General features: G+C 41.0%; 49 protein-coding genes, 3 tRNA genes and 1 rRNA gene (1 of these 53 running past the window's edge). 8 read left to right on the top strand and 45 right to left on the bottom strand.

Going from position 1 to position 57,671, the window contains the following annotated elements; genetic code table 11:
- The 5 genes from T501_RS12240 to mtaB all read right to left on the bottom strand — a co-directional run.
- A protein-coding gene (locus tag T501_RS12240; protein ID WP_044915085.1) for a ribonuclease J crosses the window boundary here: on the bottom strand, positions 1 to 473 show its 5' portion. The gene continues 1,210 nt to the left of window position 1, outside the view; 473 of the gene's 1,683 nt are visible here — the first part of the coding sequence; the start codon lies at positions 471 to 473; the stop codon falls past the left edge of the window.
- Positions 474 to 697: 224 nt separating this feature from the next.
- Positions 698 to 958, bottom strand: coding sequence for a DUF1292 domain-containing protein (locus tag T501_RS12235; protein ID WP_026509589.1), 261 nt, complete (start codon positions 956 to 958; stop codon positions 698 to 700).
- An 8-nt stretch (positions 959 to 966) separates the two neighbouring features.
- Positions 967 to 1,401, bottom strand: coding sequence for a Holliday junction resolvase RuvX (gene ruvX, locus T501_RS12230; RefSeq protein ID WP_026509590.1), 435 nt, complete (start codon positions 1,399 to 1,401; stop codon positions 967 to 969).
- Complete coding sequence (locus tag T501_RS12225) at positions 1,401 to 1,676, bottom strand: IreB family regulatory phosphoprotein (protein ID WP_026509591.1); 276 nt, start codon at positions 1,674 to 1,676, stop codon at positions 1,401 to 1,403. The genes ruvX and T501_RS12225 overlap by 1 nt, the downstream gene beginning before the upstream one ends.
- A gap of 92 nt (positions 1,677 to 1,768) precedes the next feature.
- Positions 1,769 to 3,115: a tRNA (N(6)-L-threonylcarbamoyladenosine(37)-C(2))-methylthiotransferase MtaB gene (mtaB, locus tag T501_RS12220; protein ID WP_026509592.1), complete on the bottom strand. Its 1,347-nt coding sequence runs from the start codon at positions 3,113 to 3,115 to the stop codon at positions 1,769 to 1,771.
- Positions 3,116 to 3,206: 91 nt separating this feature from the next.
- On the opposite strand from mtaB, the gene T501_RS12215 reads away from it, so the two are divergent.
- Entirely contained in the window at positions 3,207 to 3,437 is a 231-nt protein-coding gene (locus T501_RS12215) for an HPr family phosphocarrier protein (protein ID WP_044915083.1), read from the top strand.
- A gap of 122 nt (positions 3,438 to 3,559) precedes the next feature.
- On the opposite strand, the gene thiI is transcribed toward T501_RS12215, so the two are convergent.
- The 21 genes from thiI to T501_RS12110 form a co-directional block, all read right to left on the bottom strand.
- On the bottom strand, positions 3,560 to 4,765 hold the full coding sequence (gene thiI, locus T501_RS12210) for a tRNA uracil 4-sulfurtransferase ThiI (RefSeq protein ID WP_044915081.1): 1,206 nt from the start codon (positions 4,763 to 4,765) through the stop codon (positions 3,560 to 3,562).
- Between the two features lie 49 nt (positions 4,766 to 4,814).
- Complete coding sequence (locus T501_RS12205) at positions 4,815 to 6,023, bottom strand: cysteine desulfurase family protein (RefSeq protein ID WP_044915079.1); 1,209 nt, start codon at positions 6,021 to 6,023, stop codon at positions 4,815 to 4,817.
- Between the two features lie 33 nt (positions 6,024 to 6,056).
- On the bottom strand, positions 6,057 to 6,845 hold the full coding sequence (locus T501_RS12200) for an RsmE family RNA methyltransferase (protein ID WP_026509595.1): 789 nt from the start codon (positions 6,843 to 6,845) through the stop codon (positions 6,057 to 6,059).
- Positions 6,846 to 6,906: 61 nt separating this feature from the next.
- On the bottom strand, positions 6,907 to 7,965 hold the full coding sequence (locus T501_RS12195; RefSeq protein ID WP_026509596.1) for a 50S ribosomal protein L11 methyltransferase: 1,059 nt from the start codon (positions 7,963 to 7,965) through the stop codon (positions 6,907 to 6,909).
- Positions 7,966 to 8,098: 133 nt separating this feature from the next.
- On the bottom strand, positions 8,099 to 9,274 hold the full coding sequence (gene dnaJ, locus T501_RS12190; RefSeq protein ID WP_026509597.1) for a molecular chaperone DnaJ: 1,176 nt from the start codon (positions 9,272 to 9,274) through the stop codon (positions 8,099 to 8,101).
- Between the two features lie 404 nt (positions 9,275 to 9,678).
- Positions 9,679 to 11,556, bottom strand: coding sequence for a molecular chaperone DnaK (dnaK, locus tag T501_RS12185; protein ID WP_044915077.1), 1,878 nt, complete (start codon positions 11,554 to 11,556; stop codon positions 9,679 to 9,681).
- A 140-nt stretch (positions 11,557 to 11,696) separates the two neighbouring features.
- Entirely contained in the window at positions 11,697 to 12,404 is a 708-nt protein-coding gene (gene grpE / locus T501_RS12180) for a nucleotide exchange factor GrpE (protein ID WP_026509599.1), read from the bottom strand.
- 20 nt (positions 12,405 to 12,424) lie between these two features.
- Positions 12,425 to 13,456, bottom strand: a complete 1,032-nt coding sequence (hrcA, locus tag T501_RS12175) for a heat-inducible transcriptional repressor HrcA (protein WP_044915075.1) — start codon at positions 13,454 to 13,456, stop codon at positions 12,425 to 12,427.
- A 349-nt stretch (positions 13,457 to 13,805) separates the two neighbouring features.
- Positions 13,806 to 14,375: a DUF6465 family protein gene (locus T501_RS12170; protein ID WP_049945664.1), complete on the bottom strand. Its 570-nt coding sequence runs from the start codon at positions 14,373 to 14,375 to the stop codon at positions 13,806 to 13,808.
- An 89-nt stretch (positions 14,376 to 14,464) separates the two neighbouring features.
- On the bottom strand, positions 14,465 to 15,661 hold the full coding sequence (locus T501_RS12165) for a pyridoxal phosphate-dependent aminotransferase (RefSeq protein WP_044915073.1): 1,197 nt from the start codon (positions 15,659 to 15,661) through the stop codon (positions 14,465 to 14,467).
- A gap of 44 nt (positions 15,662 to 15,705) precedes the next feature.
- On the bottom strand, positions 15,706 to 16,623 hold the full coding sequence (locus T501_RS12160; RefSeq protein WP_442856372.1) for a glycosyltransferase family 17 protein: 918 nt from the start codon (positions 16,621 to 16,623) through the stop codon (positions 15,706 to 15,708).
- Between the two features lie 22 nt (positions 16,624 to 16,645).
- Complete coding sequence (locus T501_RS20315) at positions 16,646 to 17,704, bottom strand: glycosyltransferase family 2 protein (RefSeq protein WP_026509605.1); 1,059 nt, start codon at positions 17,702 to 17,704, stop codon at positions 16,646 to 16,648.
- On the bottom strand, positions 17,701 to 18,477 hold the full coding sequence (locus T501_RS12150) for a DUF5672 family protein (protein ID WP_242832948.1): 777 nt from the start codon (positions 18,475 to 18,477) through the stop codon (positions 17,701 to 17,703). Before T501_RS12150 ends, T501_RS20315 begins: the two co-directional genes overlap by 4 nt.
- Positions 18,464 to 19,510 (bottom strand): O-fucosyltransferase family protein, encoded by a 1,047-nt coding sequence (locus T501_RS12145; RefSeq protein WP_026509607.1) that lies wholly within the window; start codon positions 19,508 to 19,510, stop codon positions 18,464 to 18,466. Before T501_RS12145 ends, T501_RS12150 begins: the two co-directional genes overlap by 14 nt.
- Positions 19,511 to 19,512: 2 nt before the next feature.
- A complete protein-coding gene (gene asnB, locus T501_RS12140; RefSeq protein ID WP_044915071.1) occupies positions 19,513 to 21,399 on the bottom strand; it encodes an asparagine synthase (glutamine-hydrolyzing) in 1,887 nt (628 codons plus the stop codon).
- Between the two features lie 302 nt (positions 21,400 to 21,701).
- Positions 21,702 to 22,757: a prephenate dehydratase gene (locus tag T501_RS12135; RefSeq protein ID WP_242845523.1), complete on the bottom strand. Its 1,056-nt coding sequence runs from the start codon at positions 22,755 to 22,757 to the stop codon at positions 21,702 to 21,704.
- Complete coding sequence (gene mfd / locus T501_RS12130; RefSeq protein WP_044915070.1) at positions 22,717 to 26,295, bottom strand: transcription-repair coupling factor; 3,579 nt, start codon at positions 26,293 to 26,295, stop codon at positions 22,717 to 22,719. The genes T501_RS12135 and mfd overlap by 41 nt, the downstream gene beginning before the upstream one ends.
- 9 nt (positions 26,296 to 26,304) lie before the next feature.
- Positions 26,305 to 26,880 carry an aminoacyl-tRNA hydrolase gene (gene pth / locus T501_RS12125; protein WP_044915069.1) on the bottom strand — a complete coding sequence of 192 codons (576 nt, stop codon included), beginning with the start codon at positions 26,878 to 26,880 and terminating at the stop codon, positions 26,305 to 26,307.
- A 174-nt stretch (positions 26,881 to 27,054) separates the two neighbouring features.
- The gene (spoVG, locus tag T501_RS12120; protein WP_026509612.1) at positions 27,055 to 27,375 is read right to left on the bottom strand and encodes a septation regulator SpoVG; all 321 of its coding nucleotides are present in this window, start codon (positions 27,373 to 27,375) and stop codon (positions 27,055 to 27,057) included.
- A gap of 72 nt (positions 27,376 to 27,447) precedes the next feature.
- Positions 27,448 to 28,566: a glucose-1-phosphate adenylyltransferase subunit GlgD gene (glgD, locus tag T501_RS12115; protein WP_026509613.1), complete on the bottom strand. Its 1,119-nt coding sequence runs from the start codon at positions 28,564 to 28,566 to the stop codon at positions 27,448 to 27,450.
- Positions 28,566 to 29,837 carry a glucose-1-phosphate adenylyltransferase gene (locus T501_RS12110; RefSeq protein ID WP_026509614.1) on the bottom strand — a complete coding sequence of 424 codons (1,272 nt, stop codon included), beginning with the start codon at positions 29,835 to 29,837 and terminating at the stop codon, positions 28,566 to 28,568. Before T501_RS12110 ends, glgD begins: the two co-directional genes overlap by 1 nt.
- 456 nt (positions 29,838 to 30,293) lie before the next feature.
- Here T501_RS12110 and murC point away from each other — a divergent pair, with 456 nt between their 5' ends.
- The 4 genes from murC (at position 30,294) to T501_RS12090 (ending at position 35,236) form a co-directional block, all read left to right on the top strand.
- Positions 30,294 to 31,679, top strand: a complete 1,386-nt coding sequence (murC, locus tag T501_RS12105; RefSeq protein WP_044915068.1) for a UDP-N-acetylmuramate--L-alanine ligase — start codon at positions 30,294 to 30,296, stop codon at positions 31,677 to 31,679.
- Positions 31,680 to 32,017: 338 nt separating this feature from the next.
- On the top strand, positions 32,018 to 33,031 hold the full coding sequence (locus T501_RS12100) for a DnaD domain protein (protein ID WP_049945665.1): 1,014 nt from the start codon (positions 32,018 to 32,020) through the stop codon (positions 33,029 to 33,031).
- A 27-nt stretch (positions 33,032 to 33,058) separates the two neighbouring features.
- Positions 33,059 to 34,027, top strand: coding sequence for an ATP-binding protein (locus tag T501_RS12095; protein WP_044915067.1), 969 nt, complete (start codon positions 33,059 to 33,061; stop codon positions 34,025 to 34,027).
- Between the two features lie 12 nt (positions 34,028 to 34,039).
- Positions 34,040 to 35,236, top strand: a complete 1,197-nt coding sequence (locus T501_RS12090; RefSeq protein ID WP_026509618.1) for a ribose-phosphate pyrophosphokinase — start codon at positions 34,040 to 34,042, stop codon at positions 35,234 to 35,236.
- A gap of 74 nt (positions 35,237 to 35,310) precedes the next feature.
- Here the strand turns inward: T501_RS12090 and T501_RS12085 are convergent, their stop codons facing one another.
- Complete coding sequence (locus T501_RS12085) at positions 35,311 to 37,869, bottom strand: hypothetical protein (protein WP_044915066.1); 2,559 nt, start codon at positions 37,867 to 37,869, stop codon at positions 35,311 to 35,313.
- Positions 37,870 to 37,972: 103 nt separating this feature from the next.
- Between T501_RS12085 and T501_RS12080 the strand changes: the two genes are divergently transcribed.
- Positions 37,973 to 38,506: a ribonuclease FAU-1 family protein gene (locus T501_RS12080; RefSeq protein WP_442856370.1), complete on the top strand. Its 534-nt coding sequence runs from the start codon at positions 37,973 to 37,975 to the stop codon at positions 38,504 to 38,506.
- A gap of 53 nt (positions 38,507 to 38,559) precedes the next feature.
- On the opposite strand, the gene T501_RS12075 is transcribed toward T501_RS12080, so the two are convergent.
- The 5 genes from T501_RS12075 to T501_RS12055 all read right to left on the bottom strand — a co-directional run bounded on the left by T501_RS12075 (position 38,560) and on the right by T501_RS12055 (position 43,804).
- Positions 38,560 to 39,819, bottom strand: coding sequence for a cell wall hydrolase (locus tag T501_RS12075; protein ID WP_050008287.1), 1,260 nt, complete (start codon positions 39,817 to 39,819; stop codon positions 38,560 to 38,562).
- A gap of 13 nt (positions 39,820 to 39,832) precedes the next feature.
- A complete protein-coding gene (locus T501_RS12070; RefSeq protein ID WP_026509621.1) occupies positions 39,833 to 40,315 on the bottom strand; it encodes a deoxycytidylate deaminase in 483 nt (160 codons plus the stop codon).
- Between the two features lie 126 nt (positions 40,316 to 40,441).
- Positions 40,442 to 40,879, bottom strand: coding sequence for a ribose 5-phosphate isomerase B (rpiB, locus tag T501_RS12065; RefSeq protein ID WP_026509622.1), 438 nt, complete (start codon positions 40,877 to 40,879; stop codon positions 40,442 to 40,444).
- A 104-nt stretch (positions 40,880 to 40,983) separates the two neighbouring features.
- On the bottom strand, positions 40,984 to 42,042 hold the full coding sequence (locus T501_RS12060; RefSeq protein ID WP_044915064.1) for an L-threonylcarbamoyladenylate synthase: 1,059 nt from the start codon (positions 42,040 to 42,042) through the stop codon (positions 40,984 to 40,986).
- 49 nt (positions 42,043 to 42,091) lie between these two features.
- Positions 42,092 to 43,804 carry a glycosyl hydrolase family 18 protein gene (locus T501_RS12055; protein ID WP_044915063.1) on the bottom strand — a complete coding sequence of 571 codons (1,713 nt, stop codon included), beginning with the start codon at positions 43,802 to 43,804 and terminating at the stop codon, positions 42,092 to 42,094.
- A gap of 805 nt (positions 43,805 to 44,609) precedes the next feature.
- On the opposite strand from T501_RS12055, the gene T501_RS12045 reads away from it, so the two are divergent.
- Complete coding sequence (locus T501_RS12045) at positions 44,610 to 45,368, top strand: adaptor protein MecA (protein ID WP_044915062.1); 759 nt, start codon at positions 44,610 to 44,612, stop codon at positions 45,366 to 45,368.
- A gap of 145 nt (positions 45,369 to 45,513) precedes the next feature.
- Here T501_RS12045 and nifJ read toward each other — a convergent pair whose 3' ends face one another.
- Complete coding sequence (gene nifJ, locus T501_RS12040; RefSeq protein ID WP_044915061.1) at positions 45,514 to 49,041, bottom strand: pyruvate:ferredoxin (flavodoxin) oxidoreductase; 3,528 nt, start codon at positions 49,039 to 49,041, stop codon at positions 45,514 to 45,516.
- A 385-nt stretch (positions 49,042 to 49,426) separates the two neighbouring features.
- On the opposite strand from nifJ, the gene T501_RS12035 reads away from it, so the two are divergent.
- Positions 49,427 to 49,597 (top strand): DUF362 domain-containing protein, encoded by a 171-nt coding sequence (locus tag T501_RS12035; RefSeq protein ID WP_026496855.1) that lies wholly within the window; start codon positions 49,427 to 49,429, stop codon positions 49,595 to 49,597.
- A 93-nt stretch (positions 49,598 to 49,690) separates the two neighbouring features.
- Here T501_RS12035 and dnaB read toward each other — a convergent pair whose 3' ends face one another.
- The 12 genes from dnaB to T501_RS11975 all read right to left on the bottom strand — a co-directional run.
- Positions 49,691 to 51,052 (bottom strand): replicative DNA helicase, encoded by a 1,362-nt coding sequence (gene dnaB / locus T501_RS12030; RefSeq protein WP_026509628.1) that lies wholly within the window; start codon positions 51,050 to 51,052, stop codon positions 49,691 to 49,693.
- Between the two features lies 1 nt (position 51,053).
- Positions 51,054 to 51,500: a 50S ribosomal protein L9 gene (gene rplI / locus T501_RS12025; RefSeq protein WP_026509629.1), complete on the bottom strand. Its 447-nt coding sequence runs from the start codon at positions 51,498 to 51,500 to the stop codon at positions 51,054 to 51,056.
- Positions 51,501 to 51,521: 21 nt separating this feature from the next.
- A complete protein-coding gene (locus tag T501_RS12020; RefSeq protein ID WP_044915060.1) occupies positions 51,522 to 53,573 on the bottom strand; it encodes a DHH family phosphoesterase in 2,052 nt (683 codons plus the stop codon).
- 139 nt (positions 53,574 to 53,712) lie between these two features.
- The gene (gene rpsR / locus T501_RS12015; RefSeq protein ID WP_022763528.1) at positions 53,713 to 53,976 is read right to left on the bottom strand and encodes a 30S ribosomal protein S18; all 264 of its coding nucleotides are present in this window, start codon (positions 53,974 to 53,976) and stop codon (positions 53,713 to 53,715) included.
- A 62-nt stretch (positions 53,977 to 54,038) separates the two neighbouring features.
- The gene (locus T501_RS12010; protein ID WP_044915058.1) at positions 54,039 to 54,497 is read right to left on the bottom strand and encodes a single-stranded DNA-binding protein; all 459 of its coding nucleotides are present in this window, start codon (positions 54,495 to 54,497) and stop codon (positions 54,039 to 54,041) included.
- Between the two features lie 21 nt (positions 54,498 to 54,518).
- Positions 54,519 to 54,809 (bottom strand): 30S ribosomal protein S6, encoded by a 291-nt coding sequence (gene rpsF / locus T501_RS12005; protein WP_026509632.1) that lies wholly within the window; start codon positions 54,807 to 54,809, stop codon positions 54,519 to 54,521.
- 365 nt (positions 54,810 to 55,174) lie between these two features.
- Positions 55,175 to 55,891, bottom strand: a complete 717-nt coding sequence (locus tag T501_RS12000) for an NAD-dependent protein deacylase (protein WP_044915057.1) — start codon at positions 55,889 to 55,891, stop codon at positions 55,175 to 55,177.
- A 51-nt stretch (positions 55,892 to 55,942) separates the two neighbouring features.
- Entirely contained in the window at positions 55,943 to 56,845 is a 903-nt protein-coding gene (locus T501_RS11995; RefSeq protein WP_026509635.1) for a S1 RNA-binding domain-containing protein, read from the bottom strand.
- Positions 56,846 to 56,988: 143 nt separating this feature from the next.
- Positions 56,989 to 57,059: transfer RNA gene (locus T501_RS11990), tRNA-Cys, on the bottom strand.
- Between the two features lie 7 nt (positions 57,060 to 57,066).
- Positions 57,067 to 57,138: transfer RNA gene (locus tag T501_RS11985), tRNA-Glu, on the bottom strand.
- A 51-nt stretch (positions 57,139 to 57,189) separates the two neighbouring features.
- Positions 57,190 to 57,262 (bottom strand) — tRNA-Asn (locus tag T501_RS11980).
- Between the two features lie 211 nt (positions 57,263 to 57,473).
- A 23S ribosomal RNA gene (locus T501_RS11975) occupies positions 57,474 to 57,671 on the bottom strand; the annotation flags it as partial.

Genomic DNA, 57,671 nt, shown 5'->3' with positions numbered 1-57,671 from the left:
GAATAGATTGCAAGTGCAGCAGCATCTACGATTGAGTGATTTGTTCTGATGTACTCAACCCTGAAATCTCCAAGATTTATTGACTGTCCAAACTTTACAACCTTACGTCTGACCTTCTTCAAAAGGCCATGCTCTTCAAGCTTATGTTCAATTATGCCCATCGTAAGTCTTGTGGCATAGATTGGAGCATTCAGCTCCTTAAGTACATAGGGAAGAGCTCCTATGTGGTCCTCATGTCCGTGTGTTATTACGAATCCCTTGACTTTATCAATGTTATTTTTCAAATATGTAATATCCGGAATAACCAGATCAATTCCCAGCATATCATCATCCGGGAATGACAGACCGCAATCCACTACAATAATACTGTCCTCATATCTGAAGGCAGTAATGTTCATACCAATCTGTTCCAAGCCGCCAAGCGGAATCACTTGCAGTCCTGAACCAGAATTATTCGTTTTCTTTTTATTCAATCAGTTTATCCTCCAATTTGTTACAAAGCTAAAAAGTTTAACCTGAGGATGGAAATAATCTCCAAAACATTAATAGAATTCCGAACATTTTCCCTTGTTCATAGTTCGGATAATCCTGAATGGTCACTTCAATCGATCCGATGTAACTTTAAAGCCATTAAATATATTTAGATTTCTACGCGCATCACCGTTTTTTACGTTAAAGAAATCACTATTATCATTAATCAATCTAATCCGATATCATCTTCTTCAAGAAGCTTTCTGAAAATAACAGCTACCGCCTCAAGCTCCTTGTCATCATCGACGATGGTATAGTTTGCCTCAGCTTCATTCTCAGCTGAATCATCACGCAAAATAAGCGCCTCTCCGTCTCCATCTTTAGTATCTGTAACAAGAATATAAGATTTTGCTCCTATCACAGTCTGTTCCAACACAAAAAAGTCCACCGGCTCTCCGCCTTCAGGACGAAATGTAATCTTTTCCATATATTTTATTATTTAACCTCTGCTTTATCACGGTTATCAAGATAATCCTGCAAAATTATCTGAGCCGCGATCATATCTACGTATTCTTTTCGGTCGGCCTTCTTGATACCCACTTCATCCATAATGGCATCCGCCTCTACCGTCGTCAGGCGTTCATCCCACATTATCACAGGGATGGCAGTGCGTCTCTCAAGCTTGTCCCTAAACTCTTCTGATAACACAGAGCGCACAGATTCAGACTGATCCATATTAAGCGGAAGTCCCAGCACGATCATTTCCACTTTATACTCCTGGATCAGTTCCTCTATACGCGCAAGCGTTTTCCGAAGCTTGTTTTCATCTTTTCTACGGATAATCTCCTTGGCCTGGGCTGTAAGCAAAAGCTCATCGCTGATTGCAACCCCCACGGTCCTCGATCCGTAATCCAAACCCATAATTCGCATTATTTTCTGGACCAGTTATTATTCTTAATGTACTCCGTGAGCATCTCCTCAACAAGTTCGTCTCTTTCAACTTTCATGATAAGGCTTCTTGCTCCCATATGGCTGGTAATATAAGTCGGATCACCTGACATAATGTATCCAACTATCTGATTGACCGGGTTATATCCCTTCTCCAGAAGTGCTTCATATACGATTGAAAGCACCTTCTTAACGCCTGTCTCAGGATCAACCTCAACTTTAAAAAATTGTGTGTTTCCAAGATTAGTATCTGCCATTTTGTTGTCCTTTCTTGATTTATATATAATTCGCAGTCACCCTGCGCTACTTTATCCGACACTTAGTTAAGTATAATGATAGTACAAATCCCTTAAATAAGCAATGTATCGTCTCTTAAGAAACTATTAAGCGTATGTTCTGTTATGCTTCCTGATACGATATTTAAGGCTTTTGCATCATCCTCTTTAACTGCGACTCTTATATATCTGGTAGTGAGTCCGATCATATACTTTCTGCCATCAATCTCTTCAATATCCTCCCACAATACCTTTTCTGTTTTACCAAGGAAACTTTCACGGTATTTTCTGGATTGTTCCTTTGTCATAGTTAAGAGGACATTACTTCTTGCAGTCTTTTCCCTATCAGTAAGCTGATCTTCCATTTTGGCAGCCACTGTTCCTTTTCTCGGAGAATACTTAAATACATGCATTTCATAGAAATTAATATCCTCTGCAAACTGTCTGCTCTCCTCAAATGTAGCTTCAGTCTCTCCCGGGAATCCAACTATAATATCTGTTGTTATGGCAGGAAGCTCATAGGCTTTCCTTAAAAGTCTTACGCTTTCACTGTATTCTTCAGCAGAATAATGTCTGTTCATTCTCTTTAGTGTATCGTTACTTCCGCTCTGAAGTGAGAGGTGAAAATGAGGACACACCTTGGGAAGAGCAGCCATTCCCTCTGCCATTTCAGCTGTTATTATTCTGGGTTCAAGTGAGCTGAGCCTTATTCTCTCTATTCCATCGATTGCATTTAGTTTCTGCAAAAGCGGAAGAAGGGCTGACTCGCCTTTATCCACACCGTAAGAGCTTATATGAATACCTGTAAGAACAATCTCCTTACAGCCATCCTTTGCAAGCTTTTGAACCTCTTCCACAATATCAGATTCTTCTCTGCTTCTGATTCTTCCTCTTGCATAGGGAATTATGCAATAAGAACAAAACTGGTTACAACCGTCCTGAATCTTAATATATGCTCTTGTATGTCCCGGCATACTTTTAAGCTCCATGCGCTCATATTGCTGTGCAGGGTCATTAATCTCAGTAACACTGATGCCTCCTAAAAGCTTATCAGTATCCTCAGCCTCTTCCTCCTGCTCCTTGAAATACTCGCTTAAAATCTCTACTATATCTGCCTTTTTATTGTTTCCCACTATAAGGTCAACGCTGTCATCAAGCTTTACACCATCCTTATCAGTCTCGACATAGCAGCCACATGCAACCACTATCGATTCCGGATTTCTGCGCTTAGCCTTATGAAGCATCTGTCTACTTTTATGGTCAGCAATTGCTGTTACGGAACAGGTATTTATGATATATATGTCAGCAATTTCATCAAATGCGACAATTTTATATCCATTTTCTTGTAACTTTTGTCCCATAACATCCGTCTCGTACCTATTAACCTTGCATCCAAGACTGTGTAAGGCGACACTTTTCATATTAAACCTCCACTATTTTTGTAACGTATATATCATTGACTTTTAACGTCCTTCCGTTTATTATGAAACAAAAGAAGGAGGTATTTGCGCAATGAAAACCGTAAAAATTTCTTTAAACTCTATCGATAAGGTTAAGTCTTTTGTAAACGATATTACAAAGTTTGATTATGATTTTGACCTTGTATCAGGTACATATGTAATTGACGCAAAGTCCATCATGGGTATCTTCTCACTCGATCTTTCAAAGCCGATCGACCTGAACATCCATGCTGAAGATGGCGCCGATGAAGTATTGGCAATCTTGAAGCCATACATGATTTAATCTAAAAAACTACTTAAAACCTGCGATTAATATCGCAGGTTTTTTTAGTTTAAACAAAACACTTAGTGCGAGCAATGCAAAGAGGTACTTTCAAATTTAGTGAAACTTGCCGGGCAGCGCACTTAGTTTACCTCAATCTCCAGAATCTCATCTGTATCGAGTGCTATCTTTACAAGTTCATCTATTTTTTCATCAAGACGATGTTCATGGGAACGAATTACTTCAAGTCTCGGCTTTGTTACAGGATGCTTTGCAACAAATATTGTGCAGCAATCCTCATAAGGAAGAATTGAAGTCTCATAAGCATCAATCTTAAGAGATATATCTACAATATCCTGCTTATCAAATGCAATAAGTGGTCTGTAAACAGGCATATCTGTAACAACTTCATTAGTTGCCATAAGACTTTCCATAGTCTGTGATGCAACCTGACCGATACTCTCACCGGTTATAAGCCCCATACATTTATTCTGAGCTGCAATAATATCAGCTATTCTCATCATGTATCTGCGCATGATGATAGTAAGCTCATCATGCGGGCACTGTTTATATATATACATCTGAATATCGGTAAAGTTAATGATATGAAGTCTGACTTTACCTGTATACTTGGCGATAACTTTTGCAAGATCTATTACCTTCTGCTTTGCTCTCTCACTGGTATACGGAGGTGCGTTGAAATATACTGCCTCAATCTCAGCGCCTCTCTTGGCAATCATATATCCTGCAACAGGAGAATCTATACCACCGGAAAGGAGAAGACAGGCTTTTCCACTGGTTCCGATAGGCATTCCTCCGGGTCCCGGAATTATCTCAGAATAGATATTTACCTTCTCTCTGATCTCAACACTTATAAGGATCTGAGGATTTCTGACATCAACCTTCATCTCCGGATACGCATCCAGAACCTGTGCTCCGATTTCAGCTGCAGCTTCCATAGAATCAAGGGGATATGTCTTATCAACACGTCTGCACTTAATCTTAAAGGTCTTGTTTTTATCCGGATAAACTCCGTCAATGAACTTAATAACTTCCTGTGAAAGACCATTTATATCAGGGAGCTTGCCGTTGCCATCTCTCTCAATGCATACCGCAGGGCAGATTCCTGTTATACCAAAAACTCTCTGCAGTGCTGCAACAGTTTCATCAAAATCAAAGCCTTTGGCATTTAAATATATTCTTCCGGATACTCTGAAGATGCTGAATTCACCCTCGCAGTTTTCAAGAACTCTCTCCATCTGTCTAACAAGGGCTTCCTCAAAAAGATATCTGTTCTTACCTTTTATTCCGATCTCAGCGTATTTTATAATAAATGCATGGTATTGCATAAAAACTCCTTTTTAACTAAAACAATTCTGATAAACTACTTTTTCAAAATCATCGTCTTGAAAACTGCCTGAGCATTGGCACTATATCTGCAAATGCTTTTACAGTATCATCTATTTCCTGCTCTGTCGTAAATTCTGACATACTGATACGAACCGTACTGTCCCAGAATTCCTTTGGAAGGTTTATCGCCTTTAAGGTTGCGGAAATGCTGGGATGATTGGATGAGCAGGCACTTCCTGCAGATACATATATTTTTTTATCCTCAAGAGCGTGTAAAAGGACTTCTGCCCTTACGCCCTTTACTGACACACTTATAATGTGCGGCGCTGTTTTTGAAATAATGTCGCCCAGCTCTTCATCAGAAAGTGAGCTGATGCTTCTCTTGGAAGTATCAATGCCATTTATTCTCACATCTGAAAGATTTGATAAAAGTCCCTTAATAAGTCTGCTCTTTAATGAATACAGTCTGTTTGTCTTCTCATCAAAATATTCGTATATTTCCTCAGAGGCTCTTCCCAGGCCGGCTATTCCCGGAATATTCAAAGTTCCCGAGCGCATTCCTCCCTGCTGGCCTCCGCCATAAGAGATAGGAAGTATTCTTACTCCGTCCCTAATATATAAAAATCCAATTCCCTTAGGACCATGAACCTTATGGCCACTCACAGACATGAGATCAATTCCAAGCTGCTTTGGAATAATACTGAGTTTACCGTATCCCTGAACAGCATCAACATGGAACAATATCCTGGGATTAATTCCGTGTATTATGGTTCCTGCTTCCTTAAGCGGCATCAGTGAACCTATTTCGTTGTTTACAGCCATGATTGAAACAAGTATGGTATCTTCTCTTATAGAGTTCTTCAGCTCTTCAAGGTCAATTACGCCTTCCTCTGAAACCTTAAGGTATGTAACCTCAAATCCCTGTTCCTCAAGATGTTTCATGGAATTCAAAATTGCCGGATGTTCGATTGATGTGGTTATAAGATGTTTGCCCTCTCTGTGATGAGCATATGCACCACCGATTATCGCAATATTATCTGATTCCGTACCACCTGACGTAAATAGAATTTCCTTAGGCTTAGCCTTTAGAGTCTTTGCAATCTTCTCAGTAGCCTCCTTCAGATACTGCTCTGCTTCAACTCCCTTGTGATGCATACTTGAAGCATTACCATAATCCTCAGTCATTGCCTTTATGCAAATATCAGCTACGTCAGCATAGACCTTTGTAGTTGCTGAATTATCTAAATATATTTCCATTGTTCCAACCTGTTTTTATCGATAAAAAATTTTTCAAACTTCAAGATTATACATTAACCAGGCAAGCATTGTAAAGCCTGCTGTCTCTGTGCGAAGAATACGTTTCCCCATAGTTATGGACTTAAAGCCGTTTTCACCGGCATACAAAACCTCTTCTTCTGAAAAGCCGCCTTCCGGACCGACAAAAATTCCTATACTCTGTCCCGGCTTAATTGAACTAATAAGCTGCCTTGTATAATCCATTCCCTCAGCCATCTCATAAGGAAGAAGCTTTACATCCAGATCCTTTGCATACTGCACTGCCTCTTTAAAGGTCATAGGCATGGTAACTTCCGGAATAACCGCCCTTTTACTCTGCTTTGCAGCAGCCTCTGATATAGCTGACCATCGTTTTATTTTTGATGCAGACTTTTTATCATCAAGCTTTACTACGGATCTCTTCATTTTGACAGGGACTATCTGATATGCCCCAAGCTCCACTGCCTTCTGAATTATAAGCTCCATTTTATCAGCCTTGGGAAGTCCCTGAAAAAGATATATCTTAGATGGGAGCTCAGCGCCTGATTCCTTTATAAACCTGAGTTCTCCCACAAGTTCCGTCTGGGAAATCGATTCTATTCCAAATCTGTACTCTTTCTGCGTGCTGATAACAGTATCATCCACAGACTCTGCGCTATCCTCTCCATCAGTAAAGCTCACGGAGAATTCTTCTCCTGCCTTCATTCTGAGGACATTAACCATGTGATTATAATTGTCACCGGTTATTATTATTCTTTTCCCATCGTCTATAAGCTGACCACTCTCAGCAAAAAAATGGTACATAACATCTCCTACATTCTGCACAAAAGCCCATTTTTACAGGTGCTTTTTCTAAATTAAGTCTTTATTTTCTGGAAATAACAGAAACCCACTCACCCTGTTTTGCAGTCTCGATAATAGTAAGACCAGCATCCTCGTGGGCTTTTCTTATCACTTCCTCTTTTGCCTCTATTATTCCGGAGGTAATATAAATACCTCCCTCCTTCAAAAGTCCGGGAACTATCGGAGTAAGCGGCACAAGGACATAGGGAAGAATGTTTGCTACCACAATATCATACTTTTCTTTACCGACAGCATCCTGTACTTTCTCATCATCAATAATGTTACCGATGATCAGATCAAAATCCTTATCTGCTATATCATTGCCCTTCTTATTATCAGCAACTGCCGGTTCAGAGCAGGGATCAAGATCTGTTCCTACGCAGTGTCCCGCACCAAACTTCATAGCAAGGATAGACAGTACTCCGCTTCCTGTACCGACATCAAGAACCTCCGCTCCGGGAGTCATATATTTTTTAAGTGCTCTGATGCAAAGCTGTGTGGTCTCATGCATACCTGTACCAAATGCCGTACCGGGATCTATATGAAGCAATGTTTTTGCTTTCTCCTTATCCTCATCACTTGGCTCCTCCCATGAAGGAATAACAAGCACATCATCAACAAAAAATTTATGGAAATACTGTTTCCAGTTATTAATCCAGTCCACGTCCTCTGTCACATCCACAGATATGGTTCCATCTCCAATATCAGAGAATGTCCTAAGTTCATCAAGCACCTGCTTAATAGAAGCCTTCATCTCATCAGGTGTCTTTTTAACCTCTGTGTCATCGCCATTCTCATCATATTCATGAACAGTAAGCGTATTGTCGTCATCTACCTCTACAAAGAAGTTCAGGAATGCACATCCATCATCTATGCTGGAATCTATCATTGTGCTGTCAACACCGGTCTCTTCATCATCAGCATCCTGCAGATCATCAGTAAACATCTGCTCCTTATCAGCTGCTGTCAAAGGAGCATTATCTTCTATCTGAGCCCCCTCAAGGCCGATATCAAGCATACTGCTGACAATAATATCCTCAGATTCCTCATTAGTTTTAATTCGAAAGCGCATCCACTTCATAGTTTTCACCTCTAAATATATCTATATTAATCAAATAGGCAGCTGCGTGGCAATGCCCGGTTTTATTCGGGATATTTCATAGCTCCCGTCCTATGTACAAAAAGCGGAGAGTGTATTGCTCCCCGCTTTTAAATTATTTCTTTTTACCGAAAAATCCGCCTTTTTTCTTGTTGTCATCATTTCCATCTTTATTACCGGAAATGCTGTCAGCAGCATGAAGGCTGTCTCCCGTCTTTTCATCAAATTGCTTCAGAAGTTCCTTAGCTTCCTTTGAAAGCTTATCCGGAACCTGAACTACAAGTGTTACATAATGGTCACCACGAATGTCCTTGTTCCTGAGTGTAGGAACTCCCTTTCCGCGAAGTCTGACCCTTGTATCTGTCTGTGTGCCGGCCTTAACATCATAGAGTACTTTACCGTCAACAGTATCAATAGCAACTGTTCCGCCCAGTGCAGCTACTGCATAGGACATAGGAACTGTTGAAAAAATATCATAATCCTGACGCTGGAAAATAGGATGATCTGCTACGATAACCTCAACAAGAAGATCACCTCTTGGTCCTCCGTTTCGTCCGGGCTCGCCCTTTTCACGGATTCTTACGCTCTGTCCGTTATCTATACCTGCAGGAATTGAAACCTGTATTCTCTTGGTACTGGAAACATATCCTGTACCGCCACAATCAGTACACTTATCCTTAATAACCTTACCACTACCGTTACAATCAGGACATGTCTGAACATTTCTTACTGTTCCAAAGAATGACTGCTGTGTAAATACAACCTGCCCCTTACCACCACACTTAGGACACATCTGGGCAGTTGTACCTGGCTTAGCTCCGGTTCCCTTGCAGGTCGGGCAGGGATCCTTAAGTCTCAGCTCTAATTCCTTCTCGCATCCGAAAACCGCTTCCTCAAAGGTTATGCGAACACTTGCACGAATATTGGCTCCCTTTGCAGGGCCACTTCTTGCACCCTGACTTCTTCTGCCACCTCCAAAGAAATCTCCAAAGATATCTCCGAAAATATCTCCAAAATCAGCACCATTAAAATCAAATCCACCGTAACCGCCAGCTCCCTGATCAAATGCAGCATGTCCGAACTGGTCATACTGACGTCTCTTCTCCGGATCACTAAGTACCGCATATGCTTCTGATGCTTCTTTGAATTTATCTGCCGCAGCAGCATCTCCGGGATTCATATCCGGATGGTATTTTTTAGCAAGAACACGGTATGCTTTTTTTATCTCATCATCACTAGCTCCCTTGCTTACGCCAAGGACCTCGTAATAATCGCGTTTCTGATCTGCCATGTCTTTCACCTCTATAAACTCTAATTTTAATCTGACCAAGTCCGGTCGGATACGGGTACCGTATGCTCTCCAAAAATCTTACCTAACGGTAACCGAAACCTTATATATACAATGGTTTTCACAGGACTATCTTAAACCTGAAAAATAAAGTGCTTTTTAAGCATATATAAAGACGCTAACGCCCAATCCATCTTATATTATGTATTGGGCATTAGCAATCATTTATTTATTAAAGTTTTATGAACGAATTGATTATACGTTACTGTTCACACCTTACGGTGCTCACAGCAACTGGATTTGCCCATTCCAGTTGCCTTCGGCAAAGGGGCAAATCCTATATTCAAGACGTAGAACATTCTCACGCTCAGCGCAGCAAGTGCGCAGAGCTGTCTGAACAGTAACGATTATACTTCTCTGTAGTCACCGTCTACTACATCATCGTTTGAGCCTGCGTCTGTGCTCTGAGCACCTGCTCCGCCCATGTTCATGTCGGGGCCTGCCTGCTGACCAGCTGCACCCTGTGCGCTCTCATAAACCTTTGCGAACAGTGCCTGTGCATCTGTCATGAGCTTTTCCTTCTGGCTCTTGATTGTATCGATCTCGCTGTCAGTAAGCTCACGATCCTTAGTCTGCTCAAGTGTATCCTTAAGAGCCTTAAGATCAGCTTCTACTGTCTGTTTCTGAGAAGGATCGATCTTATCGCCTACTTCCTGAATAGCCTTCTCTGTCTGGAATACGAATGAGTCAGCTTCGTTGCGGGCATCAATGCCTTCCTTACGCTTCTTATCCTGAGCCTCATACTCCTGAGCTTCCTTGATAGCCTTATCGATATCCTCGTCAGACATGTTGGAACCTGCAGTAATTGTGATGTGCTGCTCCTTACCTGTTCCAAGATCCTTAGCTGATACGTTAACGATACCGTTTGCATCAATATCGAATGTAACCTCGATCTGAGGGATTCCTCTCATTGCCGGAGGTATTCCATCAAGACGGAACTGTCCAAGTGACTTATTATCCTTAGCGAACTGTCTCTCACCCTGAAGAACGTTGATATCAACTGCTGTCTGGTTATCAGCTGCTGTTGAGAATACCTGGCTCTTCTTTGTAGGAATTGTTGTGTTACGCTCGATAAGTCTTGTAGCTACACCACCCATGGTCTCGATTGAAAGTGAAAGAGGTGTTACATCAAGAAGAAGGATATCGCCTGCACCCTCATCACCTGCAAGCTTACCACCCTGGATACCTGCACCTATAGCTACGCACTCATCAGGGTTGAGGTTCTTTGAAGGCTCATGTCCTGTAAGCTGTTTAACCTTCTCAACAACACAGGGAACACGTGTTGAACCACCAACAAGAAGGACCTTGCCAAGGTCTGAATAATTAAGACCAGCATCCTTCATAGCGTTCTGAACAGGGATAGCACTTCTCTCTACAAGATCATGGATAAGTTCTTCAAACTTAGCTCTTGTAAGATCCATATCAAAATGCTTAGGACCTTCTGCTGTAGCAGTGATGAAAGGAAGGTTGATGTTTGTTGTTGTTGAAGCAGAAAGCTCTTTCTTAGCCTTCTCTGCAGCTTCCTTAAGTCTCTGCATAGCCATCTTATCGCCTGAGAGGTCTACGCCCTCTTTAGCCTTAAATTCTGAAACCATCCAGTCGATGATCTTCTGGTCGAAGTCATCACCACCAAGATGTGTATCACCGTTTGTAGAAAGAACTTCGATGACACCATCACCAATCTCAATGATTGATACATCGAATGTACCACCACCAAGGTCGTAAACCATGATCTTCTGCTCTTTCTCGTTATCAAGACCATAAGCAAGAGCTGCTGCTGTAGGCTCGTTGATGATACGCTTTACTTCAAGACCTGCAATCTTACCTGCATCCTTTGTAGCCTGACGCTGTGCATCATTGAAATATGCAGGAACTGTGATTACTGCCTCTGATACTGATTCGCCGAGATACTGTTCTGCGTCTGATTTCAGCTTCTGAAGAATCATAGCTGAAATCTGCTGGGGTGAATACTTCTTGCCATCAATTGTACGGCCATTATCTGTACCCATATCTCTCTTGATAGATGATATTGTATTCTCAGCATTTGTTACAGCCTGACGCTTAGCAGGCTCACCTACAAGACGCTCGCCATTCTTTGTAAAAGCTACGATTGAAGGTGTTGTTCTTGCACCTTCTGCATTAGCTATAACTGTGGGCTTACCACCTTCCATAACAGCTACGCAGCTGTTAGTTGTTCCTAAATCGATACCTATGATCTTACTCATTTTATTTTCCTCCGTATGAATAATTTACATAATCAATTGCTATACGGATTGCTTCGATATGCTCCCGCAATCCTACAACTATTCGGAATCCGCATTAACATGCTACTTCCTCATTTTGTAACTATGAATTCCTATATCAATCATTTTGCAACGGCTACCATGCTGTGTCTGAGCACCGTGTCGTGATACATATAACCCTTCTGAAGCTCCTGGGCTACGAATCCTTCCTCATATTCTTCGCTGTCAACCTGCATTACTGCGTTGTGGAAATTAGGATCAAATTCCTTTCCGACAGCCTCTATGGGAGTTACACCAAGATCCTCCATCTGCTTCATGAGCTGCTTGTAAATCATGTTCATTCCATCAGCAAAAGCGGAACCCTTCTCTTCTTCGGGAACAGCAGCCAGTCCCCTTTCGAAGTTGTCTACAACGGGCAGAATCTTTTCAAGTACATTAGCTGCACCATTGTCAAACATCTGCGCCTTTTCCTTATCTGTTCTCTTACGGAAGTTTTCAAACTCCGCAAGCTGACGCATATATTTATCCTGCATCTCTTCAAATTTCTCTTTGAAGGGGTTCTTCTTTTCCTTTTTACCGAATATGCTCTTCTTCTCGCCTTCAGCATTTTCTGCTGCTTTATCAGTATTCTCAGCATTTGTTCCGGCAGTTTCATTCTCAGCAGCTTCTGCTTCTTCCTCAGCAGCTTCTGCTTCTTCCTCAGCGGCTTCTGCTACTTTATTAGCTGCATCAGCAACCTCTTTTGCCTTCTCAGCAACTTCCTGCTGAAGCTCCTTTGCTGTTTTCTTTCCGGACTCTGTGTTAACGTCCTTCTCTACTTCCTTACTCACTTAAAACACTCCTTATGGTTCTATTCTTTTTTATATAAATCATCCAGAGCTCTCATCATGTTTTTAAGTGCTCCGACAACTTTGTCATAATCCATTCGCTTGGGTCCGATGATACCCACCGTACCTCGCATGCCTTCACCCAGATCATATGTCGCTGTGACGACGCTGCAATCCTTCATGGACTGTACGGGTGATTCATTTCCTATATAAACCTGAATTCCTGTCTCTTCTGTGCTGGACTGAAGAGTACTCTCAACAAAGCTTGTAAGATCACTCTTATCCTCAAATGTGGTAATAAGATCGCTGGCCTTCTCCTTATCAGCAAGCTCAGGATATCGGAAAATGTTATTAGCTCCGCTTGTATATATCTGCAGGTCTTCATCTTCTGTAATTGCCTCAGCAGCGGCATCGATTATCTTACCTATGATATCGCTGTGGATTCCGGCCTCCTGCTTCATTGCCGTTATCAGTCCAAGGTTGATATCCTCTACCGACAATCCCGCAAGTCTTGTGTTTAACAGGATGTTAAGCTTTAGAATGTCTGCCTCTGAAAGTTCCTGAAAGCTCTCAACCATGCGGTTCTTGATCATGTTACCTTCTATAACAATAGTTGTAAGCAGATGCTCTTCATCAACTCTTGATATCTGTACAAATTTCAGCTTATTCCTTCTGATCATCGGAGCCGAGATCATTGAAGCATAATTGGTATCAATTGCAAGTGTCCTTGCTACCTGCTTAAGGAGCTTCTCAAGCTTCTCTTCTTTATCAAGAAGCATCTCCTTCATGTTCTCAACTTCCTGTTCCTTTTCAGCAAGCATCTCGTCTACATAAACACGATATCCCTGATCTGAAGGAATTCTACCGGCAGATGTATGTGGCTGTACTATAAGCCCCATCTCCTCAAGATCTGCCATCTCATTCCTAATAGTGGCTGAACTAAGATTCAAGTCTGTATATTTAGAAATGGTTCTGCTTCCTACAGGCTCACCGGTCTCGAGGTAATTACGGACGATTGCATGCAGTATTTTCTTTTTTCTGTCATCCAGTTGCATCCATTCACCTCTTTCTTTTTATGTTAGCACTCATTAGGGTTGAGTGCTAACATCTTCTGAGAATAAGTTACCACTATAAATTAGGTATGTCAAGAACAAAGAGTCACTTTGTGACTCTTTATACGTTGGTGCGCGCAAGCTTTAGCTTGCAAAATTCATCTGCGCACCAGTCGCATCCATAGCGGAGCGCTTTTTATTCAATAGGAAATCCGAAGGAATTTCCTATTGAATTAAAAAAATCCCTGAAGGATTAAAAATCCTTCAGGGATTTGAATTTTTATATTATTGAAGTCCGATTCCCACGCTCTTCCCGGTAAAGCCAGGTAAAAACGCAATATTCTGATTCTCATTACAAAGCAAAATCAGCGTGAACCTCACTGTTTACTACAAAGTAAACTCTGCCATCTTCAGGCTTTACATAAAGCTCAAGAGTCTTGATCTCGGAAACATCTCTTCCAAGGTCATACTGCCATACATTCTTGGCATTCTCTACAAATGTGTCATAAGTAACACTCTTATCAGCATACTGAAGAACAACATTTGTCTTTGTATCAGGTGTCTTAGCAGCTGTAGCCTTCTTAGCAGGCTCTTTCTTTGCTGTCTCCTTCTTAGGCTCTTCCTTCTTTGCTGTAGCAGTCTTTGTAGCTGCTGCTTTCTTTGTTGCAGGCTTCTTTGCTGCTGCCTTAGGTTCTTCCTTAGTTACAGTTTCTGTCTTCTTGGCTGTAGTTTTCTTTTCTGCAGTCTTCTTTGCAGTAGTCTTCTTTGCTGCACTCTTCTTTTCAGCTGCCTTTGACTCATCTTTCTTAACTTCAGCCTTAGGTGCTTCTTTTACTTCTTCTTTCTTTTCTGCAGCAATTACCGGTTTCTTAATAGTTGCAATCGGCTTTAAAGCTGCTTCTCTCAACTTGTTTTCAGCCATATCTCCCTCTCTTTCCTCAAGGACACATCCTTAGCGTTTTTGCAAATTTATCATTACGTTTTTGAGTTTAGTACAGTTTTCTCTAAAAGTCAACATTTATGCGCTTTTAGGCCTGCTTCTATTCTGTCAAGCGCCATTTTAAGCGCCTCCATGGATGAGGCAAACGAAATTCTCACGAATCCGGGCGCAAAATAGGCACTTCCAGGCATTGCAGCCACATGATATTTCTCCAAAAGATATTCGCAAAGATCTGTATCCTTTTCTATCAATCCGGCCCCTTCATATTCTTTTCCCAGAAAAGCGCTTATATCGAAGAATGCATAAAATGCCCCCTGGATATCCTGACAGATAACTCCCGGAATAGCCTTAAGCCTCTCCTGCACATAGTCTCTTCTCTTCTGGAATTCAGCAACCATCCTCTGCACAGAGTCCTGGGGCCCGTTTAAGGCTTCGACTCCCGCATACTGTGAAATACTGGGCGGTGTAGTGGTTGTCTGACTCTGAACCTTTACCGAATTGGCGATCACGTCTTTTCTTCCGCATACATATCCAAGGCGCCAGCCGGTCATGGAATAGGTCTTTGAAAACCCATTAACAACAATGGTCCTGTCCTTCATTCCTTCTATAGAAGATATGCTGAAGTGACGATTCTCTCCAAATATTATTTTTTCATAGATTTCATCGGAAATAATAAAGATGTCCTTGCGGACGGCAATACTTGCAAGCTCCCTCAGCTCATCCTCGGTGTAAACCCTTCCTGTCGGATTGTCGGGAGTGCATATTATAACAGCCTTTGTATGCTCATTACAAGCATCCTCAATGGCTTTAAGATCAAGTGAAAAATCAGAATTTCTATTAACAAGAACAGGCTTTGCACCTGCGAGAGTTATCATATCAGGATAGCTTACATAGCAGGGTGTGGGGACAATAACTTCATCACCCTCACCGGCCACAGCGCAGAGCGCAGCAAAAAGTGCCTGCTTGGCACCGACCATGACAGCAACCTCATTAGTCTCATAAGTGACACCATTGTCCTTACTGAGCTTATTTATTATAGCCTCCCTAAGAGGCGCTATACCGTTTCCGGCAGTATACTTTGTAAAATCTTCATTGATGGCCCTTATTCCCGCCTCCTTAATATTATCAGGCGTTGGGAAATCAGGTTCTCCCACATTAAGCGAAACGATGTCTTCGCCCCTTTTTTTCATCTCCTCCACCTTGGAAAAAAGTGCTGTGGTAGGCGAGACTCTAAGTGCAGACATCCTGGCAGATAAATTTGTACTCATAATCCTCCTCCGGACAAAACCATTTACAGTTGTTCCAAATACAGTTACTTAAGCATCCTCCTCAGCTTGTGATAAGCTTTTCTGCAAAATCTCCCGGCTGTGATATCAATCTTATGGTAAAGCCTTGAAAACGGTGTGATCACAGGCATCACAAGATAATCATATTCCCCAATATGCTCTCTCAAATACTCCGGGTAAGTTTCATCTATTTCAACTCTTTCGAATTTTGCATCTCTTCCAAATATATCCTGGCCAAGAACCAGACGATCCATGGTCTCTGCCAGTATTTCCCTGTCATTGTATTCCTGGTGTGCTGCAGCCTTAACCTTTACTCCAATCCTCTTTGCAGGATTATCCTCGTGCTGACCTCCCATGTATCCAAAATGCCAGCCTCCATCCTCAACCCTGATTGAGCGTTTGTCATCCACTGGCACCAGATCTCTTAACCTTACCATTCCTTCCTTTGGAATGTTGTCAATTGATGTAACCTTGGTTCCAAGCCACTTTCTCTCAGAATCCGGGATGTTTGGGAAATCACCGGTAATCGATAAAAGCTTGCCGGATTTTTCCTCCATATTAAAGAAAGCGTAAAAATTTCTCTGAGCCAGATGATAAACCTTTGTCTTATCAAAGTTATCGATTATATTTTTAAGTACTTTCGGATTGGGTATCTCATCAGCATCCCCAAAAAGAATCACATCATCACCTGTTGCTCCCACCTTCTGAAGCCCCTCGATCAGATGATTTTTCTGAAAATAATCCCTTTCGTGAGTAAGAGCTTCCTTAGGAGTATCAGTTACTACCACATACTCAATTCTGTCCAGGAACTCACTGAACTGTTCCTTATTCTTTTCAAAGCAAAGCTCCTTTTCCTCGCCGGAAAAAGTCATCGTTGCTTCTTCAATTATAAATTTATCTACATAAGGACTGAGTATGTTCAGCCTTAACTTTAATATGTCCACCTCATTAAAAAATGGGATGCAATCATATACCATTTTTCCTGATCCTCGCTTTAATAAAAGACTTTAATTTATGCTTTCTGCAGGAAAACATAAGAGCTCTTCCGGGATTATTTGCCATCTGAAGAGAATGCACAAAAACATCTTCCTCCGGAGCCCATTTGGGAAGTTCTCCCTTTGCATATTCAATATAAAAACCGGAACTCATCATTTCTTTGAGTCTCCTCTTAATATCAGAAACTTGAAGCTCCGAATACAAGAGCTTTTTTAGCCCGATCGTACAGGTAAGGCTTTTTCTTTGCCTGATGATATCTGCATATTCACCCTTGCACCACTTATCTGCATAGATATCAAAAACCTCCCAGGCCCTTGCCTGATTATTTATAAACTCCGGGTGATAGGAGCCTGTCAAACCTTCCTCATTTATTCTGTAAAGATACAGTATGCGGTCAAGATATGCAATACCCTTTGCTCTATCAATTATCTTTGCAGTCTGGAGAAGATCCTCTCCATGATTAAGTCTCATCTCCTCATCTCCCAGGACAATATCATAGGCAAGGTCTCTTCCAAGGCACTTATTCCACATTGCATTAAGTGAATCTCCGCAGCACATAAGTCTGTAAAAATCCTTCTTTTCAGTAGGCCCGTATACTTTATTTTCTAAAAACGGGAATTTAAACATCTTTTGCTTAGGTGTATCAAGCTCTGCCGCATTATATAGGATCACATCAGGAGTTACCCCCTTTTTATCATACATATCTACTGCTTCTGCAAGATCACTTACAAGATTTTCACAGGCCTTATCATCAGCATCCATGAAAATAAGCCACTCTCCCGTGGCTTTTCTTATACCCTCCTGCCTTGCCTCATAGGCAGATGCCTTTCCTATATGAAAACTAAATACAGCATCATTATCACCGGCAAATTTATCACATATTCCGGCGCTATTGTCATCTGATCCATTTTCAATAAGCAGTATCTCTATTGAAGTTTGCTCCGGAAGCCTCTGACCAAGCGCAGACAAAACTGACTCTTCTATGTACTTTTCAGCATTATGAACAGGAATGATCACTGAAAACTTCATGTAATATTGTGCTCCCTCTTCCATTTATCAGATCTTCGCCAGAAAAACAGTGCTGTAATCATATGCTTTAATCTCTTATCCGGGCTGTAGAACTTAGGGTAATCCTTATTTTCACCCCACCACTTATGGAATACAAAGGGCTCAATCCCCTTATTTTCAGGAAGAGGATGCTCTCTTCCAAATTTCACCGCTGTCTCAATAGGTGCCCACTTAAGTCCGTGAGCCTCCATCTCATTTTTATTAAGGCAGCATAAAAATACATCCTCATTATAAAAACCATCATAGACCTTGCGCCATTCAAGATGATGCTTTACAGGATACTCCAGCAGCCTCTTTGACCTGATGGATACGCTGTTTCCAACCCTGCATATCTCTCCATTACTGTCCCTGTAAGCGTAATCATTTGTGGGAAGCGGCCAGGGTGAGCCTATATAATCATATTTCAAAAATTCATCCGACCAGTTCTCAGGATGAATAACAAAACCATCGGCATGTACTATGAGCACATAGTCAGTCTTAATATGCCTTCCCAGCTCATAGACCATTTTATAGTTGAATTTATCGATGTTATCAAGCTTTGTGGTATAGCTGAACCTTATGTCCTTTGGCAGATAAAACGGCTTCTTGTCAGTTATAAGTACCGCATCACCAAACTCTATATCCCGCATGCTATATTTCATAGCCTGTACTGTTTCATATATGTCAACGCTTGTCATCGCTGCAATCGTTACATTTGGAAGCCTCAGCTTCTTTTTACTATCATTCATTTCCATAAACCTTTATTATTCCGCATCTTCTCTCCAGAGAACGTAATATCTTCAGAAGAAAAAATCTTCCATATATCAGCTTTCTCCTGATATTCTGGAAAAAGGTAACAAACCCGTTCGGTTTTATGTTTCTCCTTTTATACAGTGCGGATTTCTTTTTATATTCCTCCAGCTCTGCTCTGCAGTCTTCAGCCGTAAACAGTTCTCCCTTTTTATCCTGGTAGGTCAAAAAGCTGTAAATATTCTGCTCTGATGACCAGAATCCGTCTGAAACATTGTGCCTTGCCCAGTATTTGGGAGCTATGGCCTTCTTTAATTCCGTGCTGGACATCACCGGCATCATGGCAAAAGAAGAATTGGACAAAATAAGATATCTTGCATTCTTTATGGTGACATAGTCCTTGCCCATATCAAAATGGTGGCACTCATACTCAGGAAGAACCTTCCTGGCAGCCTCTTCGTCCTCAGTGACCACCATAAATCTCATCTTCGGATTTATTTTTTTCATATTCTTAATAGCATTTAGCCAGTAGCTTCTATCAAGAAAAAGCTCCGGTGCATTTGCGTACTCGCCGCCTCTCATATTGATGATACAAAGATCATCGGCAGTATATTCATAGGACTCAGCCTCCTCTTTTACATGAAGCCAGTCCCTGATTTTATCCCTGTATTTCTCAAAATACGACTGATCCTGAAGATTACCGTATATAAGCGTATTATCTTCAATTTCAAAGAGCCTTGCGTCCGCACCTGAAATATAACATCCGTTTGTCATATCATGGACGGAATTCCCCATATACAGTCTGTCATCCTGCTCATGAAAAATATGATATTTCTCCATATCCTCCCTTGGAATCTCTATACCAAGATCGATATCCATGAAATACATTCCCTTATTTGAGTGGAATACATTTCCCACCTGACCGGGATTTACAAATCCAAAGGGGACACCTTTTTCCTCAGCCAGACATCTGGTTGTGACATAGAAAAAAAGCTGGTTTCCAAGCCCATACCCCTTAATAAATTCAGCGCCTATCATAATTACCTCAAAAATTCCTCTTCATACCATTGCTGGAACATAAGAATATACCAGATCTGAATTCGATAAATTCCATTCTCTGTATAATCAGTCCAGATTTTCTCAACAACATCAGGGTCAAGAATGCCCTGCTGCCTGATCTTCTCCTTATCAAGGAGTCCCTCTGCCCATTCGCGAAGGTCGCTGTCCAAAAGCCATTTATCGATCGGGATAGAGAATCCTTTCTTCGGGCGCTCCATCATCTGCTTTGGAACGTAGCGATATAAGACATCTCTCAGTACCTGTTTCCCAACATTGCCTTCCCTCAGATAGTCTATAGGAAGTGTCCAGGCAAACTCCACAACATCCTTATCAAGCATAGGCACACGGGTTTCTAAGGAAACAGCCATTGCTGTTCTGTCAACCTTAACAAGTATATCATCCGGATGATATACAAGCATATCCATCAGCATCGTCTCATGATTGACTTCGCTTAAAAATCCATTTTTAAGTTCAGTGTATTTATATGGAAGGGTTCCTTTTTTGAGTGCAATTTTCTTTGTAAGAGGATCTGTCTCATGCTCCATTCTGTGAAGTTCAACCGGTCCCTCTGCCCCAAGAATAGTACCCTTTATCCTGTAGATTTCTTTCTTTGACAAAGGTGATGCAAGAACAAGTGCACTTGCAGCTTTTCTCACAGGATATGGAATACCGTGCATCTTACCCCAGATTCTGCTTATTGATTCATAGGATGTATATCCGCAAAACAGCTCATCTCCGCCATCACCGCTGAGCGATACCGTCACATGATCCCTTGTCATCTTACTTACGAGATATGTCGGAATCTGTGATGAGTCAGCAAAAGGTTCCGCAAACATATTTGCAAGCTTTGGAATAACTGCTTTTGCATCTTTCTCTGTAATATAAAGCTCCGTGTGCTTTGTCCCGAGATGCTTCGCAATCTCGCCAGCGTATACAGCTTCATTAAAAGCCTTATCCTCCATGCCGATCGTGAAGGTTCTGACCTTTCCGGGCTGCAATTCCTGCATGAGCGCCACTATCGTACTTGAATCAATACCTGCTGAAAGAAAAGCTCCAACGGGAACATCAGCCACCATCTGATCTTTAATGGACTCTTTTAAGAGTCTCTCCAGTTCGTCTGCTGCTTCCTTTCTGGTTCCTGTAAAGATATTATTCTGGCCCTTCTTCGCAACTTCCTTCATGGACCAGTATACCGTTTCAGTAGTTGTAAGTGTCTTTACATCAATAGTAAGAATAGTCCCTGCCTCAAGTTTATTTATATCCTTGTAGATAGTGTAAGGCGCAGGTATATACCCTTCTGTAAAATATATATCAAGAACATCTGTGTTAATGGCATTATCAAAACCTTCGATCACTCGAAGACATCCAAGGTCAGAGGCAAAAGCAAATGCTCCTGCAACTTTTCCATAATATAAAGGCTTCTCGCCGACTCTGTCCCTTGCCAGAGTCACTGTCTGAGTATCCTTGTCATATACCGCAATACCAAACATACCCTTACACAAAGAAAGAGCCTCTTTCATTCCATAATATTCAATGGCTTCAAGCAAAACCTCCGTATCAGAGCTTCCTCGAAAATCTGACTCTTTGGCATAGCCATCATTTATGAGCCTTTGCTTAACATCCTTATTATTGTAGATTTCCCCATTGTAAACCATTACCATTCTTCCTGAATGGCTGACCATAGGCTGTGCACCATTCTTGGACAAGTCCACAATAGAAAGGCGCCTGTGTCCAAGCGCCACTTCCCCGTTTTCACTTATGAAGGTTCCCTCATCATCCGGACCTCTGTGCAGCATACGCTCATTCATTTTCCGGATATTATCTTCTGCATCGCCACGGAACTTAATAAGTCCAGCTATTCCACACATACAATATCTTCCTCGTTGGTGTTATTTTTTCTTAGTTAAAAATCGGAAAGTAGAAATTCTATTTCACTAATATAACATGACTTCTTTAATGCAAACAAGAAAATGCACCAAAGAATCGCTTAACAGAACAAAGAGTCGCTCGCGACTCTTTGCGCGCTGGTGCGCGCAAGCTTTAGCTTGCAAAATCCTCGCGCACTCGCGGAGTGTTTTCCATCTTACAGGAAATCCGAATAAATTTCCTATAATATGAAAAAAGTCTGTATCATCACTACCCGGATACAGACTTAATCAGCAGCCTTATATTACTCAAGATTTTCCACAAAGTTTCCAAATATCCTGATATCAGTAACTGTACACATAAGTGCTTCCACCACGCGATTCATATCGGTAGACATCAAATCTCCTGTAAATTCAGCAAAAAACATATATTGCCATTTCTGCTCCGGTATGGGTCTTGATTCCAGCCTCACCAGATTCAGGCCGTATATTCTGAACACTGTAAGTGCCTCATGAAGAGCACCTGCCTTATGCTCTGTTCTGAAGCTGATGCAGATTTTATCTCTTCCTTCTCTCAGCTCCATCATGGGAGATACAACTACAAATCTTGTGGTATTTGTTCTGTTGGTATTTATACCTTCCCTTATTATTTTAAGTCCGTAGATTTCGGCAGCTCTTGAAGAACAGATCGCAGCTTTGCTTTTATCGCCAAGCTCGGAAACCAGTCTTGCACTCCCCGCCGTATCAGCCTGAGGAACCCTTTCCCAGTCTCTGTGCTCATTTAAGAACTGCTCACACTGGAAAATACCCTGCTCATGAGAAAAGACGGTTTTGATATCCGAGATATCGGCATCCGGAAGTACCATGAGGTTATGCTTTACTCTGACTGTCGTTTCGCCAACCATATAGCACTGGTACTGAGCCAGCAGATCATACACCTGCCTTATGGCACCTGTGGAGGAGTTTTCAATCGGAAGTACAGCGTAGTCAGCTTCTCCCTGCTTTATTGCCTCAAAGGTATCCTCAAAATGAAGAAGCCCCTGACTTCTTACTCCTTTTCCAAAGAAATCTATGGCAGCCATCTCGCTATAGGCTCCGGGTTCTCCCTGATAAACCACCTTGGGATCAGCAACAGGTTCCCTTACATTTTTAAGTGCATCATGAAGTATCTCACAGGTTCCATCGCTCTCCCCAAGCTTTCTCTCAACCCGTTCACGTAGCTGCGTAATGTATCTCTCATTAACAATCTGTATCTCGTCCATGCTATATATCTTCCCTTTTCTTTTTTCATCCTCCGGATCAAAACATATCCGAAGAGTATTATCTTTTTCTATCCTCAGATAATACTTCCATCTTTTCAACAATCTCTTCCACATCCTGCAGAAGCTGTCTTTCTGCCTTTGCAGGATTATTATCCTTAGTATATTTATACAAAAACAACGGATACGAAGCAGGTCTGAAGGTTATTTTCTCATCACACGCAGCAATAAATGCCGGAATGTTTTCAGCCTTAAGTCTCGCATTATTGTTCATCTTGATTGCAAGCTCTCCGTTTCCACCCTTTATCTCCAGGATGTATAGTTTGTGAGCCTTTTCCCTGACAAGAGATATCCTTATGAGATTATCAACTGACTCAGGTATATCACCGAACCTGTCTCGCAGCTCATCTCTCATATCATCGCGGTCTCCTTCATTTTCTATGCCTGCGATGCGCTTGTAGATCTCAAGTTTTTGTTCCTCATTCACTATATAATCACTGGGAATAAATGCATCAACATCTATATCAACACTTGTCGAGAAGTCCTCCAAAAGTGCATCTGTCTCTTCGCCCTTTTTCCTTCGAACCGCCTCTCCAAGCATCTTGCAATAAAGGTCGTAACCAACAGATGCCATATGTCCCGACTGGCTTTTTCCCAAAAGATTACCGGCACCTCGTATCTCAAGGTCACGCATTGCTATCTTAAAGCCTGAGCCAAGATCTGTAAACTCTCTTATTGCAGATAGTCGCTTCTCAGCAACCTCACGAAGCATCTTGTTTCTCTTGTACATAAGAAAAGCATAGGCTGTTCTGTTTGATCTTCCGACACGTCCTCTGAGCTGATAGAGCTGGGAAAGTCCCATCTGATCAGAGTCATGAATGATCATGGTATTAGCATTGGATATATCAAGCCCGGTCTCTATGATAGTAGTTGATACAAGTACGTTTATCTCGCCGTCGATGAAGTCATACATGATTTTCTCAAGTTCCGACTCCTTCATCTGTCCATGGGCAAAGGATACGTTAACTTCCGGAACCAGCTTCTGAATCCTTGCTGCCACATCAGCTATATCATTTACTCTGTTGTAAACGTAATAAACCTGACCTCCTCTTGCCACCTCTCTGGAAATAGCTTCTCTCACCATCTCGTCATTGTATTCACAGACAAAGGTCTGAATCGGCTGTCTGTCCATAGGCGCTTCTTCAAGCACGCTCATATCCCTTATTCCAACCAGTGACATATGAAGGGTTCTCGGTATAGGTGTTGCAGACAGCGTTAATACATCCACATTTTCCTTGAGCTTTTTGATTTTTTCCTTATGTGTAACTCCGAATCTCTGCTCCTCATCCACCACAAGAAGACCAAGATCCTTATAGGTAACATCCTTGGATAAAAGTCTGTGGGTTCCTATTACAACATCAACCAGCCCTTTTCTCAGATCCTCTACCGTCTTTTTCTGTTCAGATGAGGTGCGGAATCTTGACATCATATCCACTCTTACAGGGAAGTCCTTCATCCTCTCTGTAAAAGTGTTGTAATGCTGCTGAGCAAGTATAGTGGTAGGTACTAATATGGCAACCTGCTTCCCATCCTGCACTGCCTTAAATGCCGCACGGATTGCAATCTCTGTTTTGCCGAATCCCACATCACCACAGACAAGCCTGTCCATAATCCTTGCCGATTCCATATCGTCTTTTGTATCGGCTATGGCAGTCAGCTGATCCTCTGTCTCATCAAAAGGAAAGGCATCTTCGAATTCCTGCTGCCATACTGTATCCTTGCTGAACTGGAATCCATTGCTGTTTTGTCTTTTGGCATACAGCTCCACAAGATCGTCTGCAATTTCTTCTACTGCAGTTCTTACCTTGTTCTTAGTCCTCTTCCAGTCACCGGTTCCAAGCTTGTTTAATTTGGGTTTTCTGCTCTTACCATCGGCACCTGCATCACCGCTTGCGTATTTCTGTATAACATTTAAGCCCGTTGCAAGGACGTACAGATTCCCGCCGTCAGCATAACTTATCTTAATGTAGTCTCTGACAACGTTGTCTGTTTCTATCTTCTCAATTCCTTTGTAAATACCGAGGCCATGATCCTCATGTACAACATAATCCCCAACAGTAAGGTCTGAGAATCCTGATATCTTCTCGCCGCTGTACTTGGATTTTGAACTCCTTCTTTTCTTCTTTTTATGTTCTGTGAAAATATCGCTTTCTGAAATAACCGCAAATTTCAGATCAGTATATTCAAATCCCTTTAAAATCCTGCCATAATATGTCATTATCTCACCGGATTCCAGCTCTCTCATGGGATTTTCACTATAAAAAGCTGTCACATTCTGATCCCGCAGATCCTCAACAATTCGCTTTGCCCTTGTTCTGGATCCGGATAAAATAAGTACCCGATAACCCTTTTTCACAAAGCCCTTCAGGTCATGAACCAGTGATTCAAAGCTGTTATTATAAGGAGCTATACTTCTGGCATGTACCTCCACCTTCTCCTCAGGCTCAAACTTATTTAGTCCCTCAGGAGCAGAAAGTGCTGAAACCATCACCCTTCTGGTGCTCTTCATCCTGGCAATACATTCATCCGCAGAATACAGAAGGTCCATCTGAGTAGGAAGTGCATACCCGTTCTCAGATCTGTGAATCATGCTCTCCCTGAATTCATTCTCCACCGCTGACGCATGCTCAAGTACATGCAGTGGTTCATCTATGAAAATACAGGATTTTCCTGCCGGGAATAGTTCCTGGAATGTAACCGTCTTGTCATAAAAGTATCTGATATAGCTCTCAAGATTTACCTCAAGCTCCAGTTCAGTAAGTTCCTCCTTTAATTCCTCAAAGGAGGTCTTTATCCTGTGAGCAGCTTCTGTCTTAAACTCATCCCTGAGCTTCTGATAGACGAGCTTTACTTCGCTCTCCATTTTCTTAAGCCCCTGCTTCTTTTCATCATCTGTTAAGATAATTTCCGCCGCAGGATAAATCTCTATGGATTCCAGCTTATCTATAGACCTTTGGGTCATAATGTCAAAGCTTCTGATATTCTCAACTTCATCTCCCCAGAGTTCAATACGATAGGGATTTTCCTCTGTGAGATCAAATACATCTATGATATCTCCGCGCACTGAAAACTCTCCGGGTGCGCCTACCTGATATACTCTGTTATATCCGATTTTGGAAAGAGTTTTAGCTATTTCTCTCTCATCTACCGGTTTTCTTTTATCTATCTTCAGAACATTATCCCTTATGACATCAATAGGAATCTGAGGTGTCATAAGGCTCGAAAAAGTCGTGACTACCGTAACAGGTCGTCCCTCTATAAGGCGTCTCAAGCACTTTATGCGCTCCCTGACTATATCATTTGAATGAATGTCTGCCTGATAAAAAATCAGATCCTTTGCAGGATAGACAGTAACATTCCTGTCATAAAATCTATAGTCCTCGCATATCTCCTTAACCCGGATATCACTATAAGTCACAATTATTCTGTATTTAAAATCCTGAGCAAGTCCTGCTATAAAATGTAGCTTTTGCGAATCCATACATCCGGAGACCTCCGCACATGCAAAAGGCTTTTCAAGATATTTATTTATTTTTTGGAATGCCTCCAGCTCCTGAAGGGGCGCTTCTATGGCTCTCATAATGACCTCTTATTCCGGCTTAACACCGTTCCACTTATTCATAGCTGCATTTACATCTTCTTCCATAATTGTTTTTACGGCATCTGCAGCATGTTCCATTGCTTCCATGACATATGCTGTGTCCTCCTTGTCAAAATGACCAAGAACCCAGTCCGCAAGATCAATTCTGGGTGGCTTTTTTCCAACCCCGACTCTTACTCTTGAAAACTCATCATGTCCAAGCTGTGCAATAATATTCTTTAATCCATTGTGACCACCTGCACTTCCGCCAGGACGGACTCTGATACGTCCGGGATCAAGATCTATGTCATCTGATATAACAATAAGCTCGCTCTTTGTATCAATCTTAAAATAATCCGCAACCGGTCTTATAGACTCTCCGCTTAAATTCATATATGTAAGAGGTTTAAGGAGAATCACCTTTTCACTTCCTATTCTTCCTTTTCCATACATTCCTTTAAATTTCATCTCTGTTAAGTCTATATCATATTTTTCTGATAAAACATCTATCACGCCAAATCCAACATTATGCCTTGTGGCGTTATATCTCTTCTCGGGATTTCCAAGTCCTGCTATTAAATACATATATACCTCGCTATGCAATCTTACCGGTAAGCCTGAATCTTCTTGCTTACCCGCTTAATTCCGTAAAGCTTATTATAAAGAAAATATCGCTATCCTGATACTAAGCCTTACATTAAATATGGGGAGCGACGAAAACGTCACTCCCCATATAATATAACACATTCTGAATTGTCATTAGAACAAACTTCCTACTCCTGCAGGTGCCTGCTCCTCTGCAACCGGTCTTGAATCGATTATTTCATCTGAAGCCTCATCATAGGCTTTAAGAATTGTATCCTGCAACAATCTACGTGTATCAGAATTAATCGGATGGGCAATATCACGATACTCTCCATCTACTGACTTCTTGCTGGGCATTGCGATAAACAAACCCTTGTCGCCCTCTATCACCTTGATATCATGAACGACAAATTCATTATCCAGCGTGATAGAAACTATTGCACGCATCTTTCCCTGCTTTGCTACTTTTCTGACACGAACATCTGTAATATTCATTCGATATATCCCCCTTTTTGTTGTTTGTTACTATACATAATGAATACAGATTACATTGCAATACTATTTATTTCAGATCACATATCTCTCGTTGTTCTCTACTACTACCTTAATATCATTCTCTCCTTTGTAATAGGAATTAGCCTGTATAGTACCGTGGCTCTCCACAATACAATTCTCAATGTGTGTATTATCTCCGATATAAACATCGTTCAGAATAATTGAATTCTTGATATAGCAATTATTACCGATAAATGCACCCTTGAAGATCACTGAATCCTCAACCATTCCGTTGATAATACATCCACTGGAAATGAGACTGTTGGAAACCTTGACACCAACATTATATTTTGCAGGTGGAAGGTCAATAACCTTTGTGTAAACACCCGGATACTCATTAAAGAAGTAATTCCTTACCTCAGGTTTGAGGAAATCCATATTTGTACGGAAATAATCCTCAACTGACGCGATGTTGTTCCAGTAGGTCTTGATCTTGTAACCGTAGATTCTCTTCATATCCTTGTAACGAACCAGGATATCCCTAACGAAGTCAAATCTCTCTTCTGTCTGCGCCTTCTCAATAAGCTCTATTAACTGTCTGCGTCTGATTACATATATACCGCAGGAAATTGTGTTTGATCTTGCCACTACCGGCTTCTCTTCAAATTCCTCAATGCGGCTCTCCTCGTTCATTCTGATAGTACCAAATCTCTCAGTATCTATATCTGCTGCAACATCCTTGCAGACAACCGTGATATCAGCCTGCTTTGAAATATGATACTCAAGGAGCTTGTTATAATCCATCTTGTATACACAGTCACCGGATGTGATAACAACATACGGCTCATGACAGCTCTTTAAAAAGCTGAGGTTCTGTGCAATCGCATCGGCTGTTCCTCTGTACCAGAGGTTACCGTTGGCCTTTGCAGCGGGAGTGAAAACATATAATCCTCCCTGCTTACGTCCGAAATCCCACCACTTTGATGAAGAAAGATGAGTATTCAAACTACCTGCGTTATACTGTGTGAAAACTGCCACTGTCTGAATGTGGGAGTTTGTCATATTACTTAATGCAAAATCTATACTTCTGTAAAATCCGGCTACCGGCATTGCACACACTGCTCTGTTTTTTGAAAGCTCATGCATACGATTGCTGCCGCCTCCGGCAAGAATAATTCCAATCGCTCTCACTACCTATCACCTGCCTTATCTAATGTTCTTCCGCTATCCAAAACTCCGTTAGGATAGTCTGCATCGGTAGTTACACCGGAGATCATTGTGTTCTTACCAACTGTTACACCATTAGGAATAACTGTTTTCTCTCCGATAGTTACGATTCCATCTCTGTAAATTCCGGGCTTGGTCTCATTCTGAACCTCATCGCCCTCACCAAGCTTAACATTGTTTCCAATCTTAACCTGCTCGGCAATTACAGCCTTCTCAATATTACAGTTTTCACCAATCTCTGTTCCGTTCATTATGATGGAATGGCTTACTACTGTTCCTTTTCCAATCTTAACACCGCAGCCGATTACTGAATTATGAACCTCTCCGTAAATCTCTGAACCCTCTCCGATAATACTTCTGGAGGTTGAGCTCTCAGGTCCGAGATACTGCGGCGGCTGTACTTCATTCCTTGTATAAATCTTCCAATACTCTTCGTAAAGGTTGAATTCGGGAACAATATCGATCAACTCCATATTTGCTTCCCAGTAAGATGTAAGTGTTCCTACATCCTTCCAGTAGCCGTCAAATTCATAAGCATAAAGTGATTGTCCTTTTTCCTTACAATAAGGAATAATATGCTTACCAAAATCAAGTCCGGGCTGATCCTGATTTGTAATGAGCGCTTCCTTCAAAGCTTCCCAGGAGAAAATATAGATTCCCATGGATGCAAGATTTGAACGAGGCTTCTCAGGTTTTTCCTCAAAGTCTACAATCTTCCTGTCTTCATCAGTGATCATGATACCGAATCTGCTTGCTTCCTCAATCGGAACAGGCATAACTGCAATGGTAACATCTGCACCGTTTGCCTTATGGAAATCAAGCATAGTCTCATAGTCCATCTTGTAAATATGATCACCCGAAAGGATGAGCACATAATCAGGATGGTAATTCTCCATGTACTCAAGATTCTGGAAAATTGCATTAGCCGTACCGGTGTACCATTCACTGTTGGCACTCTTCTCATAAGGAGGAAGAATTGTCACTCCACCGATATTACGGTCAAGATCCCACGGAATACCTATACCAATATGCGAATTAAGGCGCAGTGGTCTGTACTGTGTAAGTACACCCACCGTATCTACTCCCGAGTTGATACAGTTACTTAATGGGAAATCGATGATGCGGTATTTACCGCCAAATGAAACTGCTGGCTTTGCCATCTTTGACGTCAGAACGCCCAATCTGCTGCCCTGACCCCCCGCCAATAACATGGCAATCATTTCTTTTTTTATCATGCTAAGACCTCGTTGTCATATAATAATATTACAGGTTATTATTAGCAGATTTAAAAAACCCACCTCAAAAAACTACCAATTAAAGTATATCACATAAGATATTTAAAGTGAACGAATTTACAAAAATAGTCGCCTTTTTTTCCTAGTGTTTAGGAGTTTTTTCAAACTTTGACATAACAAAATGTTAGTAGTATCTTTTAGGTATATTTGTACATATGATGATAGTGTCAAAAGGTCATAATGCGATTATGCTTGCATAAATCGCATCATGACTCCTGACCCGCAAAACATGACGAAGTAGCAATTTACGCAGTAAATTAGCGGATTCCGAATGTTCTAGAATTGCGAGAGTTTCAAAGAAGCAAAGCAATTCGTATCATCAGTCATCAGTAATGGGTAAAATTTACTTTTGCCCCATACATCTTTTATATTAAACATAATTCAGAAAGGAACGACATGTATCAGATTAATTTTGATAATCCAATAAATGCATATTTTATCGGAATCGGCGGTGTTTCCATGAGTGGTTTGGCGATGGTTCTTAAGGATCGGGGTTTTACTGTAAGCGGTTCTGACCGCTCAGAATCAGATGCAACCAGATCACTTGAGAATGCCGGAATAAAGGTTTTCATAGGTCAAAAGTCTGAGAATCTCGAAGCAGCTAAAACGCCTGATCTTGTTGTGTACACAGCAGCAATACATCCTGATAATCCCGAATTTATCAAAGCTAAAGAGCTCTCTATCCCTATGCTTACAAGAGCAGAGCTCCTTGGACAGATAATGAAGCATTACTATCTTCCTGTTGCAGTTTCCGGAACTCACGGCAAGACAACTACTACCGGAATGATTTCCAAGATCATGCTTGAAGGCAATCTTGATCCTACAATTTCAATCGGCGGAGTATTAAAGGACATCGGCGGCAATTTCAGAATCGGTGGTTCTAAATATTTTGTTACGGAAGCTTGCGAGTACACTAACAGCTTCCTGAGCTTTTTCCCTGGTGTAGGCATCATATTAAATATTGATGCGGATCATTTGGACTTTTTCAAGGACCTTGATGATATCAGGAATTCTTTTCACAAGTTTGCCAAGCTGCTTCCGGAAAACGGTACTCTTGTAATAAATGGTGAGATTCCCAATTTGTCAGAGCTCACAAAAGGCCTTACCTGCAAAATAAAAACCTATGGTTTTTCAGATGAATTTGACTATTATCCCACTGATATTACATATGATGATTTTGGAAACGCTTCGTTCCATATTAATAGGAAGAATTCCGACGGTTTTGATATCTCACTTAAAGTTCCGGGCAAACACAATATCAGCAACGCCATGGCTGCAGCGGCGGCTGCCGATGTATTTGAGATTCCCAAAGCCGCTATTAAATCAGGCTTATGCTCCTTTACCGGAACAGGCAGGCGTTTTGAATACAGGGGTACTGTAGATGGCCTCACCATCATCGATGATTACGCTCACCATCCGACCGAGATCTCTGCTACATTAAATGCAGCAGGTAACTATCCTCACAAGAAGCTTTGGGTTGTATTCCAGCCACACACCTTCACAAGGACCAAAGCTCTTATGGATAACTTTGCAAAAGCACTTCTTCCTGCTGATAAGATTGTCCTTGCAGACATCTATGCGGCAAGAGAGACCGATAATCTTGGCATCAGTTCAAGGACATTAAAGGAAAAAATCGAATCTTTAGGTCATGAATGCTATTATTTTCCGTCATTTGACGAGATAGAAAAATTTCTTCTGCAAAATTGCACGAAGGATGACATGTTGATAACTATGGGGGCAGGGAATGTCGTAGATATCGCTAATGACCTTTTAGGTCTATGATTTTCCACGCTATCCACTTACACCTTATACAATTTAATTGAAATTTCATGTGGATAACTTCCGCCAATATCACTTGGAAACTTTCTAGTGATTTGGCGGTTTTCCATTTATTTTTTGCTACAATAATCCACGTTATCCACAATGTCCACAGAGGGTCCAAAATCCCGAAACCCAGTCGTAGTCTGGATTTTTATCGTCATTTTACCCATTTGCATACATATTTTTTTTGTGTATAATTCAAAACGAATTAGAGAGAATTATAAAAAAAATATGAAAAAAGTGGGTGAAGAAAGCACATGATGGGGCGAGTTACTATCAATCAGAATTCAATAATGTCTATGACATCAATTTCCAATATATTTATAGATGAATATCTTTCAGATGCAAACGATGCAGAGATAAAGGTTTACCTTTATCTTCTTCGTATGATGTGTTCAGGGACTGCAACAAGTGTCTCTGACCTTGCAGATAAATTTAACTACACAGAAAAGGACGTTCAGCGTGCACTCTCATACTGGGAAAATCTCGGACTGATCGGTCTTGAATACGATGCCATAGGACAGCTTGTCGGCATTCATATGCAGGATATTGTGCCCAAGAAACCTTCAAAGGTTACAAACCTTCATTCAGTACGTATTAATAATACACCGGACTTAACTGCTACAATTCCAAACGAGCAGCCAAGATACTCTGTTGTAAAAAAGCCTGTAGCCAAGAAACCCGAGCACAAGGAGAATCCTCAGATGCTCTTTGTTGCAGAGCAGTATTTTGGACGCACATTAAATCCCAATGAGATTAAAACCATCTATTATATACAGGATGATCTTGGCTTCTCAGAGGATCTTCTTGATTACCTTTTACAGCATTGCGCAAGCATGGGCAAAAAGGACTTTGATTATGTCCGCAGAGTAGCTATGGCTTGGCATGAAAAAGGAATAAAAACAACATCTCAGGCCACACAGGAAAACACTGCAAACAGAGCTGCTTATCAGATTATGAAAGAGCTCGGTATGCAAAATGCTCCTACTCCCGCTGAATTACAGTATTTTGACAGATGGCAGGGAGAATACGGTTTTTCTCTTTCAATAATAACTGAAGCCTGCAGAAGAACTGTTCTTCAGACTCAGGTTAAGCGCCTGCAGTACTGCGATGGAATTTTAAAGAGCTGGTATAAGGAAGGCGTCAAGACTCTTGCAGATGTTAAGGCTCTCGACTCCGCATTTGGCAGAGATACTGCCAAGGCAGAGATATCCAAAAAGGCAGACTCTGTGAAGTCAAGCAGTCGTTTCCATCAGTTTAAGCAAAATGATTATAACCTTTCAAGCATCGAGCAGCAGCTTTTGGATAATTAAACAGTTTAAAATCACGAGGGACCCGGTATGGCTTTGACAAATACACAATACGATGAAATCATGCACGACTATGAAAGAGTGCGCACCCTTAGAAGAAGTGAACTATCAAAGCGTATTAAATATGTAGAGGAGCATGTTCCCGGATATCTTGATCTGGAACAGGAGACCGGAAAATGCAGTGCTGCTTTCGGAAGACGTCTTTTGAGCGGAGAAAAGCTCGACAGAAATGATCTCCACAAACAGCTTGCAGAGATTACTTCCAGGAAAAGAAGCCTTTTAAAGGAAGCAGGTCTGTCACCGGATTACCTTCAAATGCAGTACGACTGCCCTATCTGTAAAGATACCGGCTACGTAAATAACGAAAAATGTGTATGCTTCAAACAGAAAATCATTGAGCGTCTTTATGCTCAGTCAAATATAAACAAACTTGCAGAGAATGCAAATTTCAGTCTGATGTCTGATGCATATTATCAGGGCGAGGATCTGGAGCGTTTTCGTGGTGCAGTTAAAACTTCGAAAGATTTTATTAAGAATTTTGAAACTTTATACCCAAATCTGCTCTTTTATGGTACAGTTGGTACTGGTAAATCGTTCCTTTCAATCTGTATAGCTAAAGAGATCCTTGATATGGGGCACTCAGTACTGTATTTTAGCGCAGCTTCGCTCTTTTCACTGATTCAGTCTAATACCTTCGATTTTAGAAAATCAGAAGAGCTCAGGGCCTTATATGATGACCTTTATAATACAGATCTGCTCATTATCGATGATCTGGGGACAGAGCATGTTACTAACACATCTATTCCCCAGCTTTTCACTTGCATTAATGAGCGTTTGAACCGGAATAAATCTACCATTATCACCACCAATTTTTCATTGGATGATATAAAGTCCATGTACTCTGAGCGTGTATCCTCAAGAATTGCCAGCTCATATCATCTATGCAAGCTGACCGGTAAGGATATTCGCATTATGAAAAAGGTACAGTATAGAAAGTGAGGAATTTTGGCAATGCCAAGAAGAGAAGAAAAACGCAACCTTGAAACTATTCCTGTTGGTTCACTTGGAATTATTCCACTTAAAGGATGTGAGACACTAGGGGAAAAGGTAGACTATTACCTTGTTAAATGGCGTCAGGAACGCGAAAACGAGCACAAAGGAAGTCTTGCTTTTACCGGTTATGAACGTCCCTCATACCTTTTGAACGCTGAAGTACCAAGATTTGGAAGCGGCGAAGCAAAGGGTGTCATCAAACAATCTGTCAGAGGTGACGACTTATATCTTATGGTTGATGTTTGCAACCACTCTTTAACTTATTCACTTTTTGGAAAAGAAAATCACATGTCTCCTGATGATCACTATCAGGATCTTAAGAGAATAATTGCTGCCGTAGGTGGTAAGGCAAGAAGAATTACTGTTATAATGCCTTTCCTCTATGAGAGTCGTCAGCACAAGCGTACATCAAGAGAATCTCTTGACTGTGCAATTGCTCTTCAGGAGCTCGTAAGCATGGGTGTCGATAATATCATCACATTCGATGCACATGATCCCAGAGTTCAGAATGCTATTCCGTTAAATGGTTTTGAAACCGTTCGTACAACATATCAGTTCATTAAGGCACTGCTCCGCAACATCAAAGGTCTCCAGATTGATTCAGACCATATGATGGTTATTTCTCCCGATGAAGGTGGTATGGGACGTGCAATCTATCTTGCCAGTGTTATGGGCTTGGATGTTGGTATGTTCTATAAGAGACGCGATTATACACAGGTTGTTGATGGAAGAAATCCTATCGTGTCCCACGAATTCCTTGGAACCTCAGTTGAGGGTAAGGATGTTGTAATTGTTGATGATATGATTTCCTCAGGTGAGAGTATCTTTGACGTAGCTAAGGCTCTTAAACAGAGAAAGGCAGCACATATCTACGCATTTGCTACCTTTGGTCTTTTCACAAGCGGTCTTGAGAAATTCGATCAGGCTTATGAAGAAGGTCTTATCGACAGAGTGCTCACAACCAACCTGATTTATCAGACACCTGAGCTTCTCTCACGTGAATGGTACATCAGCTGTGATATGAGTAAGTATATCGCTTACCTTATTGATACACTGAACCACGATGCTTCTATCAGTGATCTCCTCAATCCGGTAGAACGTATCAACAGCATTATCGCTCGTTACAAGAAGGGCGAACTCGATACTCAGAATTAACAAATAAGCTCCACCAGGCAAGATTTTATCAAGCATGGTGGAGCTTATTTATTAGTTTTTATTTCAAGAATCTCTTAATTTGAGATTCCCGGCAGATAGGTTATAAAGTGATTACCATTATTCTCAAGTAATGAAGTAGTATCCCCACGTCCAAGCTTATAAACCTGTCCTGTAGAAGGTTCAAGAAGAACCGTATTAAGGTCGTTGAATCCAATGATAAGGATACTGTTTCCATCATTTAATGTAGCCATAACCGGAATATCCTGATTAACGTAATACAACATCGCTTCCATAGGACATCCATCAAGCTCAAGCACTCTTGCCCCTACAAGATTATTCTTCAGAATATCTACTACAGATTCTCCCTGTTCAAGCATTGATTTAGCATTAACACTAATTCCCTTGTGCTGCAGGATCATATCAAGGCAAACGCTTGTGGAATCTTCAGCCGTCATGTTTTCATAATTCTCAGCAAGATTTGTTATGTACATAATCTGATTAGATGTCAGAAGATTTCCCCTTACCCATACATACTGGTTCTCATCATTAGTCACAACACCCGGTGCATTATATGCGCCGTTCACCGCATCCGCAGGATTATCATATACATTTATAAGACCATACATGCCATATACAAAGTAGTAAGGTTCACTTTCAAAATCTCTGTCCGATTTTATTTCAACCTCGCGACTTCCCTCATACAATGTCATATTAGGCGTCTGCAGGATCAATGATTTTGTCTTTATATTGCTCTTAACACTTATCTGCGTTATATTCTTATAATTTTCCGTAGCTGCTACAGAGATGAAATTACTTCCCACCTCTTTTTTCAATGTATTCATGATCTGATCATCTATCAGTTCCTCATACAGGCCACTTCCATCATTCCATTGTGCACGGGAAAGCCTTATAAGGTTATCCTCTATCGATATATTAGTGACAACTCCCTGCGGTGGGCTGTAGTTTTCCAGAACATTTCCTTCACTATCCACAATATGAATGCTGTACATTCCATAGACCGTGGTTCCCATGCGGTCCATATGCACATCCGACTCATGGACCATTCCGTAAACCAGATCCTCACCCATAAATCCAAGAACCCTGACAAGATCTCCTGCATCAGCCTTTATCTCTGACTGAATCTGAGTACTCAGGTTCATTATCTGCACAGATTTTTTACTCTCATCCTGCCATGCTATGATACTTCCTGAATCCGACTGCGAATATCTGTCCTCAGAAAGGTTTTCAATTATCTTCTTCTGGCCTCTCTGTTCAAGGTCTATCATGTAAACATCGCCGTCTATTCTAATGAAAAGCTCCCCGCCCTTACTTACATAAAGGACGCCTTCCGAATAAGCCCTCACAATATCCTGATGAAGAGTAGATGGTACAAAAACCATTTCTTCTATGGTATTTAACTGAGAGTCATATTTGTATATAGCATTTCCGACACAGCCTTCATGCTCTCCACGATTCATGTATCCGGATACTGCGAATTCTACATTTCCAGCTTCATCAACACTTAATATGTGAATGGTATTCCCTTTAAAGGTGTCCCTCTCATCATTATTCTCTTCATCGTAGAATCCAAATACCAGAGCAATCTTGTTTTCATTGCTGTTATAAACATAGAGTCTTCCTTCACTGATAAAAGCAAATATGCTACCGCCATCACTTTCCTTAACACTCACGTTAGGATCAGTAATCCAAAGACTTATCACATTATCAGTGATATCCGATATATCCGCATTAAATATATAGTTCATGGTTCTGTCAAAATTAAGCAGATATATTCTGTCAGAGGTATATCTGATTCTATATGCTTCCTCTATGTTATAGATTTTCTCAGATCCATCCTCAGTCTTCTGGGTCACCTGATACTCAAGACCAATAATAGATGTCTGAGGCTGAATATCGCGAACCATAACCCTAGGCTCAGTATGGTTTGTTATGTTAAGATTCCCCCATGTAAGCTGATCATAACTGCTATTTATTGTGACATGACTAAAGGATGAATTATCCCCCTCTGAATTAGATTCCATATACTTGGATAATTCCTCTGAGGCACCGGCTTTATCAAAACTTTTATTTGAAAAATTCAAAGCAAACGAAATTGCTTCCTCAGGATGATAGGAATCCTGATTTTCAGGCCATATAACTCTGGTATAATAGCGTGCTGTCTTCCCATTAACATCAGCCAGAATTACAAGCATATACTCTTTCCCGGCATCTATCAGATCCTTTATCTGGAATTTTCCGCTGATAATATCTCCGTCTGTTGTCACATCAGTAATATCAGAATTCTCTACAAGGCTGTTACCTGAAACCTGTCTGACCTCAAATTTAAGGTTTGTGACCGCTTCTCCATAGGTATTGAGCTTAAATGAAACACCTCTTGATGCACTGGTGGTGATTATCTCTCCTCTCATGTGTGCCACTTCCATTTCTGTGGCATAACCGTGGAGCATATTGACCTCTCTGCCATTTAAATCAAAGGTTACTGTAGGAAATGTAGCCTTTCCCATCTCGGCAGTCATATCTACGGTTTCTACGTTAGTAAAATGTCCTATGAGAAAAACAGATACTACAAAAACAATAATTGTATATATACTTTTAAAGATAGCGTTCTTCATTATAAATCCTATCCTTTAATTTCATTGACTTCTTACACTCATCGCGGTAATATTTTTCTAACTTCTAACGATATTAGCAGCGCAAGATGCGCAGATTGGGGGAATGATGAGTTACCCTGTTCTTTACCGTAAGCGTTTAATTCCAAATGAATGTGTTCTACTTAAAAATGATAAAATCCTGCAATGTGATGATAACACCATTGTCACTGCATGGGAAGCCATCCACCCACGCTCTGATTTATCCCATGGCTATTCATGCTATTATTTGAAGCGTGGCTACAAGATAAGTAAGTTTTACCGTTACGATTCCACTTTAATGTACTGGTATTGTGATATTGTAGACTACCAGAAGGGACCTGAGGAAAACTCTGTTCTGACATTAGACCTTCTTGCAGATGTTGTGATCTATCCCGATGGAAAGATACGTATTCTTGATCTGGATGAACTATCTGATGCTTTTGAGCAGCATCTGATTGATGAACATCAACTAAAAAAAGCGCTTAATTCGCTTGGCGACCTCATGGATGCCATTTATGAAAACAGCATCTCTGCGCTTGAAGCACCGATAATTAAAGCGCTTTCTTCGAATAATCACATTACAAGCCCGGCTAATCTTGAAAACACCACGCCAAGTTGACTTGCATGGCTCCCGCTAAGCTTGTGCAATACCTAGATCTGCTCATATAAAGATCAGTAGAATACATGTCCGCCAATATTTATTCCGCTTAACCCCGGAATCGGTGTTCTGAAATATACACAATTTCCTACATTTGTTGCGCCGCTCATTGCAGCATCAGCAGCCTGATAGCAGGCCTCTGTAGCACTTCCATTGGCAAGTGCCAGAGCAAGGCGTCCGCTTCCCACAGGAGAAAACTGACCTGACTGATAAATGACTCCAACCACTGTGTCAGGATACACAGAACTAAGTACTCTGTTAATAACAACTGCGCCGACAGCAACTTTTCCTTCATATGGTTCTGCCCCGGCCTCACAATAAATCAGATTTGCCAAAAGATACCTGTCTCCTTCAGCAAATGTCACCTCAGATATATTTCTCCACTTTGACTTTGCAGCCAGCTTTGATAATCTGATTTCTTCTGCAAGCTTTGCTTCAAGAGCTTTAACGTCAGCATTCTGAGATTCCATCTGTGCTTCGTATTCTTTAGCCTGATCCTCATATTCTCTTGCCTGATTTTCTATGTCCTTTGCTTCAGACTCAGCATTAGAAATATTCTGTTTATATTCATTTATACTTCCACTGGTTTTACTTACAAGCCCGGATACTCTGCTCTGCTCCGCCTTAACCTCGACTTTATATTCATCAAGCTGTGTCTTCTCTGATTGCAGTTCCTTTTCCTTGGCATCAATATTTACGCAGGTCTCTTTATATTGCTCCAGCATCTTTCTGTCATAAGCTGAAAGAGATGCAACATAATTAGTGTGATTCAAAAAGTTAGCAAAGCTTCCCACATTAGCAAGCATATCATGAAGCATAAAGTTCTGCTTCTCATAGATAAACATAACGCGCTTTTTCATGGCAGCGTACTGCTCATCCCTGGTAATTATTGCCTGCGCAAGCTCTTCCTGTGTAAGCGTGATCTCATCTTCCTTTTTATCAATCTGATCCTCGAGATCAGAGAGATTACTGCTGACTTCGCTTAACTGATCATTAAGATCACTAAGCTTGTTCTCAAGGACACTCTTTTCCTTATGCATTGTAGAAATGTCCTCTTTTTTATCATCCAGCTGATCTTTGGTTTCACTTAGTTGATCCTTGGTCTCGCTTAACTGATCCTTAGTTTTACTAAGTTTGTCTTTTGCTTCTTCCAACGCTTTTTTTGTTTCTTCGGTTGCATGAACCTTAACAGGAGCGCCTCCGGCATTTATACAAAGCGTCAGCGAAAGCCCCAGCGTAAGGAGTTTTAAACATCTTCCCCAATACCTTTTCACAACACTTCCTCTATCAAATCTCTATATGAATATTTTTTCCTGTTCTGCTATAGGCCGTATACTTTACTCCTGCAGCATCAAACATTTTCTTTGAAGCCCTTGTGGCTGCAGATGTGCTGTACTTATCGCTGTCATAAACAACTTCTTTTATTCCTGCCTGAATGATTGCCTTAGCACATTCATTACAAGGAAACAGCGATACATAAAGTTTTGCACCATCTAAGCTTCCGCCCCTGTAATTTAAGATTGCATTGAGCTCGCTGTGAGTAACAAAGGGGTATTTTGTTGCAAGCTCATCTTCGCCATCTCTCTCCCAGGGAAAAATATCATCATCACATCCAATAGGAAATCCATTGTAACCCATGGACAAAATTTTATTATCCTGACTCACAATGCAGGTTCCAACCTGAGTATTGGGATCTTTGGATCTCATGGCAGCAAGCTTTGCAACACCCATGAAATACTCATCCCAGGATATGTAATCTTCTCTTTTCATACTCTCATCCCCTTTCTCCTCCTCTAATAACGATAGTTTATTATCTGACATAGTCCGTTCGGATGCCAGTACCGTTACCCACTCACTGCGTTCATGGACGGTACTAGGCTCTAATAACAAGTGCAATTACTGCTCCATATCAGAAATTTCGGAGATTCTCCTTACGTGTTTCTCAAGACCAGAAAACTCTGTATCAAGGAAAGTATCAACAATATCTATTGCCATATCGGGACCGATAAGTGCACCACCCATAGCCAGAACATTAGCATCATTGTGCTCTCTTGTAAGTCTTGCAGAGTGAGGCTCACTGCAAAGTGCGCAGCGTACACCCTTTACCTTATTTGCCACAATTGAAATGCCAATTCCTGTTGTGCATATTACTATGCCTTTCTCACACTCACCGCTTGCAACAGCCTCTGCTGCTGCCTTACCAAAAATAGGATAATCGCAGGAATTTTTATCATAAGTACCAAAATCCTTGTACTCAATTCCTCTCTCCTTCAGGTGCTCAATTACTACCTGCTTAATGTCAAATCCGCCATGGTCACTTCCTAATGCTATCATTTTTTCATCTACTCCTCTGTATTTTTATATTTCTTGAATGTAAGATAAAAAATACATTCAGGAATTATGTACTATTATATTAAAGCCTATGTTTTCCTTATAACTTAAACCTTAATAACTCTGTGTCCTGCTGCCTTTAAAAGCCTGTTCATTATCGCCTGTCCTATGCCATTCTCATCGAATGCTTCGGAAAACATACAGTCCACGTTCTCATCATCAAACTCTCTCAGTATTCTGAAAAGATTTCTTGCTATCTCTTCTTCATCATCCCTGCCACCGGCACATTTTACAACATCAGCTTTGTATAAAGAAAAAGTCTCTGTTGTAGCTATAACTCCACATTTTTCTCCATTAGCGCTGTGCTGCCCGGTCTGTTCATTTATAAATGCCGTAACTGCTTCAGGCTTACCTTCCACAATAGTCAGCTCGCCCTTAGGTGCGTAATGTCTGTATTTCATTCCCGGTGCTTTGGGCTTTACTCCGCTGGTTGCACTAAGAATTGTCTTATCAATGCTGACACCACCAAGTATATCCTCAAGCATTTTTTGTGTGACATATCCGGGTCTTAATATCATCGGTGTATCAACAGTAAGATCAATGATCGTTGATTCAAGTCCTATTCCTACAGAACCTCCATCAATTATCATCTCAACTCTTCCGTCAAGATCCTCAATACAGTACTTAGCTTCAGTGGGGCTTGGTCTTCCCGAGATATTGGCACTCGGTGCTGCTATATAGCCTCCCGCCTGCCTGATCAGTTCTGCAGCAATTTTATTACTTGGCATTCTTATAGCAACCGTATTCAGACCACCTGTAGTCTCATACGGAACAGCATCCGATTTATTCATGATCATGGTAAGAGGTCCTGGCCACAGTACATCAGCAAGCTTATACGCTGCATCAGGAATATTATCAACTATCTTCTTTAATGACTCCATATCCGCCACATGAACTATAAGCGGATTATCAGAAGGTCTGCCCTTTGCTGCGTAAATCTTCTTTGAGGACTCAGGATTAAGGGCATCCCCGCCAAGTCCATACACAGTTTCTGTAGGAAAAGCTACAAGTCCTCCGTTCTTAAGAATATCCCCTGCCTTCTTTAAAACAGCAAGAGCTTTATCATCTATATTATTTTCATCAATTATCTCAACTATTGTTTCCATTTATTACTTCTTCTATATAAAACTAATTTAATTGCCATTTGCTTATGTATCAGGAATTCAGGTAATTCGCAATTACATCCCAGATATCAGCAGACTCAAATCCAAGTGCCCATTCAGCTACACCTGCAATATTTGCGCTTTTCATAACATTAAGCTTAGTCTCTATTGAGCTTGCATCCTCACTCCACAGCTGATAGAAATCACCGTTTGAAGCAGTAACCTCTCCATAATTCTGGCAGGTCTCTTCATCCCATTTCATCTCCATACCATATTCTGAGATGATATTAGCTAGTGCGCTCATATGTATTGCTTTGCTGGAAAGCTCACCTCCGCTTGTAATCCAGAGTCTTGCATAAAAAGGTATAGCATTTACAAGCTTGTCAGCAGGTACTTCTTCAAGTGCCTTGTTTATACCATTCTGAACATATCCAATAGATGCCACTGACCCGGCCTCTTCAGATCCGGCGTAGTGCTCATCATATCCCATTATAATAACGTAGTCAGAAATTATTCCCTGCTCCGTCAGATCATAATAATCATTAAAATTCATTGGAACATAATTATCTATTGAAAGAATGATATGATTCCTTCTGCATGCTACAGAAAGCTCACGCAAAAACTCCAGATAAGAATCCGCATAACTATCACTGATAAGCTCAAAATCTACATTTATTCCTTCGAAGCCATACTCTGCCTGCTTCTGCAAAAGATTTGCGATAAGGTTGGCACGTGATGATGCCCTTGATAATACAGCTTCTGTCTCAGGCCTGTTTTCATTATTAAAGTTGTCAACAACTGCCCATACCTGTAATCCGTTTGCATGAGCCGTCGTTATGTAGTCATTTGTAGCATAGCTTGAAATATTGCCCTCAGTATCAGAGAGTGAAAACCATGTAGGCGCTATTATATTCAGACTCTTTGCCTGTTCTATAACTCCTGAAACGGTCTCGTTACCTGCAATACCGCCAATTGGATGGAATCCAAGATTGATTTTTCCATCAGTTTTTATGGAAGTATACTCACCAAGGTCTATTTCAGCAGGTGAACCACTTAAAATAGTAGGCCCAATGTCCTTTAGATTCTTATTCTCAACATATCCGATATGTCCCGTTGAAGAAACAACTCTGGACCATTCTTCCATCTGCTCTACAACAGTAACCTGCTCTGCCGGAACCGTAGCTACTATTTCGCTTTTTCTTCCGCCAAGCTTTCTTATAGCAATGGATTTCTTCAGAGTACCTGTCTGTACCTCAGTTCCTTTGCCAGTAAAGATCCTTATCCTTGCAGGCCCTTCATCCATATAGCTCTCAAATGACATGTCTGTATATCTTCTAAGATATTGAACAGCCACATAAAGCCTATCTCCATCAAGCATGGATACCGTATATCCAAGGTCCTCAGAAGTGCCATCAGATGTCGTGACTGTGGTTGTGCCTATCCCAGAAGTATATATTTCATTCGGTCCTGTATAAACCAATATGCCATCAGCTTTTCCAAAGTAAAATCTATTGCTTACATATTCTTTTACCAGATCGAAATCAAGATAGAAAGCCCCGTTAAAACAGCTTGCCTTCTCTTCCTTAAGCTCATCATCCACAAACAAAACAGCCTGGGTAGGATCTGTCAGATTATAATAATCATTTAAATCTGCCTTCTCCCTTGAATAGGAAAAGTGCTCATATAAAATCTGACCTCCGTAAATCAGTCCAATAATTATAATAAGGGCGATTATGAAAATCACCGGTTTAATCTTTTTCTTCATTAATTGCCGACTCCTTCCAATCGCCCATTATTTTACCACAAATCCCATAACTAGTGAAATGTAGCCTTATTATATTTTGCCACTTGCGGCGATTACTATTTATAGACATTTTCTTTCTTCCCTGTGATGATATTATTTGGTGTCTTATTCCGGCATATCATCTTTGGCGGTGGGGCCTGCCATTTTTATATTCCATGTATTTAAATTTTTAACTGAAATTCTATTTTACCTAACTTCAGATTCAAAAGGAGTAATTGCTATGTTACATAAGGGTTTACCTTTGTGATAATCTCCTAAGCTGCTTTCAAAGTCTGAGTTTTGTAAAAGGGAATCAAAGAAATCAAAATAGTGAAATTCGCCGCAAACAGGCACTGGTGCCTCTGCTGTATCACAAACTTCATTTTTTACGCAAAATAATTCCTGCAAGTTAATTAATTGTTTGTTTGATAAGTATATAGAAATTAAAAACAGGTATTTTTTGTGATTTCTTCCGAGAAACTCGGTTGATCTTGTAAGACATTCCACAAAGACCTTGTGGAACATTTAAAATATTAAACTGTTGTGTTGCATGCCTCCTCCCTGATACTCTTTACAGAGGCACCACGAGTATGTAATATATATCACTTCAATAACATTGTCAAGCCTTTATTTCATTTTTTATTATTTTATGACCGGATTTTCTCTCAGAATTTTAATATAATCTACATCAACAATTTTCAAAAACTTACCGATACATCTATTGACACATGATGTTGTTTCATTTAACATTTAATAACCATAACTATTTTTATATGGAGGGCATCGCATGAAAATCGAACGCGTTAATGATTATCAGATTCGATGCACACTTACTAAGGAAGATCTTGCAAGCAGAGAGCTTAAGATAAGCGAACTTGCATATGGAACAGATAAAGCCAAAGACCTGTTTCGCGATATGATGCAGCAGGCGAATTATCAATTTGGATTTGACGCGGAGGATATTCCGCTTATGATTGAAGCCGTTCCGATAAATTCCGAGTGCATTGTTCTTATTATAACTAAAGTAGAAGATCCGGAGGAGCTTGACACTCGTTTTGCAAACTTCTCACCATCACTGCAGAGTGAAGTTTCAGGTTCTGATCCAGGCAGTGATAATGATGAAGATGTCATGGATCTTTTCCAGCGTATTAAAAACGAATCTGCTACTGATTCTGAGCTCATAGATCAGGTACTTGGTAATGAAAGTACACAAAAATCCAAGTTAAGCGGTACCATTGGCAAAACATCTGTTGATCCATTTTTCCTTTTCTCATTTGGTTCCATGCATGATGTAATGCAATTTGCTTCACTTAACAGAATTTCTGTGTCTGTGAGGAATACTTTATATAAGAGCGACTCTGACGGAAAAATATATCTTCTGATTCATCCCGATAATGAATCAGCAGCTACACTTCAGAAGCTCTGCACACTTTTATCAGAATATGGCAAGTCAGAGTCATCCAATTCAATAAGTGAACAATTCCTGGATGAGCACTACACTGTAATCATTAAAGATGACGCTATTCAGAAATTATCTCAGATTTAACACCAAGGACTGTGTACTAATTAAGTGCGCGGTCCTTTTTTTATAAAACAATAGAATATGTGCTGAAAATTCCTATTAAATAAAAAAGGCTCCGGAAATTTCTTTCCGAAGCCTTTAATTATATTTTATTAGCTAATTGCTCAAATTACTTTGAGTAAAGAGTAACAAGCTTGTTCAGGTAGTCGAGACGCTCCTGAGCGTTCTCCTTAGACTTAGCATACAGCTTCTGTGCTCTCTCAGGATTCTTGAGCTTGAGTGAAAGGTATCTAACCTCACCATCAAGGAAGTCCTGATACTCTTCTGTAGGAGCCTTGCTGTCAAGTGAGAACTTCTGCTCTGCAGCAGGATTGAATCTGAACATATGCCAGTATCCTGTAGCAACTGCCTTCTTCTCTTCGTCCATAACCTTGTTCATGCCGGCCTTAAGACCCTGGTTGATACAAGGAGCATAAGCGATGATAAGTGAAGGTCCCGGATAAGCCTCAGCCTCTGCAATTGCCTTAAGTGTCTGATTCATATCAGCACCCATAGCGATCTGAGCAACGTATACATAACCATAGCTCATTGCGATAGAAGCAAGATCCTTCTGCTTGATTTCCTTACCGCCTGCAGCGAACTGTGCAACAGCACCTGTAGGAGTAGCCTTAGAAGACTGTCCACCTGTATTTGAGTAAACCTCAGTGTTAACAACGAGAACGTTTACATCCTTACCGGAAGCAAGTACGTGATCGAGACCACCGAATCCGATATCGAATGCCCATCCGTCACCACCGAAGATCCACTGTGACTTCTTAGCAGCAAAGTCCTTATTCTTAACAACATACTTAGCAGCATCTGAGTTGTCGCCTGCAAGTGCAGCAACGAGCTCTTCTGTAGCAGCTGTGTTTGTTGCGCCATTTGTGAATGTATCGAGATACTTCTGAGCTGCATCCTTTGCAGAACCGCCAGCTGCAACGATCTCTTCTACCTTCTCCTTAATAGCGTCACGGAGTGCGTTCTGTGCAAGAACCATACCGAAACCAAACTCAGCGTTATCTTCGAACAGGGAGTTATCCCATGCAGGACCCTGACCCTTAGCATTTACTGTGTAAGGTGTTGAAGGTGAGGAGTTACCCCAGATTGATGTACATCCTGTAGCATTAGCAACATACATTCTGTCACCAAAGAGCTGAGTAACAAGCTTAACATAAGGTGTCTCACCACAACCTGCGCAAGCGCCTGAGAACTCAAGGAGAGGCTGCTTGAACTGTGAACCTCTGATTGTTGTCTCTTTAAGCTTCTCAACAACTTCTGTCTTAACAGGAGTCTTAACAGCATAGTCGAAGTACTTCTGCTCATCCTTGTTGTCAGCGATAGCGCCCATCTTAAGTGTCTCGCCTGCCTTATTACCTACGCAGACATTAGCACAAGAGCCGCATCCTGTACAATCAAGTGCAGAGATAACAACTGAGAACTTGTATCCGGGAACTCCGTTGAGATCCTTTGTCTGAAGTCCTTCAGGAGCGTTAGCAACTTCTTCATCTGTAAGAGCAACTGTTCTGATTGCAGCGTGAGGACAAACAAGTGAGCAGAAACCACACTCTACGCACTTTGTAGCATCCCACTTCGGAACGTTAACTGCAATACCTCTCTTCTCGAATGCAGCTGATCCACTAGGTGTAGAACCATCAACATAAGGAAGAAGGTCTGAAACCTTAAGAGTGTTACCTTCCTGAGAATTAACCTTGCTCTGGATGTTGTTAACGAAATCAACAACGTCCTTACGATCGCCCTTAGCTTCTACGAACTCAAGGCCTTCATCCTTAGCATCTTTCCAGCTCTCCGGAATCTCAACCTTGATGAGGTTCTTCGGATCAGCACCGGCATCGATAGCAGCCCAGTTCTTCTTAACAACATCTTCACCCTTACGGCCGTATGTCTTCTGAGCAGCATCCTTCATGAATTTGATAGCATCTTCTTCAGGAATGATCTTTGTGATGTTGAAGAATGCAGACTGAAGGATTGTGTTAATTCTTGTAGGACCCATACCTACTTCAACACCGATCTTAGAACCGTTCATGATGTAGAAGTTGATCTTGTGGTCGTACATGAACTTCTTAACCTGTCCGGGAATCTCAGTCTCAAGCTGATCTACTGTCCAAGGGCAGTTAAGAAGGAATGAACCTCCATCAACAAGTTCCTGAACCATGTTGAACTTGCGGATGTATGAAGGATTGTGGCAAGCTACAAAGTTAGCCTTCTTGATAAGGTAAGTTGACTTGATAGGAGTCTTACCAAATCTAAGGTGAGACATTGTAACACCGCCTGACTTCTTAGAGTCATAATCAAAGTATGCCTGAGCATACATATCTGTGTTATCACCAATGATCTTGATAGAGTTCTTGTTAGCACCAACAGTACCATCAGCACCAAGACCCCAGAACTTACAGTTTGTTGTTCCCTCAGGAGTTGTAACAAGGGGAGCACCTGCATCAAGTGAAAGATGTGTTACATCATCGTTGATACCGATTGTAAACTGCTCTTTATCTGTATTGTTGTAAACAGCAACGATCTGCTCAGGAGTTGTATCCTTAGAACCAAGACCATAACGTCCACACATTACAGGAACTGACTCAAACTTTGTGCCCTTAAGAGCTGCAATAACATCAAGAGCAAGAGGCTCACGGTAAGAACCGGGCTCCTTTGTTCTGTCAAGAACTGCAATTCTCTTAACGCTTGCAGGGATAACATCAACAAGTGCCTTAGCATCGAAAGGACGATAAAGTCTAACCTTTACAACACCGACCTTCTGACCCTGCTTTGCAAGATAATCAATAGTCTCTTCGATTGTATCGTTTACGGAACCCATAGCAATGATGATAGTCTCAGCATTAGCATCTCCGTAGTAGTTAAAGAGCTTGTAATCTGTTCCAAGCTTAGCATTAACCTTGTCCATGTACTTCTGAACAATTGCAGGAAGCTCATCATAACCTGTGTTGCAAGCTTCTCTTGCCTGGAAGAAGATATCAGGGTTCTGAGCTGAACCCATCTGACGAGGATGATTCGGGTTAAGAGCATTAGCCTTGAACTCATCAATTGCCTCGTGATTTACCATCTCATCGAGATCCTTGTAATCCCAAACTTCGATCTTCTGGATTTCGTGTGATGTACGGAAACCATCAAAGAAGTTAATGAAGGGGAGCTTGCCCTCAATAGCAGCCATGTAAGATACAGGTGTAAGATCCATAACCTCCTGTACGCTTGAGCTGCAGAGCATTGCTGCACCTGTCTGGCGACATGCATAGACGTCAGAATGATCACCGAAAATGTTCAGCGCATGTGAAGCTACGCAACGAGCTGATACATTGAACACACCGGGAAGACGCTCACCAGCTACCTTGTAGATGTCAGGGATCATAAGAAGAAGTCCCTGTGATGCAGTATAAGTAGATGTAAGTGCACCTGCTACAAGAGATCCGTGTACAGCACCTGCTGCACCTGCCTCTGACTGCATTTCTGTGATCTGTACTGTGCGGCCGAAGATATTCTTCTTACCGGCAGTTGCCCACTCATCAACATGCTCAGGCATAACTGATGAAGGTGTGATCGGGTACATGGCTGCAACTTCGGTAAATGCATATGAAGCATAAGCCGCAGCCTCGTTGCCGTCCATGGTTTTCATGTTTCTTGCCATTTTTATTCCTCCTACCTAATATAAGATTAATAATGATTCTCAGGATAGGCATGTTAAGCTTTTACACACCTATGCCGTAAAATCGCTAATGTACGCACTAGGCGCAATTTAAATTCTAACATTGTGATTTACCAAAGTCAACGAAATCACGCCATTTGCAGCTACATCAGACTGATAATTTTTATAAACAAAATTACGAAAAAATAAAAAAAATAAATCTTTTATAAACAACCAAATCGTTGATAAAAGTTATCGTTAAATTGCTTGCGAAATATTTTCAATTATATTATCATATTCGTTGTAGTAGGTGATAAAGATTGGAAACGGCAAATTCCAATCGTTTTAATTATTACTAACTTTTTATTTCAGGAAGGAGATTTTTAATATGGCATACGTTATTAGTGATTCTTGCATCAGCTGCGGATCATGCGCAGGTCAGTGCCCTGTTTCTGCTATTTCTCAGGGAGATACTCAGTTCAACATCGATCCTGATACATGCATCGATTGCGGTTCATGTGCAGCTCAGTGCCCTGTTTCTGCTATTTCTCAGGGTTGAGACAAGTAAAATGACAAAGGTGCAGCTTCCGATTTTAAATCGTGAAACTGCACCTTTTTTATTTATTATTTTATTCTTCGATTTATTTAATTTTTACTCGTCGAAATTATTCTTCCTTGAAGGCTCAAGATTTGCGAACTTAGTAAATTCGGGCAACCATGCGAGCTCAACCGTTCCTATCGGACCATTTCTCTGTTTAGCTATAATTATCTCTGATATTCCCTTACGATCCGTATCTTTATTGTAATAATCATCACGATAAATAAACATTACCATGTCGGCATCCTGCTCAATCGCACCTGACTCACGAAGGTCAGACATCATCGGTCTGTGATCCGGTCTTGACTCTACTGCTCGGGATAGCTGCGACAATGCCACTACAGGAACATTAAGCTCACGGGCCAATGCCTTCAATGCTCTTGATATCTCAGAGACCTCCTGCTGTCTTGATTCCGCAGATCTTTTTCCACTGCCACTCATAAGCTGCAGATAGTCGATCATAATTATGTGAAGGTTATGCTCCATTTTATATTTTCTGCATTTAGACTGGAGCTCCTGAATCGATATACCCGGTGTGTCATCTATTATCAGATGTGACCTGCCGATAAGATCCGCACTTTCTATCAGATTCTCCCAATCCATATCCGTCATGTTACCGGTTCTTATGTGCTGGGAATCTACATGCGATTCCATGGACATCAAACGATTTACAAGCTGCTCCTTTGACATTTCCAGAGAAAATACTGCAACTGTTTTGTCCTGATGGAATGCCATATGCTGCGCAATGTTCAAAACGAATGCCGTCTTACCCATAGACGGACGCGCCGCTATAAGAATCAGATCTGAAGGCTGAAAACCTGCTGTTCTATAATCGAGATCTGTAAAGCCAGTCGATAAACCGGTAACGGTACCCTGCATCTTACTTGCCTGCTCAATTTTATTCAGAGCATTCATAACAACTTCACTGATCGGAACAAACTCTCCGCTGTTTCTAAGCTGAGTAATTCTAAAAATCTCTTTCTCCGTATCTGTCATAAGATCAGCAAGATCCATATTGTCGTTGTAGCAATTATTTATAATATCTCCGCAGGAATGTATAAGCTCTCTTAGCTTACTCTTTTCATGTACAATCTCCGCATAGAACTTCACATTTGCAGACGTTGGCACAGCCTCAGCCATACCAAGAATATAGTTCATATCATAGACCTGTGGCGGAGCATTTTTCTCCTTGAGACGATTTTGCAAAGTGATACCATCTACCGGTGTTCCTTCCTTGTGGAGTTCAACCATGGCTTCAAACAGCATTCCAAGCTGTCTGTTATAAAAATCATCCCCGGAAATAATCTCGGATGCAACCTGAATTGCATCCTTATCAATGATCATCGAACCAACCACGGACTGTTCTGCCTCAAGGCTGTTGGGCATGGTACGTTGTATAATATTCTCTTCAGGCATATCAAGCCTCCGTAACAGAAACCTTAAGTGTAGCAGTAACCTGAGGATGAAGTTTTACAGGTACTTCAGTAGTACCAAAAGTGCGGATAGGCTCTGAAAGCTGAACCTTTTTCTTATCTATATCAAATCCAAACTGCTTTTTAGCCTCAGTTGCTATCTCCTTAGAAGAAACTGAACCGAATACTCTTCCGCCCTCACCTGCTTTCATTGTAAGACGAACTGTTACTTTCTCTATCTCCTTGGCATATTCCTGCATCTTCTCAAGTAATGCCTGCGCATCTCTGGCATCCTTAGCCTTATGATTTTTCAGGTTAGTAAGATTGGCTTTTGTAGCCTCTACTCCCAACTTCTTAGGTAAAATAAAGTTTGACGCATATCCGTCACTAACTTTAACTATATCTCCTTTTTTTCCAAGAGATTTAACATCCTCCAGTAATATTACTTCCATAATATCCTCCTCTTTCTATCGTTATGCCAGTTCTCCTGCTTCAATCATGCTATCAAGCTGGCTTTTAATCATATTTTTAGCTTCTTCAAGGCTCACGCCTTCAAACTGACAACCTGCAGAACTTATATGTCCGCCGCCACCAAGTCTCTCCATAATAATCTGCACATTTACTTCATCTATTGATCTGGCGCTTACATAAATCTGATTCTGATATGATGTCAATGTAAAGCTGGCCTTAACACCCTTGATATTAAGCAGTTCATTAGCAGCCTGCGCTGCTACAATCGTAGGACTCTGAACCTCCTCAGTCGAACATACTGAAATCGCATAAGCTCCTCGATAGATTTCAGCCTGACCAACCGCATCTGCCTTAGCCTTATATTCAGTAGCATCCTCTCTGAAAAGTTTCCTTACACGTGTGACATCCGCACCATTTCTTCTAAGAAATGCAGCAGCCTCGAATGTTCTGACACCCGCCTTATTCATGAAATTATTTGTATCAACAACAATTCCTGAATACATACTGTCAGCTTCCTCCGCGCGAATCTTAACTGTTTCATCAATGTACTGCAGAATCTCTGAAACCATCTCGCAAGCACTGGAAGCATAAGGCTCAACATATGACAGAGTCGCATTTTCTATAACTTCTGTGCCCTGTCTGTGATGATCCAGAACAACGATCGTTTTACAGAATTTCAAAAGCTCAGGACACTCTGTTATGCTGGGTTTATTTACATCAACTACAACCAGCACCACGTTGTTACCTGCCATATCTATGGCCTGCTGATTTGTAATGATCATATCGGATTCATATTCCGGATTATCCTTAAAAAGATCAACCAGCGGCTTCATAGAATTTGTCACATCATTCAAAACTATATGACATCTTCTGTCCAGTGTTTTGGCAATCCTGTAAATACCTACGGAAGATCCGAAACTGTCCACATCACCAAGTCTGTGACCCATGACGATAACTGTATCCTTACCGTTGATGATTTCCTTAAGTGCATGTGCTTTAACTCTGGCTTTAACTCTGGTACTCTTCTCGACCTTCTGGCTCTTACCACCAAAGTACATGATTTCTTCAGGTGTCTTGACTACCGCCTGGTCTCCACCTCTGCCAAGTGCAACATCTATTGCATTTCTTGCAAACTCATAGTTCTGCGCATAGGAAAGGCCATCTACTCCAATACCTATACTAAGCGTAACAGCCATCTCATTACCGATATTGACCGTCTTTACATCCTCAAGGATATCAAAACGCACCTCTTTCATGTACTGAGCTGACTTTTTAGGCATTACAACAAAATATTTATCTTTCTCAATCTTCTTAGCAATACCATCACAAGTAGCTATATACTTGTTTATCTTTCTATCTATAAGAGCGGTCAAAAGAGATCTTCTTACTTCCTCAACACTCTCTAACGCCTCGTCATAGTTATCAATGTAAATCAGACCGGCAGCAAGACTCTGAGAATCCACCTCATTTATTGCAAGTCTAAGGGCTGTCTCATCAAACAGATAAACCGCAATCAGATATCCCTCATATCCTTCAGCATCAATAATATCGCTATTTACCGCCATTTCTTCAAGGGAAATTTTTCTCATTTTTAATGAATAAAAATTCCCCTCAAACTCAACATCATTATGAGTTTCTTCATCACCCACCGGAAACTTCTCCGGAGTTATACTCGGAAAAAGCACCGAAATGGATTTTTTAAATCCTCTTTCCTGATGAGTTGCTCTCTCAAAAGCTACATTCGTCCATATTACTTTCCCAGTATCATCCAGAAGGGCATAAGGAAGATCCAATTCCCTTAGTAACCGCCTCTGAATCTGGCCATATTCCGTTGCAAAACTTACCAGTTCATTCATTATGATCGGCTTATTATAAAAATCCAGATATAAGACCGCCATAAAGTACAGTGCTGCAAAAGCTGCCACTATAAGTCCTGCAGTGAAATCAACCGTAAACACAGCAATCGCTACAAATGCTAGTAATATTCCAAGGTAAATAAAAATACGAAGAAATGTTCTTAGTTTTCCCTTTAACTTAATCCTAGTTTTCGGCATAACCTGTTTCTCCATCTCTAATGCGACTACTCGCCCATATACCATTTAATAATAACATAAAACCGAAAAAAAGACACTTTCCAGATTACTTCTGGAAAGTGTCTTACAGTAAAAATCTTGATTATTCAAGTAACAAAAGTTACTCTGCCTCGTAAGGCATAAGTGCAAGATGTCTTGCACGCTTGATAGCTGATGTAAGCTCTCTCTGGTGCTTAGCACAGTTACCTGTGATACGTCTGGGAAGAATCTTTCCACTCTCAGAAACAAACTTCTTCAGCTTTGCTGTATCTTTATAATCAATAACGTTGTCTTTTCCACAGAAAACACAAACTTTCTTTCTTCTGTGCATACCACCTTTTCTTCTTACAGGAGAATCGGTTCTATCAGACTTATTGAAAGCCATTGTGGTACCTCCTTATCGAATTTCAGTTGACATCATCTTCTAAAAAGATGAACCTAAATCAATTAATTAAACGGAAGCTCTTCATCAATTCCATCAGGAAGATTGATGAAACCATCACCTGCATTGCTGCTAACAGGAGCATCAAAAGCCGGTGCCGGTGCGCTACCTGAGAATCCGGAATTTGAACCGTTTGCATTTTTGCTCTCTGCAAACTCCTGATCCTCAACTACTACCTCAGTAGTGTATACTTTCTGGCCATCCTTATTGGTATAGCTACCAGTCTGGATACGACCTGTGACGGCAATCTTAGTTCCCTTTCTGAAGTACTTCTCAGCAAACTCTCCACTCTTGCCAAAAGCTACGCAGTTAATAAAATCTGCAGTCTGGCCATCCTGGTTGTTTCTGCTGAATCTTCTGTCTACTGCAAGTGTATATCTTGCAATTGCAAGAGAACTCTCCCCCTGAGAATATCTAACCTCAGGATCTCTTGTTAAACGTCCCATAAGTATAACTTTATTCATATTTTTCTCGTCCTTTTCTATTTAGGCCTCGTCCTGCTTAACAAGCAAATAACGAATGACGCCATCGACGATACGGACACGCTTCTCAATATCTGCAGGAGCTGTAGGCTCAGCGTCAAACTGTATGAAATAGTAGAAGCCTTCGTTCATCTTCTCGATTTCATAAGCGAGCTTTTTCTTGCCCCACTCATCAACATTTGTGATCTGTCCGCCGAATCTCTCGATCAAAGCCTTGCACTTGTCAACTGCAGCTGCTCTGGCGTCGTCTTCGATCTTTGCGTTAACGATAACGGCTAACTCATATTTTGTCATGCTTTCTTACCTCCTTTTGGTCTCTGGCTACCGTGATCAGTACGGTAACAAGGAAATTATCACAGAGATAGACTTTACCACAAAATATAAATTCTTGCAAGCAAAAATGAAGCATTTTATGATAGTCAGAATTTCTTTTAAATTGACTGACTATTGTTTTCAATATTTTCACTTCTCAACATACAGGGCTTCATATAAATGAAGCCCTGTCAAAAAACTGTATTTAACTTGTATTAGTTGCTCATATTACTGTGTACTGTCTTGCTCATCTTTAGACAAATTACGAAGTAGATTGCTTTGTACTCTCTTACTCATCTTTAAACAAATTACGAAGTAGATTGCTGTATATTCAATATAGAAAATTCTTATATTTGATCAAGAACCTCTCCAATAGCTCCCTGAATTACAAGATCCGCCTGACTATCTCTGGTAGTAGCCTGCTTATTTATTAATACAAGTTTATGTCCACGATAATAATCTATTAAGCCTGCAGCCGGATATACAACAAGAGAGGTTCCCCCAATAATAAGGACATCGGCATTGGCAATATAATTAACTGCCTTGCTCATAACATCCATATCGAGGCCTTCTTCATACAAAACAACATCAGGCTTTATTCTGCCGCCACACTCGCAATAGGGAACACCTTCACACTCTGCCATAAAATCAAAATCATAGAATTTTCCACATCTCTCACAGTAATTTCTGTGGACACTGCCATGGAGCTCAAGAACCTCTTTACTTCCTGCAGCCTGATGTAACCCATCTATGTTTTGTGTAATGACAGCCTTAAGTTTCCCCTGCTTCTCCAGTTCTGCGAGTTTTAAATGAGCTTTATTCGGTTTAATCCCCTTTACCAGAAGTTTATCCTTATAGAATCTGAAAAACTCCTCTGGCATTCGCACATAAAAGCTGTGACTGAGCATTTGCTCCGGTGGGTATTTATAATGTTGATGATATAAGCCATCTTCACTTCTAAAGTCAGGAACTCCACTCTCAGTCGAAACCCCTGCACCCCCAAAGAAGACTATATTATCACTTCCATCAACTAATTCTTTTAATTCTCTGATCTTTTCATCCATAACATTCACCTCACTTAATGAGTTCAATATGCTATTTAAAATCAGTAATTATCAAAAACCTGCCTTCTTTAAAAGATCTGCCAAAGATGTTGTTGCTTCACCTTCACTCTCAAACTCGATCTTTTCTTCTGTAATCTCGGTCGCAGCAATATCCTGAAGTGCCTTCATACTCAGGCTGAGTTTTCCATCCTTGATTGCAGTTACCTTTACTTTTACTTTATCTCCAACCTTAAGAACTGCACTGGGATGAGCAATTCTCTGATTAGAAATCTGAGAAATATGTACTAATCCTGAAAGTCCGTTACCAAGATTTATAAAAGCACCATAATTCTGAAGACTCTCAACTGTTCCCTCTGTTACCAGACCAACTTGTACATTTGAAACCTTCTGTGCTCTTTCTTCATCTGCTTTTTCACGCAGAATCTCTCTGGCTGAAAGCACAAGTTTCTTATCCTTTTCATCTGCTGTTATTACTCTTACTTCAATCTGCTTGCCCACAAAATCATTTAATGCATCTTCATCCACATAGTTAAGAGAAAGCTTTGATGCAGGAATAAACGCTCTGATTCCCTCAAGGAAACATACTACACCGCTCTTCACTGCTTCTGTGATTGTAACAGTAACATTCTCTTTACTCTCAAGCAATTCCTTAAGTTTGTCCCAGGCTAGAACCTGTGTTGCTTCTTTCTTTGAAAGGAGAATATTTCCATTTCCATCATCTGTAGCAATAACTGTCGCAGATACTTCATCTCCTACTGATATATCTGTTCTAATATTGAACTTCGGATTATCACTTAAATCCTCAGCTTTAATAATCCCCTGAGTGTAATACTTAATGTCAAGAAGTACATATGTATCCTCAACTCCAATTACTGTTCCTGTTAAAATATCCCCTTCTTTAATCTGTCTAAAAGATCTGTCAATCTCATCCTTGAAATCTTCCATTGATTCCATTTCCAATACCCCTCCTTAATTTCTTATGTAAATTTTTATATTGTATGAAATAAATTATACAACGCAATAAAATATATTTGTAAAAAAATTATGCATATATAAAAATAAAGCCTTAAATGCTAACGCATTTAAGACTATTTTAAAGGTGACTGACGGATTTGAACCGACGATCAGGGAGTTGCAGTCCCACGCCTTACCACTTGGCTAAGTCACCATAGTAATGACTCCGACGAGGCTCGAACTCGTGTTACCGCCGTGAAAGGGCGATGTCTTAACCACTTGACCACGGAGCCGTATATTTCCTGCCTCACAGGATATGTTTTTGTTTAACTCCGTTAAACGAACTCCCCAAGTAGGACTCGAACCTACGACACTTCGGTTAACAGCCGAATGCTCTACCGACTGAGCTATTGAGGAAAATTGAACCGCACTATGTGCGGTTCAAACAGACTCTGGGATGCTTGCATACCAAGATCTGTTTGAAACGTACATCATGTGACTATAACCACACGGCAGAAATTACACAGTAATCGCTGCAAAGGAAGCAGTTCTCACAAACCTTCCGTACCTTCAAAACCGAACACTGAATACTTCATCTTTGATCCGCTTTTTTCGTTCTATATCCATATTGGACAAGCCCTCGACCTATTAGTACACATCAGCTGAACACGTTACCGTGCGTACACCTTGTGCCTATCTACCTCATAGTTTCTAAGGGGTCTTACTGCTAATGCAGGGATATCTCATCTTGAGGGGGGCTTCACGCTTAGATGCCTTCAGCGTTTATCCCTTCCGGACTTGGCTACCCAGCCTTATGCATCTGGCG

The organism is Butyrivibrio sp. WCE2006, assembly GCF_000701985.1.
Taxonomy (GTDB): domain Bacteria; phylum Bacillota; class Clostridia; order Lachnospirales; family Lachnospiraceae; genus Butyrivibrio.
This window is presented reverse-complemented; position numbering and strand designations above follow the sequence as displayed.

Bases quoted from the DNA above. Each gene is read 5' to 3' on its own strand.
- T501_RS12080 (WP_442856370.1), top strand. From the start codon at position 37,973: ATGATGAGTTACCCTGTTCTTTACCGTAAGCGTTTAATTCCAAATGAA.
- T501_RS12165 (WP_044915073.1), bottom strand. From the start codon at position 15,661: ATGAGTACAAATTTATCTGCCAGGATGTCTGCACTTAGAGTCTCGCCT.
- T501_RS12195 (WP_026509596.1), bottom strand. From the start codon at position 7,965: ATGAAGTGGATGCGCTTTCGAATTAAAACTAATGAGGAATCTGAGGAT.
- T501_RS12020 (WP_044915060.1), bottom strand. From the start codon at position 53,573: ATGCCGAAAACTAGGATTAAGTTAAAGGGAAAACTAAGAACATTTCTT.
- T501_RS12085 (WP_044915066.1), bottom strand. From the start codon at position 37,869: ATGAAGAACGCTATCTTTAAAAGTATATATACAATTATTGTTTTTGTA.
- T501_RS12070 (WP_026509621.1), bottom strand. From the start codon at position 40,315: ATGAAAAGAGAAGATTACATATCCTGGGATGAGTATTTCATGGGTGTT.
- T501_RS11995 (WP_026509635.1), bottom strand. From the start codon at position 56,845: ATGGAATCAATGGAAGATTTCAAGGATGAGATTGACAGATCTTTTAGA.
- T501_RS12170 (WP_049945664.1), bottom strand. From the start codon at position 14,375: ATGGCTGAAAACAAGTTGAGAGAAGCAGCTTTAAAGCCGATTGCAACT.
- dnaK (WP_044915077.1), bottom strand. From the start codon at position 11,556: ATGAGTAAGATCATAGGTATCGATTTAGGAACAACTAACAGCTGCGTA.
- T501_RS12150 (WP_242832948.1), bottom strand. From the start codon at position 18,477: ATGGAAATGAATGATAGTAAAAAGAAGCTGAGGCTTCCAAATGTAACG.
- T501_RS12200 (WP_026509595.1), bottom strand. From the start codon at position 6,845: ATGTACCATTTTTTTGCTGAGAGTGGTCAGCTTATAGACGATGGGAAA.
- T501_RS12225 (WP_026509591.1), bottom strand. From the start codon at position 1,676: ATGGCAGATACTAATCTTGGAAACACACAATTTTTTAAAGTTGAGGTT.
- T501_RS12060 (WP_044915064.1), bottom strand. From the start codon at position 42,042: ATGGAAACAATAGTTGAGATAATTGATGAAAATAATATAGATGATAAA.
- T501_RS12235 (WP_026509589.1), bottom strand. From the start codon at position 958: ATGGAAAAGATTACATTTCGTCCTGAAGGCGGAGAGCCGGTGGACTTT.
- rpiB (WP_026509622.1), bottom strand. From the start codon at position 40,879: ATGATAGCATTAGGAAGTGACCATGGCGGATTTGACATTAAGCAGGTA.
- rplI (WP_026509629.1), bottom strand. From the start codon at position 51,500: ATGGAAGTAATATTACTGGAGGATGTTAAATCTCTTGGAAAAAAAGGA.
- T501_RS12205 (WP_044915079.1), bottom strand. From the start codon at position 6,023: ATGGAAATATATTTAGATAATTCAGCAACTACAAAGGTCTATGCTGAC.
- T501_RS12010 (WP_044915058.1), bottom strand. From the start codon at position 54,497: ATGAATAAAGTTATACTTATGGGACGTTTAACAAGAGATCCTGAGGTT.
- dnaJ (WP_026509597.1), bottom strand. From the start codon at position 9,274: ATGGCAGATCAGAAACGCGATTATTACGAGGTCCTTGGCGTAAGCAAG.
- T501_RS12090 (WP_026509618.1), top strand. From the start codon at position 34,040: ATGCCAAGAAGAGAAGAAAAACGCAACCTTGAAACTATTCCTGTTGGT.
- T501_RS12000 (WP_044915057.1), bottom strand. From the start codon at position 55,891: ATGGATGAAAAGATCAGAGAATTAAAAGAATTAGTTGATGGAAGTGAT.
- pth (WP_044915069.1), bottom strand. From the start codon at position 26,880: ATGTATTTAATAGCAGGACTTGGAAATCCCGAGAAGAGATATAACGCC.
- T501_RS12045 (WP_044915062.1), top strand. From the start codon at position 44,610: ATGAAAATCGAACGCGTTAATGATTATCAGATTCGATGCACACTTACT.
- T501_RS12035 (WP_026496855.1), top strand. From the start codon at position 49,427: ATGGCATACGTTATTAGTGATTCTTGCATCAGCTGCGGATCATGCGCA.
- T501_RS12215 (WP_044915083.1), top strand. From the start codon at position 3,207: ATGAAAACCGTAAAAATTTCTTTAAACTCTATCGATAAGGTTAAGTCT.
- murC (WP_044915068.1), top strand. From the start codon at position 30,294: ATGTATCAGATTAATTTTGATAATCCAATAAATGCATATTTTATCGGA.
- dnaB (WP_026509628.1), bottom strand. From the start codon at position 51,052: ATGCCTGAAGAGAATATTATACAACGTACCATGCCCAACAGCCTTGAG.
- nifJ (WP_044915061.1), bottom strand. From the start codon at position 49,041: ATGGCAAGAAACATGAAAACCATGGACGGCAACGAGGCTGCGGCTTAT.
- ruvX (WP_026509590.1), bottom strand. From the start codon at position 1,401: ATGCGAATTATGGGTTTGGATTACGGATCGAGGACCGTGGGGGTTGCA.
- T501_RS20315 (WP_026509605.1), bottom strand. From the start codon at position 17,704: ATGAAGTTTTCAGTGATCATTCCTGTTCATAATGCTGAAAAGTACATA.
- mtaB (WP_026509592.1), bottom strand. From the start codon at position 3,115: ATGAAAAGTGTCGCCTTACACAGTCTTGGATGCAAGGTTAATAGGTAC.
- asnB (WP_044915071.1), bottom strand. From the start codon at position 21,399: ATGTGTGGAATAGCTGGACTTATTAAGTTCCGTGGCGATGCAGAAGAT.
- T501_RS12100 (WP_049945665.1), top strand. From the start codon at position 32,018: ATGACATCAATTTCCAATATATTTATAGATGAATATCTTTCAGATGCA.
- T501_RS12095 (WP_044915067.1), top strand. From the start codon at position 33,059: ATGGCTTTGACAAATACACAATACGATGAAATCATGCACGACTATGAA.
- thiI (WP_044915081.1), bottom strand. From the start codon at position 4,765: ATGCAATACCATGCATTTATTATAAAATACGCTGAGATCGGAATAAAA.
- mfd (WP_044915070.1), bottom strand. From the start codon at position 26,295: ATGAGAGCCATAGAAGCGCCCCTTCAGGAGCTGGAGGCATTCCAAAAA.
- rpsF (WP_026509632.1), bottom strand. From the start codon at position 54,809: ATGACAAAATATGAGTTAGCCGTTATCGTTAACGCAAAGATCGAAGAC.
- rpsR (WP_022763528.1), bottom strand. From the start codon at position 53,976: ATGGCTTTCAATAAGTCTGATAGAACCGATTCTCCTGTAAGAAGAAAA.
- T501_RS12055 (WP_044915063.1), bottom strand. From the start codon at position 43,804: ATGAAGAAAAAGATTAAACCGGTGATTTTCATAATCGCCCTTATTATA.
- spoVG (WP_026509612.1), bottom strand. From the start codon at position 27,375: ATGAATATTACAGATGTTCGTGTCAGAAAAGTAGCAAAGCAGGGAAAG.
- T501_RS12110 (WP_026509614.1), bottom strand. From the start codon at position 29,837: ATGATAAAAAAAGAAATGATTGCCATGTTATTGGCGGGGGGTCAGGGC.
- T501_RS12145 (WP_026509607.1), bottom strand. From the start codon at position 19,510: ATGATAGGCGCTGAATTTATTAAGGGGTATGGGCTTGGAAACCAGCTT.
- hrcA (WP_044915075.1), bottom strand. From the start codon at position 13,456: ATGCAACTGGATGACAGAAAAAAGAAAATACTGCATGCAATCGTCCGT.